This window comes from Bradyrhizobium vignae (genome assembly GCF_004114425.1).
Lineage (GTDB): Bacteria > Pseudomonadota > Alphaproteobacteria > Rhizobiales > Xanthobacteraceae > Bradyrhizobium > Bradyrhizobium vignae.
Genome location: NZ_RDQF01000015.1, coordinates 1 through 55,608, shown reverse-complemented (window position 1 = coordinate 55,608; position 55,608 = coordinate 1). Strand labels below are relative to the sequence as shown.

Sequence of the window (55,608 nt, the reverse complement as noted above, 5' to 3'; positions counted from 1 at the left end):
GAAGCGATCCGGGCAGCCCGACGCCAACTGGCCCGACTGGTACGCGGACTACATCGTTCACGAGCAGACCGGCAGAAGCTCAGCTTGTAGCGACGCATTCACGAACGACCAGATGGAGCAACTTAAACCCAACCTTCTTAGCGCCGGTCCCGCGGTTCTCCCCGGTCAGTTTCCTGAACGCGGCGGCGAACGCGGTTGGGAAGAATAGCCGAGCGCGACCGCGATCGAGATGTAACCATATTGACGCGACTAACCCAAAACGGACGGGCGATCGCATCCTTCGCGTGGATCGTGGCGAGACACTCGCCACGATCCAGAAGCGGAACGATAACTCGATGGGGGAGAGCTGAACACTCCTCCATGCCTAAGCTCTTACGAGCGAACCTGAATGATCGTCTTACCCTGACGTCGCTGGGCCGAGTTGAAGGTGGCGACCGCATCGTCGAGGGAGGAGACCTTTCCGATATTTGTCCGCAGTCTTCCGTCCCGCACCCTCTGGACGATCTCGCTCAATTGAACGCGATCAGCCTCCACAACGAAGTCGATGGCCAAACCGTCTCGCGGCCGAGCCACCGCCGGGCCGACCACACTCACCACCGTGCCTCCGGCTCTAACAAGTGTTGCAGACTTTTTCTGGATATCGCCGCCCATGACGTCGAAGACAAGATCGACCCCACCGACATCTTTGAGCGCATCGTTCTCCAGGTCGACGAATTCATTCGCGCCGAAGTCGAGCGCCTTCTGCCGGTCGGCGGCGCGTCCTGTTCCGATGACATAGGCGCCAGCCTCTCGCGCGAGTTGAACGACCATAGAACCGACCGCGCCGGCCGCACCATGCGCAAGCACGCTCTGGCCTGCCTGAAGACGGCCGTGCTGGAAAAGTCCTTGCCACGCGGTTAAGCCAGAGATCGGCAAACTCGCGCCCACCTTGAAATCGACGTCATCCGGCAATGGGGCGAGATTGCGCGCCTCAATGGCAATATATTCAGCGAGCGAGCCATCGCGGTACCAGTCCGCAAGGCCGAATACGCGCTGTCCCACCGACAGTCCCGTCGTGCCGTAGCCGAGCGCCGTGACGATGCCGGCGAATTCGTGCCCAGGTATCGACGGAGTTCTGTTCTGCTCGCGACGATCGGTCCAGGTCGAGGGCCACTCCAATTCCGTCGGAACGAATCCCGATGCGTGAACCTCCGCGATGACATCGTTGATCGCTGGTTGAGGGTCGGGCCGGTCCACCAGCTTCATTCCGCCAAATCCGGCAGCCTGGTCCGTCACAATAATCGCTTTCATCTTCGACTCCTGTATGTGTGATGTTTTTTCAGATTCCGAGCTTCCCGGTCCGCGAACCGTGAAGATCGTGCTCAGATCGCGCCGGCCGGTGCTACCGCTGGGAAGTCCTTGTCGGGATGGAACACGTTGTTGAAGAAGTTCGTCAGCGAGTACATGGCCACAAGCGCGACGATCTCCATGATGTTCGCATCCGTGTAGCCCGCATCGCGGACGGCTTGCAGATCGGCGTCGGTGACATGGCCGCGACTCTCGATGATCTTGCGTGCAAACCGGACGGCGGCATCCCGCTTCGGGTCCCTGGCATGACCCTTTCGGGCGAGGAGGATGTCCTCGGCCGGGAGCTTGGCCATGTGCTCCGCCGTGAAGCTGTGCACCGTCAGGCAATAGTCGCAGCCGTTCACTTCGGAGACCGCAAGGCCGATGCTGTCGCGCGTCTTGACGTCGAGCGCCTTGCTCAGCGAGCCGAGCAAAGCGGCCCATGCATTGAACGCGATCGGGCTTTGCGCGAAGGTCGCCATCATGTTTGGCGTGAACCCGATGTTCTTAGTGAACGCATCGAGCGTTGGTTTCGAATCGGCCGGAACGTGTTCCGGCTTCAGAGCAGCAGCTCTGGCCATGATATTTCTCCTTGGATGATTGAGTTCAGAGTTGGTTATGCGAAGTGCAGCACATCGGCCACGGGAAGGCGCGGCTTCTGCGGCCAGTTGCCAGGACGCTCCGGCCCGACAGTCAGCAGCATGACGGGGACTTCGTCTTCGCCCAGGCCGAACTCTCTGTGCACGGCCTCTGCATCGAAACCGATCATCGGTGTCGAACCGAGGCCCAGCGAGCGGGCTGCATAGATGATGGCTGCGGCGCCGAAGGTCGCGGTGCGTACGGCCTCATCGCGCTGGCGCTGCGGATGATTGTCGTACAGGCCGCGCGCAGGCCCCTCCCATTCCGGCACCATATGTGCCGGCATGATTCCGGCTTCCACGACGGGCGCCAGGCGCGCAGGAACGGTGCTGGCATCGGCCAATTGGCCGACAATGATGAAGGTCACGGCTGCTTCGGTGATTGCGGGCTGGTTCCAGGCGATCGGAAGCAGCCGCGCCTTTGCTTCGCTTGAGCGCACGGCGATGAAGCGCCAGTTCTGCAGATGGAAGGATGTCGGCGCTGATGTGCCGATCCGCACGAGGTCACGGATCTGATCGTCGCTGAGGACGGCCGTCGGGTCGTAATACTTTGCAGCACTGCGGCTCAGAATGGTTTCGATGACGGCATTTGTCGGAACCTTCCCCGCGGGCCAGCGGGAGGTTTCGCGATGGTCAGCGGTTGTAGCGGTGTTGTGCATTGGGGTGCTCCGTTATCAAGTGATGACGGAGCCCAATTTACCGCTGGACTTGATCGTTTCGAGCCTCTATTGGCTCAAATTGATGCTCAAAAGGATCGTTCTGGCGACGACTCAGTCTCATCGCCATTGTGCGCCAGTCGGCGCCATTCCCCCGGTGTCATCCCCATCCGCTCGGCAAACACGCGCCGGAATGCCGAAACGGATTGATACCCGACAGTCTCGGCTACAGCCTCCGTGCTGGTCCTTGGGTTCTTGAGCTCGTTGGCGGCCATGCTCATGCGAAAATCGGTCAACAGGTCGAGGGCGGAGCGACCTAGCTTGTCCTGAAACTGGCGCATGAATGTCGCGCGTGACATGCCGCATAGATCGGCCAGATCGGGAAGCTTCCAAGGTCGCGCTGGATCCGCGAACATCGCCGCAATGGCCGCTGCCAATCTCGGATTGCCGGCAAGCGCCAACAAGCCCTCGGTGGATTTGCCGGCTTCGCTCGCGGCGCGGAGAACCAGAGTGAACAAGACCGAAGAAAGCGCGTTGAGAATGGCGCGACCTCCCGCTCTGTCACCAGAGGACTCCATTCGCATCAGGCTGACCAGCCCGGAAAGCTGACTCGATGCCGATCCCATGTCCTCTTCTCCATGGTTTTTCATAGCCCGCACGACCAGATTTGCCGGCAGGTAGTTGCGGATAAGTCGATCATGGGGTGGCACGACGAAAAATCGTCCGCACAGCAGATCGAGTTGCTCACCCGGTGCATCGTTCTCGCTCAGCATCCATCCTGCGGAGCCCCTGCTTTGGTGCGTCCTGATCGGCGTTTCGCCGCTGCCGTCGTGCAGCGTATGCGCCGAACCGTGAGGGAGCAGTACGATATCCCCGCTCCCAAGCTCCTGCACAGCTCTCGAAATCGGGTCCTCGAAAATGGCACGGCCCTTGACGATGACATGGTAGGGGATCTCGTTCGCCGCCGCCTTGGGCCAGATGATACGCCATGGAGCGCCGTAGGCGCAGCGGACCTCGAGTTGGCCGGTCACGGTGATGATTTGGAGGAGATGACTCAACCAGTCGACTTGAGACATAAGACCTCGAGAACGTGAATAGCCGATACAGCATATCAATTAGCAACGCCTTCGGCGAAAGGCTGGGAGTTCCTCCTCATTGATCGCGGCGACGAAGGCCAATAGTCTCACCTGCTGATTGCATTCATCGGCGGTGATTTCAAGCGTGTCGGTACCCAGTTTGAATATGGGTGCTCAGGCTTCGCGCAAGAGGCCGGGCGGCACGCTGGACGACGATGAGGTCTATCCTCATTGACCGTCGAAGGATGAATCACAATGCCGCAAAAAGCCTGATGTGCCCAATCGATGCGCTCTCGTACCCTCAATGGCGGCGAACGCCGGGAACCCTTGCCGTAGGTTCAACTCCTGCCTTTCCCGCCACTGCAAAGTCGAATCGACAGCAAAAACGAGTAGCGCGACAAAGGCTGCTGCGGCTAGTTGCGCGATGTAACCCCTATTCTCCGCGCAAACCGTAGCTTTTGACCGTGGGTTTCGCAGGGCGGATTTCGCGAGTGGAATACATGGCCGTCTTCGCTCAAAACTGTACGCCCGACGACTTCAACGGAACGGCGATCAGCACGGCGATGCCGCTTCCGGTTCTTGCACAGGATTCTTCTGACCGAGCGGGAGCAGAGCCCACAGTGTACCAGGTGACCGAGGCAATTGTAGACCTGCGCGGTCGAATACAATTCGATATCAGCAGACTCGACGGCGCCTCTAACATCATGATCGCTGATGGCATTGCAGGAGCAGATGATCATTCTAATTGCGCCTTCTGGCATTCGGGATCGTGGGAGCATCCAGGTTGCGGGATGCGGCGTCCACGTCAGGCAGTTCGGCTCAAGGAATAACTCGATGACGACGCGAAGCGTTTTGCATGTTTCGTCGTCGTCATCACTTGACATCGCCAACGTTGACGAGAGGCGATCAGTGATACCCCGCTTCCGCCTTGACCTTTCCGCGGAATACCCAATACGACCAGCTCGAATAGGTCAGGATCACGGGCAGCAGGAAGAGCGTTCCGACCAGCAGGAATGCCTGGGTGCGCGGCGAGGAGGCTGCCTCCCACAGCGTCAGTTGGTAAGGCACGATCATCGGATAGAGGCTGACAGCCATTCCGATATAGGTCAGGACGAAGAGCACGATCGCACTTAAGAACGGCGCCGCCTCAGCCTTGCTGTTGAGAGATCGCCAACTCCAGAGCGCAACCACGCCAGATAGCACCGGCACCGGCAGGAACAGCACGAAATTGGGCAAGCTGAACCAGCGCGCCGCCACCGCCGGGCTCATGATCGGTGTCCAGACACTCACGATGGCGATCGCGGCAACGACGCCGACGAGGCAGACTCGGCCGTAACGGCGGGCCGCGGCCTGAATGTCACCTTCGGTCTTCAGGATGAGCCAGCCGGCGCCGAGAAGGCCATAGCCGAACATCAGGGCGACACCGGTCAGAACGGAGAACGGCGTGAGGAACGCAAAGGACGTTCCGGCGAATTGCCCGTTTTGGACCGGAAAACCTTGGACGAATGCACCGAGCACGACACCTTGCGCGAAAGTGCCGATCGCGGATCCATAGCAGAATGCGCGGTCCCAGAACGTCTTGTGTTCGGCATCGCGAACCCGGAATTCGAAGGCCACGCCGCGAAACACCAGGCCGAGCAGCATAACCAGAATGGGGAAATACACTGCTGGAACAATGACCGCGAAGGCGGTTGGGAAGGCGGCGAGAAGGCCAAGGCCGCCAAGAACCAGCCAAGTCTCGTTGCCATCCCAGATGGGGGCAATCGAGTTCATGATGGTGTTGCGGGAGTGCTTGTCGCCCGCCAGGCCATAGAGCATCCCGACGCCGAGATCGAAGCCGTCCAGCAGCACGTAGAAGAACACGGCCGCGGCCAGGATCACCGTCCAGATCGGGACCAGATCGAGGATTTGGGGCATTACACTTCTCCTTTGACGACGTTGATGGCGGGGCTGAGGACCGGCGCGGAGGCAATGCCAGCCTCGACGGCCGGGGCCGTTTCACTGAAGTCGACCGGCCCCTTGCGAATGAGCCGGGCAATCAGCATGACGCCGCAGGGATAGATCAGCAGGTAGACCGCCATGTAGGCCAGCAACGACAGCGTCACGTCGGAGCTCGTCAGGGACGGCGAAACCGAGGCTGCCGTGCGCAAGAGCCCATAGACCGTCCATGGCTGCCGGCCGACCTCGGTTACGAACCATCCGGCCACGACCGCGATGAAGCCGAGCGGAAGCGCGCACTGACAAGCCAGCAGGTACAGCCGCGTGTCGTAGAGCTGCCCGCGCCAGCGCAACCAGCCGCCCAGCAGCACGAGCCCCAACATCAGGCCCGCGCATCCAACCATCGCGCGGAAGGCGAAGAAGGGGATCGCCACCGGCGGCCGCTGATCGGCGGGGAAGTCCTTCAGGCCCTTTACCTCGCCATGGAGTTCGTGAGTCAGGATCAGGCTTCCGAGGAATGGAATTTCGATCGCGAACTTGTTCTGCTCGGCCTTGTCATCGGGGATCGCAAAGACGGTCAGCGGCACGCCCTTGCCGGTCTCCCAGCGAGATTCGATGGCCGCCAGCTTTGCAGGCTGATATTTGCGGGTGTTGAGGCCGTGCATATCGCCGATCAGCATCTGCATCGGCACCAGCAGGGTCAGCGCCCACAGCGCCATCGAGAACATGATGCGCGCTTCGCGAACCGAGCGGTTGCGCCTCAGCAGGTATGCGCCGACACCGAGGACGACGAAGCCGGTGGTGTTGAAGAATGCGAATGCGGTATGCGCCAGCCGATAAGGAAATGACGGATTGAAGATCACCTTGATCCAGTCTGTCGGAATGAACTGGCCATTGACGATCTCGTAGCCGGCTGGCGTCTGCATCCAGCTGTTGGCTGACAGGATCCAAAACGTGGAAAACAACGTCCCGATTGCCACCATGAGGGCTGCGAAGAAGTGCGCCCACGGCGGCACCAGCTTGCGGCCGAACAAGAGGACGCCGAGGAAGCCGGCTTCCAGGAAGAAAGCAGTCAAGCCCTCATATGCAAACAGCGGCGACAGGACGTCGCCGACGGCGGCCGCATAACGGCTCCAATTGGTGCCGAACTGGAACGGCATGACGAGCCCGCTCACAACGCCCATGCCGAATGCGATGGCGAAGATCTTGATCCAGAATGTCGAGATGCGGGCATATTCTTCGCGTCCGGTCGCGAAATTCAAGCCCTCGACGACCGCGATGAAGGACGCACATCCCACGGTGAACGCCGGCAGCAGGATGTGCCAGGCGACGACCCAGGCGAACTGGATGCGTGATAACAGGACTGGATCGAAGTGCATCGCTGAACCTCTTTTGTTTCGGTCAAGTGAAGAGAGCAGCCGAAGGGGCTCTCAAAGCGGTCTGCAAAGGCATGCAGGCTCGTTTGAAAATAGATCGCGCAGCTCGGATGCATGAGTAAACGCTGCCAAATTCCGGCAAAATCTTCAAAAGCAGCGGAGCAACTATGTTGAGCACATGCTCAACTGTGATCGAGCGTATGCAATTCGGCCCGGCGTTGCTCGCTGAAGTCCTCAGATTTGATTGCTCGTAAACCGGCCTATCTTCGCCTGAGCTGTTCGAGCCAGCTCGCAAAGCGTGGGTGCCTGGTAAATCTTCCCTCTAAAGCAGCTAACTCTTGTCGAAAAAACGGAAGAGAAAGAGTCCTTTCAATATCGGGCTCTCTTATCTTCCAGATCGCCGACGGAAGAAAGCCATGCACTTTAAGCTCATAAAGCTCGTAGATTGAGTAGATGATTTCGTGTGCTGCTCGACGCTCATCGGGCGTCATGTCCAGGTTGCAAGGTGCGCCTCTTTCAACGAAGGCAGCTATCGGGAGGGTGCGCCTCAGGTTGGAGATCCGATCGGAATATTTGAGGAAAATGTCGGCTCCAACACGCCTGTTGTTGGTGTGAAGCGCGGCGTAGATAGCAATACTGCTAACTATGATCGTGCCAAGCGTCATAAATCTCAAAATGTGATCGAGCACCTGCATTGTCCATCAACTCGGGGATCCTAATCATCGACGGCAAGCGTAGCGCCGCTTACGATGTTGGCTGGTGGCCCTCACGCGAGTTCCGCGCGGGAGCAACGTCCCTCGGCGGCTCCGGGATCAACCGCGAGCTGCGCTGGCCAGTGAAATACGACCAGAGCCACTGGTGCTGCACGCGCCAGCGGTTCTGCAACTGCGGTAGGGCGAGCATGTGAATGAACGCCCACACCAGCCACGTCAGGGCCCCGCTCGTGCGCAGCCAGCCGCGCTCCAGAACGGCGTAATTCTTGCCGACGACTGCCATATTGCCCTTGTCGAAATAGCTGAACGGACGCTTGACCTTCCCTCCCTTCAGCTCTTTGGCGATCAGCCGCCCGACATAATGTCCTTCCTGGATCGCCGCCTGCGCCACGCCTGGCACCGGGTGTTCGTTTTTTTGCATGACCGAAGCCGCATCGCCCACGACGAAGACGCCGGGCGCGTCCACGACCTTCAGGAAGGGATCAACGAGCGCGCGCCCTGCGCGGTCGGTCTCGGTGCCGAGCATCTTTGGGATCGGCGATGCCGCAACCCCCGCGGTCCAGAGCACCGTGGCGCTGGGGATTCTGCTTCCGCCGGCGACCACGCCCTGTGCGTCGACGGTCTCGACCTTCACTCCGGTCGAGACCTTCACGCCGAGCTTCGTGAGCCGTCGGGTCGCCCTGCGGGACAGTGACTCGGCAAAGGTCGGTAGAACCCGCTTACCTGCGTCAAGCAGAATGATGTTCGCCCGTGCCGGATCGATGTGGCGGAAGTTGCCGCGTAGCGTGACCTTCACCATTTGTGCGAGGGATGCCGCGAGTTCCACGCCTGTGGGGCCTGCGCCGACCAGCACGAACGTCATCTGACGCGCGCGTTCGGCCTCGTCCTCGGTCGCTGCGGCCAGTTCAAACGCGCCGAGGATTTTGGCTCGGATCGTCTCGGCGTCACTGAGGTTCTTGAGTCCCGGCGCATACTGAGCGAACTCGTCGTGCCCGAAGTAGCTCGGACGCATGCCGGTCGCGACCACCAGGTAGTCGTACGCGATGTTGAGCGCGCCCGCGCCAGGCGAAGACGCTTCGATCGTGCGGGAAGCCACGTCGATGCCGGTGACCTCCGCCAGGAGCACGCTGAGGTTCTTCTGCTTCACTTCGAGCTGCCGGATCGGCGCGGCGATCTCCGCCGGCGAGAGCACCGCCGTCGCCACTTGGTAGAGCAGCGGCTGAAATATGTGATGATTGCGGCGGTCGATCAGGATGACATCGACATCAGCATGCCGCAGCGCCCGTGTCGCGGCGATACCGGCAAAGCCGCCACCGATAACGACAACGCGTTTGCGCTCTCGGCGGGGGGCCTCGGCGCCGGCGATTCCCTCGTCAGACCGGGTCTCAGCCATCGCACTCATGCGCTCACCTCGTTCGTGCTCTTTGTCATTAGTTTCAGCAAGCTATCGGCCTATTCGTAATCTGCCTGCCACAGGTCCGGGCCGAACATTTCGTACTGGATATCCCGGGGTGGAATACCAAGCGCGATAAGGGCGCTGCGGATCCCATGCATGAACGGGATCGGTCCGCACATGTGATACACCGCATTGTCGGGCAGGCGGACGTGTGACAGGTCCATCCTGCCGGCGAAGACGCCCTGCACCGGCAATTGGCTGTCGGCTCCCTGCTCGTACCAAACATAGATAGAAGCAAGGCGCAGCGCGACGATGTCATCGCGGATCTGGTTGCGAAGAGCGAAGGCGTGCTCGTTGTGGTCGGCGTGCAGCAGCATGATCGGGAAAGGGGACCGAGCCGTGGCAAGGCGCGAGAGCATCCCGGCCATCGGAGTAATGCCGATACCCCCACTGATAAACACCATCGGGCGCCCAGAGTAGTCGTCCAGCACCAGGGGACCGAACGGAACAGACAGGTTCAGCACGTCGCCCACCCCGATACTGGTGTGCAACAGCGTCGACGCCTCTCCGTCGGGCTTTCCTGCTGCGCCGTGCACTCTCTTGACCGAGAACCGGCGGGATTCTCCCTTGTCGGCCCGGCTCAGACTGTACTGGCGTGATTGTCGCGTGCCGTCGGGCAGCGGCACCTGCACCGATATATATTGGCCGGCAAGCGACGGCTTCACCATGTGATCCTCGATACGCTTGACGACAAACGTCACCACATCATCGGTTTCCTGGATCTTCTTCTCGACCTCCCATTGCCGCCATACCGTCTGCGGACTCACGCCGCGCGCGCCGGAGAGGCCGCGCTCCACGTGGGTCAGGGTGTAGGCCATCAGCCAGTATACCTCATCCCACGCTGCCGCGACGCCCGGCGTGACCGCGTCACCCAACACTTCTGCAATGGCCGACATCAGGTGGTCATGGACGATCTGGTACGGCTCCGGCTGGATGCCCAGCGACGTGTGCTTGTGCGCAATGCGGGACAGAAGATTCTCGGGCAGCCGATCAGGCGAGTTCACCAGTGCGGTGGCGAATGCGGCCACCGATCCGGCCAAGGCTTGCTGCTGGGTGGCGTCGGCCTGGTGGCTGCGGCTGAAGGGCCCATCCATCAGCTCCGGATGTGCGGCAAACAGAAGCCCATAAGAGCACTTGGCGATTTCCTGGATGTGCGGGCCGACGGCTGGCAGTGTCGATTGGATGATGGGGCGAGACTTGTCTGAGAGCACGATGCTCCTCCGTGATGCGTTGTCTTGCGGCTTCTCGATAGCTACGCCGCGTGACCTAAACGCGCGAGTTAATGCGGCCAAAGCTACGCAAATCTCGATAAGACGCTGCAAACAAGAGCGGGCAAGTTGAACGTCCCGGTTCTCGTCGTCGCGACGAATAGAAATAGTCTCGGGCTCCGGAAGCCGGATCATGGCAGAGAATCCGAAGGTCACCGTCGCGCTAGTCCACGATGCTCTCAACGCTCCAGCCGTGGGGCTTCGCTATGGCATCCCAGCGCACCAGAAGCCGGCCATTTTGCAATGCGCGGGCTTGCTCGATGCCTCGACGGCGCTGAGAACGGTTGGCTTCATCGTGGTCAGGAACACTGCGAAGCAGAGCGCTACCATGGCAAACGTGGCGAAGCTCAATACGTGTTTCATTTCAGCTCCCGCCTTTGCTTGGCGCCGCTTCTTAATTCCCGGCTTGCGCCGCGCCATAATCGACGCGACGCTCACCGATTGCTGCGAGCGCGTACTATTCGGCCGTGACGGACGTCCTCGTCTTGTTTAAATTGGGCGGACGCTTCTCGAGGAAGGCCGAGAGCGCTTCCTTGGCCTCTGGCCCGCCCACCCGCTCCATGAACTCCTGGCTCTCAATCTTGATCGCCACATTGAGCGGGCCAATCGAAGGCTGCTTGAGGAGCCGCTTGCTCGCCAGCAACGCGCCGCTCGGTTTTGCCGCCAGCTTCTGCGCCGTTGCGGTGGCGGTCGTGAGCAGGTCGGCGTCGGGCACCACGCTGGTCACTAGGCCGAGCTCCGCTGCCCGCGCAGCCGTGAAGGGCTCTCCCAGCAAGTACAATTCCGCCGCCCGGAGATGGCCCACGCGCGCCGGTATCGAAAAGCTCGATCCGAATTCCGGCACCAGCGCCAGGTTGATGAACGGTAGCTGGAATTTCGCGCTCTCGACCGCGTAGATGAAATCGCAGTGCGTAAGCATCGTGGTTCCACCGCCGATCGCCCCGCCTTGCACGGCCGCGACGATCGGCTTTTCGAACTTGACGAATGCGTCCATCAGGAGCCCTTGCGGAAATGCGCCCGGCGTGGGCGGATTCTTGAGGAAATCCACGATGTCGTTTCCGGCGCAGAACACGTTTCCGGTGCTGTGCCAGAGCACGACACGGATCGCGTCGTCCTTGTCAGCTTCGTTGAGGATGTCGGCCAGGTTCGTATACATGGCGGACGTCATCGCGTTCTTCTGGACCGGACGATTAAGCTGGACCCGCAGGATGCCGTCAGCACGCTCGATGAGAATGTCGCTCATGGGGTTGTTCCTTTCTCTCCGTCCGTCCTGTGTCAGGCGTGTTCCTTGACTTTCGGTACGGCGTCGCTCGCGCGCAGGTCTTCGATGCCTTTGGCGTCGAATCCCAGGTCGCGCAGGATCTCTTCGGTGTGCTCGCCGAGGTCGGGTCCGCGCCGGGCAGGGACCTTGGCAACACCGTGCACCTGTATCGGACTGCTGATCGTCGTGCTGAGTTTGCCACCGGCGCCTTCGAGCGGAACGATGATATCGTTTGCCCGCAACTGCGGATCGTCGACGACCTCTAGCGGTCCGCGCACGGCGCCGAACGTGACGTGCACGCCGCTAAACACCTCATTCCAATGCGCCATGGGCTGCGCTGCGAAGACGTCGTCGAGGATGGCCGTGAGCTGTGGCATGCTCGCTATCAGCTTCGCCGGATCGGAGAACCGGTCATCCGTCAGAAGGTCCGGGCGGCCGATGGCGTTCGCGACGGCGCCCAACCTGTCGGCGGTGACGATGAGAACGAACCAGGTGCCGTCTGAGGAGCGATACACGTTGAACGCCGCATTGGCCGGATGCATGCGATCGTGCAGCCCGTAGAACTTCGCGCCGGACAAGGCGGCCTGGATCGAAACGCTCGCCGACCAGACGCCTTCGGCGAGCAGCGAGGTCGTGACATACGCCCCCTTGCCGGTGCGCTCGCGGCGGTAGAGCGCCGTGACGATCGCCGAATAGATTCCGACAGCCGTCGCATTGTCGCCGCTGCCGCCCACCGGTAAGGTCGGCGGCGCGCCAGCATCGCGCGTCATCGACAGCAGGCCGCTGCGCGCCCAGTATGACGTGATGTCGAAGCCTGGCAGATCGGCGTCTGGCCCCTTTTCGCCGAAGCCGGTGAGATCCGCATAGATCAGGCGTGGATTCCACGGCACCACATCGTCGTATTCGAGCTTCAATTTCTTGCGCGCGGGGTGCGGCGTGTTGACGATCAATACGTCGGCCCATTTGACAAGCTGCTTGAGAACCTGCTGGGCGCTGGGCGATTTCAGGTTAAGCGTGATGCTGCGCTTGTTGCGGTTGGCGAGATGCCACTGGTAGGGATCATCTGCCGCCGGCTGCGGCGGGATCCTGTGCCCCTGCCTCCAGGGGTCGCCGCTCGGCGGCTCGACCTTGATGACGTCGGCGCCGAAGTCGGACAGAATCACGGCGGCGCCGGGAGCCGCAACGTAGGTCGAGAAGTCGACGACCTTCAGTCCGGAAAAGATGTTGTCGCTTGGCATTGGGTCTCTCCTAAATCGTCGTTCTGGTTCAGCGGCCCAGGAACTGCGGGGCGCGCTTTTCGAGGAAGGCGGACGTGCCCTCCTTCTTGTCCTCCGTCCCGGCGCACAGGCCGAAGTAGGACGCTTCGAGGACGAAGCCCTCGCTCTGGCTCGTATCCATTCCCTTGTTCACCGCTTCGAGCGATTGCTTGACAGCGATCGGAGCGTTCGAAGCGATCATCTTCAGGATGGCTTCCGCACGCGCGATGAGATCGGCTGCCGGTACGACCTCGTTGACAAGCCCGATGCGATAAGCCTCCTGCGCGCTGATGGTCTCTCCGGACAGAATGAGTTGGAGCGCGCGGCCCTTTCCTATCAAGCGCGGCAGCCGCTGCGTGCCGCCGCCGCCGGGAAGCAATCCCAGCTTGACCTCGGGCTGGCCGAACTTCGCATGCTCGACGGCGATGCGGATGGTGCACGCCATTGCCGTCTCGCAACCGCCGCCCAGCGCAAAGCCGTTGATTGCCGCGATCACCGGCTTGCCGAGATTCTCGACGAGATCGAGCACCTCCTGCCCGTAGCGGCTGGACCGTTCGGCGTCGATCGCACTCGCATGCGCGAGCTCGCTGATGTCGGCGCCGGCGATGAATGCCTTCTCGCCCGCGCCGGTGAGGATGAGGCCGCGCACCGCAGCGTCGTCCCGTGCAGCCTCGAAGGCCGTGCGCAAATCCTTCCAGGTTGGCGTGTTCAGGGCGTTGAGCACCTTGGGCCGGTTGATGGTCACATAGGCGATCGCACCACGCTTTTCGTAGAGCACGTTTGCGAGTGTCGGTGTTGTCGATGACATGTTGATCTCTCTTTTTGGAGGTGGCGAGCCGGCGCAAAGCGCTCCGGCGCGCTTCAGGATATTAGACGAAGGCGCTGAACCCGGTGATCGCCTTGCCGACGATCAGGTTCTGCATCTGGTAGGTGCCCTCGTAGGAATAGAGCGCCTCGGCATCAGCAAAGAAGCGCGCGACGTTGTAGTCGACGATAATGCCGTTGCCGCCGAGCACCTCTCGCGCCCAGGAGACCGTCTCACGCGCCTTGGCCGTGCAGAACGCCTTCGAAAGCGCGGCTTGCTGGTCCGTCAGCTTGCCTTCGTCGGCGAGCTGGGCCGTGCGAACCACCATGCCCTGGCAGGCGGTGATGTTGGCGAGCATCTTCGCAAGGAGGTCCTGAATGAGCTGGAACGAGGCGACCGGCTTTCCGAACTGCAATCGCTCCTGCGTGTATTTGAGCGCGTGCTCGTAGGCGCCCATCGCGCATCCCGTCGATTCCCAGCCCACGTAGTACCGCGTCCCACGCAGCACGCGCGCGGTGTCGCGGAAGGACTGGGTGCCCGATGCCAGATGATTTGCGTCCGGCACCCGGCAGTCCTTCATCGTGATTTGACCGTTCTGGACCACCTTGAGCGCCATCTTGTTCTCCATCTTCTCGACGCTGAAGCCGGGCGTGTTCTTGTTCTCGACGATGAAGCCCTTGACCTGGTTGTCGTCGACGTCTTTCGCCCAGATGATCGAGATATCGCACCAGGGCGCATTGCCGATCCACCGCTTCTGGCCGTTGAGGACCCAGGTGTCGCCCTCGCGCTTAGCGGTCGTGGTCAGGCCGCCACCCGCTCCCGAGCCGACCAGCGGCTCGGTCAGGCCGAAGCAGCCGATCTTTTCCATGCGCGCCATCGGCGGCAGCCATTTTTGTTTCTGCTCCTCCGATCCAGCGACCTGGATGGAACCCATCGCCAGGAAGTTGTGGACGCCGAAGAAGGTCGCGAATGAGGCATCGACCCGCGCCATTTCTACTCCAATGAGGCCGACCAGCAATTGATTGCCACCGGCGCAGCCGTACCCCTGGATGCCGAGGCCGCCGAGGTTCAGCTCCTTAACCAAGGGCACCAGCTCGAACGGAAACGCGTCCTCGACCCAGTACTTGTTGATGATCGGCGCGACTTTGGACTCCATGAACGTGCGCACCCTCTGATGGATCGCGCGTTCCTCGGGATTCAGGAGGTCGGCGTAGTTGTAAAAATCGCTGTTCGGCGCCGGTAGCGGCTTCGAGGTTTTAGTCAGCATTTTGGGACTCCTGTTGTCGCGGCTTGAAAGCCGATAAAGTGAGGACTTCAGCTGGATGACCGGTCGCGCTTAGGCGACCGGCTCGATCGATTTCATTTGGGCCGACTTCGCGACCTTGTTGCGCAGCTCGATCAGACCGAGCAGGACTTCGTCGCGCTCCGCCTCCAGCTCCGCGACGGTGCGCGAACCAACTTCGGCATGGACGCTGTCGATGAGCTTCTGCTGCACGTCCGGCGTCAGCACGGGTGAGCCGAGGGTCTTCCACCAGGCCGTCATCGGCTCCGAGAACTGATGGAAGAAATGCTCGATGCCGCCCGGGCCGCCGCCGAGATGATTGAGCATCAGGTTGCCCATGATTCCCCAACGCAGGCCCGGGCCCCAGGAGAGGGCGGTGTCGACGTCGGCGGCGCTCACCACGCCCTCGGCGACAAGATAGTAGACCTCGCGCGCCACTGCGGACTGCAACCGGTTGGCGACGTGGCCGGGCAGCTCCTTCTTGACGCGCACCGTCTTTTGCCCGATCGACGTGTAGAATTCCTCCGCGCGCTGGATTGTCGCTTCCGAGGTCTTCGCTCCGCCGACGATCTCGGTCAGCGGGATTAGGTGCGGCGGATTGAACGGATGGCCGATGACGCAGCGCTCGGGGTGCGCCGCGGCGCCCTTCTGGATCTCGCTCATGGTGAGCCCCGAGGAGCTCGATGCGATGATCACCTCGGGTGGCAGCAGCTCGTCGAGCTGCCCGTAGAGCTTTTGTTTGAAATCGATTCGCTCGGGCCCGTTCTCCTGGACGACGTCGATGCCGGCGACCGCCTGCGCGAGATCTGCCGTGAACTTGAGGTTCGACTGCGACGCTCCCGCCGACAGGCCCAAGCGCTTGAGCGCCGGCCAGGCCGTGTCCACGAACTTGCGCAGCGAGGCCTCTGCGTTCGGCGCGGGGTCGGTTGCGACAACCTGCAGTCCCTTGGCGAGAAACAGCGAGGTCCAGCTCGCGCCGATCACGCCGGTGCCGATGATGGCGATGCGGCGAATGGGTTTGGTGTTGGTCATGTCATGTCTCCGAATAGTGCGTCAGATTTCGGCGTAGGCGATGCCGGTGAGATTGCCCTGGGCGTAGAGGAAGTTGCGCTGGTTCTTGCCATCGAGATCGGCGGAATAGACCGAGCCAGCGAAGTCGGTGACGAACATCCGGTCGCCAGGCACGTCGAGCGCGATGCCGATGGTTTCCATCAAGTGCGTGACGACGATCTCCGGTGTCGCCTTCGTGTCGATCGGCGCGCGATTTACCGTGTTGCCGCGCGGCGGATCGCCGCGATCGGTCCAGTAGAGGACACGGTTCGCCACATCGAGCTCGAGGTCGATCGGCTCCGGCAGACGATCGAACAGCACCTCGATGTCGGAACGGTTCGTCGGGGTCTCGCCCTTCGGCGCGGAAGATGCGGCCCTGCTCGCCGTTGTCGGGGCCCTTCTGCGTCCAGTAGATTTTCTTGAACTTCGGATCGATGGTGATCCCGACGCACCACAGGTTTTGATCGTGCGCGTCGTTGTCGCCGAGACCGGTTTGGACCAGCGTCTCGACCTGCGAGCCATCGAGATTGGCACGCATCACGCGCATGCCCTCGCGGTCGCACCAGTAGAGCTTGCCGTTCTCCTTATCGAGGTGGATCTGCTTCGGCGTGTGGGTGACGCCCTGCGGGACGATGACCTTGCGATTCCCGCCGTCGAGGTCGGCGCGCTCGATGGACCCGTCGTTGAGAGGGGGGACGCCCATGTTGGTCCAATAGATGTGACCCGCCTCTACATCCACGACGATGCCGTCGGGGAGGCGGCCGTCGGTAACGATGACCTTGCGGTCGGAACCATCGGGATTCATCGAGTGAATGCGGTCACCGCTCAGTTCGAGAACGAACAGTCGGCCGGAGCGAGTGGTGCCCGATGAGGTCTTCGATTTGGTTTCTTGAAGTACGGTCATGTCTTTCCTCAGTACTACGCTCAGGGCTCGGTGGCGCGCTGGCCAACGAGGCTGTTGCGATTGGTGTGGCCGGATTGTTCGTGCTCAGTTGTTAGTCTTCGAGATCAAGCGGCGCCCTGTGCGCTCGTGGTGAACTGAACTAGGTGAGTAGGCGTAGACATTGCGGTCGACGGTTGCGATGCCGTTGCCCGCAAGGGCTGGCTCGCTGAAGCACTCTCCGCCGCGACCTGAGCGCGATGCCTCGCACATCTCCATCGAGCTGAAGCTGCAGTCGGTCATGTAGTCGGTATCCCGGCTGCAATATTCGCCGGCGCGCGCTGCGGGCAGCAGCGCAGCGAAAGCGATCGCGGCGGCCAAAGCGGCAGTAGGAATAGTCATTGCTTTCAACACGGCGGTGGTCATCTGGATCTCCTTTCACCAAGCCTGCGTTGGATGCAATTTGATCCGGATGTGCTGTGAGCGCGAGTGAAGCGCAACAAATCGTGCCAAATCGTTGCGAAGGAGCGAGCGCGCGAGTCGGTTGGCTTGAAGCTGTCTTTCTTCTCTAAACAGCACAACGCGCGGCATCGGGTGATGCCGCGCGTTGCGGAGATTGCGTACTCCTACTTCTTGTCGGGCAGAGCGTAGGCGATCAGAGAGTCGCCCGGAGGCGTCATCATGAAGTGATGGCCGCCCGCCATGATGACCACGTACTCCTTGCCATCCTGCTCGTACACGATCGGTGCAGCCTGGCCGCCGGCGGGGAGCACGTCACTCCAGACGATCTCACCGGTCTTGATGTCGATCGCCTTGATCAGATCGTCGGTCGCTGCCGAGATGAAGATCAAGCCGCCTGCCGTCACCACGGAGCCGCCGTTGTTCGGCGTGCCGATCTCGAGCGGAATGAAGGTCGGCAGGCCGAACGGGCCGTTTCGCCGGGCCGAACCGAACGGGCGATCCCACAGCGTCTTACCGGTGGCGAGATCGATGGCACGGATGCCGCCGTAAGGAGGGCGCGTGCAGAGCACGCCGGTCGGCATCTGCCAGCCCGCGTTGACGAGGATGCCATAGGGCGTTCCCGTCTGTGCGCCGGCGCCTTCAGCGCTCGAGGCGCTTCCGGCTGCACGCGGATCACCGGCGGGGAACAGACCCATCGCGTCCGCGTCCTTGCGAGTGACAAGCTTGTCGTAGTTGGGCATGTCGTTGTAGTTCGCGATGATCACCCCGCGCTGAGGATCGACGGCGACGCTGCCCCAGTCCGACCCGCCGTTGTAGCCGGGATATTCGAGGTTGTGACGGTCGAGCTCCGGCGGAGTGAACGGGCCCTCATAGCGAGCACGCTTGAAGTTGATCCGGCAGATCATCTGGTCGATCGGCGAGATGCCCCACATGTCGTGCTCGACCAGGTCGGGCTTGCGCAGCGTGTGGTAACGCGAGAACGGCTGCGTTGGAGAGCGCTGGTCGGGCTCGGCGCCGCCCTGCGGGACGGCAACTTCGTCGACCTGGTGCAGCGGCTTGCCGGTGGCACGGTCGAGCACGAACATGTCGCCTTGCTTGGTCGGCAGCAAGACCGCGGGCACCTTGCCGCCGGTGGTGGGGAATTCGACCAGAGTCGGCTGAGAGCCGAGGTCGTAGTCCCACACGTCGTTATGCACGGTCTGGTACACCCAGCGCGGCTTGCCCGTCTCCACATCGAGCGCGACCAGTGCTGAGCTGTACTTCTTCTCCTCATCCGAGCGCAGCGAGGTGTAGTAGTCGCCCGCCGAATTGCCCATCGGCAAGTAGACGAGGCCGAGCTTCTCGTCACCGACAGCGGTCGTCCACATGTTCGGTGTGCCCAGCGAGTACGGCTTGCCGTCCGGCGGCAGCTTCGTCACCTCCGGCTGGTTGATGTCCCAGGCAAAGCGCAATTCACCCGTGACAGCATCGTAGCCGCGGATGACGCCCGATGCTGCCCAGCGGCGTTGACCATCGAGCACCTGATGCCCGGTCACGACGACCCCGTGCACGATGACAGGGACGCCAGTGATGGCCGCCGTGCCCGGAACGACGGGCGTGATGGCGCCATTGGCGCTATCCTTCTGCGCAAGTCCGACCTTGAGATCGGCGGCGCCGTTCTTGCCAAAATCCTGGCACGGCTGGCCCGTCTTGGCGTCCACAGCAATCAGGCGCATGTCGAGCGTTCCCTCGATGATGCGTGCCGCGCAGGCCTCGCCGGCTGCGGCCTTGGGGTTCTCATAGTATGCCACACCGCGGCAGGCCGCCGTGTAGGGCACCCAGGCCGCCGGAACCTCGGGATCGTACATCCACTCCTTCTGGCCGGTCGCCGCATTCAGCTTGAACAATTTGTTCATCGGCGTGCAGCCGTAGATCGCATTGCCGATCTTGAGCGGCGTCAATTCCGATCCGTATTTCTTCGGAATGTCGCCCGTGTGGAAGGTCCATACGCGCCTGAGGTCCTTGGCATTCGCGGGCGTGATCTGCGCAAGGTCCGAAAAGCGCTGTGCGCTCTGACCGCCGCCATAGGCGTTCCACTCACCCTTCTTGGGCGCATAGGCGGAATCCGCGAAGGGGGCGTTTGCGTGCGCCTCAGGGAGCTGGTTCGGCGCCGCCTGCTGATTGAAGATCGGGATGAGAACCGCGAGGGCCGCGACGAAGAAGCCGGAGCCCGCGAGGCCCAAATTGCGTGCGCGCCGTCCCATCGCTCGGTCGAGTACCGGAGCCACCAGGATTGCCAGCACGAGCAGGACGAAAGGTCCGACAAGCCGCGGGATCAGCTCCCAGCCAGACAGGCCGACCTCCCAAAAGCTCCACACCGCCGTGAAGACGACCGCGCCGACGTAGGTGTAGACGCCCGCGATCTTGCCCTTGATCATGAGCAGGCCCGCAGCGATCAGCATCGCGCCGGCCACAACGTAGTAGAGGCTGCCGCCGAGCGAGGCGAGGTAAGCACCGCCGCCCGCGAGAATGCAACCGAGCAGGGCGATCACGCCGCCCAGCAGCGCAGGTGTCCACGCGAGGTATTTCTGCAACTCTGATGCCCGGTCTCGAGTCGGTGCTTCCGGACCTACATGTACTGTCGAAGACATCTCGTTCTCCTTTTTGGATATCCAGTATTTCAAAAGCGACGACCCGAGCCGCTTCCGCCGCCCAGCGTTCTCACGGCGAGAGCTCGAGGCTCACCTCAGTGATCGCCGGCCTTAGTTCAGCTCGGCGCGCGCGTAAGAGTTGATTTCCAGGCCGACGGCGACCTCGACGATGCATGGAGTGGTCCACTTCATCGGCGTTACTTCCTGAGCCGGCGGGGGAAGTGGGCTCGCCGTCGAAGCTCTGAGTGCTGTAGCTGTGGGCATCTGGATCTCCTTTGTTTCACGCGTGAGTGCGTGGGTATCCATTTGACCCGCATGCGCAGAAGGCGCGAGTGAAGGGCGGCAAATCGCGCCAAATTGTTGCTAGTGAGCACGGCGTTTCGGAGGACGTTGAGCCAGGAAGATCAACGGGCGGACGGCATGTCTCGGCAGCGATCGGGTCCATCCAGTGTGAGACTGGACTACGATTTGCCCGGTCCGAATACACGACGACGAGAGATCGGCTGAACATGCAAATGAGTTCGAGTGCACTAGCGATTGAATGTGCGTGAGCGTCCCCGTCCCGGGTGTTCCAGCACGGTGCGTGTGCTCGGACCGAATCCCACTCTCCCTTTCCTGCAAGGCCCGCAGCACCGAAGGCGGCTGAAAGGCCAGCCTAGCCGCCGGTGTTGGTGCGCCTTCGTTCAGCGCGTCTCGATATGGATACATGGCTTGGAAAGCATCCGGATCGCCAAACGGCGGCTGAGCGAGAGCCGGGATCGCCGCCACGACCGAGAAGAGTGCGACTGTGGCGATGGCTTTAAATGAGGTCAGAATATTGTCGCGTACTGTTGCCATGTGGTTTCCCATTTTCTCACCCCGCCATCTTTGGCTTCCAGCTAGACCGCTTGCGCTACCGTCGCGAGTAAAGCCCGCCAAACCGCAGCAAATTGCTGCTAGGGAGCCGGCGGATTCGTGTGCGTCGGGGCCAGGCAAGGTGAACAGGCGGCTGGCATTTCTCGGGCGATGCGGTACGATTTCTGCTGAGAGGCAAAAGCAAAGCCCGGTCAGCGAAGCTCGACCCGGAAGCCCGAGCCCGGAGTTCGTCAGGTGGTGCCGCATTCGGTAAACAGTGCGTACTCAAACGGCGACCTCCAGTTCTTGTGGGAGGACAGCGAACGTATCTTCAGCCGCGACTGGCGACTGGACGATACTGGCAAACGCTGCGCGGTGCTGGTTGCTACTCCAGCCGCCGAGCATCCGTCTCGATCAAGCCTCGACCGCCTCGCGCATGAATTCGAACTTAGGGATCAGCTCGACGGGGCGTGGGCGGCGCGGCCGCTGGAGCTCATACGCGATGCTGGTCGACCCATGCTGGTGCTCGAGGACGCGGGCGGCGAGCCACTCGAGCGCTTGCTGGCTGGGCCGATGGAAGTGGGACGCTTCCTGCGCCTCGCCGTCGCTGTAACGATCGCTCTCGGCAGACTTCACCAGAGCGGGCTCGTTCACAAAGATATCAAGCCGGCCAACATCCTGCTTAAAGACGCGACCGGCGAAGTGCGGCTGACCGGGTTCGGCATCGCCTCGCGCTTCGCGCGCGAACGTCAATCGCCTCATCCTCCCGAGACGATCGCCGGCACGCTTGCCTACATGGCGCCCGAGCAGACCGGACGAATGAATCGTTCAATTGATTCCCGGAGCGACTTGTACGCTCTCGGAGTCACTTTCTACCGGATGCTCACCGGTGTTTTGCCGTTTGCCGCTGCGGAGCCGATGGAATGGGTGCACTGCCATCTCGCCAGGCGGCCGATGCCTCCGGCCGAGCGACTGAAAGAGATCCCGGTCGTGGTCTCGGCCATTGTCGTGAAACTGCTCGCGAAGAGGGCGGAAGATCGCTATCAAACGACGGCTGGTCTCGAAAGCGATCTTCGCTACTGTCAGACCGAGTGGGCAGCGCACCGCCAGATCGATGATTTTCCCCTCGGCGAACACGACACATCTGACCGCCTCCTGATCCCAGAGAAACTCTACGGGCGGCGACGCGAGGTCGACATTTTGCTCGCTGCCTTCGATCGTGTCGTTAAGGGCGGCGCGCCCGAATTGGTCCTGGTCTCGGGCTATTCCGGCATTGGCAAATCCTCGGTGGTCAACGAGCTGCAGCCGGTGCTGGTGCCGCCACGCGGCCTGTTCGCTTCCGGAAAATTCGATCAGCTCAAACGGGATGTTCCCTACGCGACGCTGGCACAGGCGCTTCAGAGCCTGGTCCGGCCGCTGCTCGGCAAGAGTGACGCCGACCTTGCGCCATGGCGTGACGCGCTGCAGGAGGCACTGGGGTCCAACACAGGACTGATGGTGGATCTCGTTCCTGAGCTGAGGGTCCTCGTCGGCGAGGCGCCGGCGGTCCCCGAACTTCCGCCTCAGGACGCGCAGCGGCGCTTCCAGATGGTGCTTCGGCAATTGATCGGTATCTTTGCGCGGCCGGAACATCCCCTGGCACTGTTCCTCGATGACTTGCAGTGGCTCGACGCAGCGACGCTCGACCTTTTGGAAGACCTGTTGAGCCGGTCCGAACTCCGTAATCTTTTCCTCGTTGGTGCTTTTCGCGATAACGAAGTCACGGCGGCACATCCGCTCATGCGCAAGCTGGAGGCGATCCGCGCAACCGGAAGAGTGCAGGACATCAAACTTGCTCCGCTCACAACCGAACATCTGGGCGAACTCGTCGCGGACACGCTCCGCTGCGACGCGGAGCAGGCCGGTTCGCTTGCAAGCCTCGTGCATGCGAAGACCGACGGCAATCCGTTCTTCGTCATCCAGTTTCTTCGCGTGCTCGCCGACGAGGAGCTGCTGGCCTTTGATCATGCGCGGGGGCGATGGTCTTGGGACATCGGCGGCATCCATGCCAAAGGGTACACGGATAATGTGGTGGAGCTTCTGGCCGGGAAGTTGACGCGGCTACCGCTCGACACGCAAGACGCGTTGCGACAGCTCGCGTGCCTCGGCAACGTTGCCGATATCGATATCCTTTCGGTCGTTCTCGGAACGGCCGAGGAACAGGTGCACGCGGCTCTCTCGGAAGCCATGCGTCAACAACTGATCGATCGCCTCGGGCGCTCGTACAAGTTCATTCACGACCGGGTCCAGGAAGCGGCCTATGCGCTGATTCCGGAAAAGTCTCGCGCGGAGTCGCATTTGACGATCGGCCGGATACTGCTGGCGAGAGCTTCACCGGAAAAGCGCGACGAGGCGATCTTCGAGATCGTCAACCAGCTCAACCGCGGCGCAACGCTGATCACGTCCCCTGAGGAACGCGAACAGCTTGCAGAGCTGAACCTGGCCGCCGGCAAGCGGGCCAAGGCGTCGTCGGCTTATGCCTCCGCGCTAACCTATCTCACCACCGGTGCGGCGCTGTTGCCGGGGGACATCTGGGAGCGCCGGCCCGACCTCGCCTTTGAACTGGAGCTGCATTCGGCCGACTGTGAAGTTTATGCAGGCGCGGCGCAGCCTGCCGACCAACGTCTGGCGGCGCTGGCACAGCGCGCGCTCAGCGCAGTCCAAGAATGCCTCGTGGCCTACCGCCGGGTGGATCTATGCGCAATGCTTGGGGCGGGCGAAAGGGCGGTGACAATTGCCCTGGAGTGTCTGCGGCATGTAGGCATCGATTGGTCAGCGCATCCCACCGAAGCGGACGCAGGTCGCGAGTACGAGCGCATTTGGTCATTGCTCGGAGATCGATCGATCGAGGATATGGTTGACCTGCCGCTGATCCAGGACCAGGAGGCGAGAGCGACGCTCGACCTGCTCAGCAGTCTCGCTCTACCGGCCATGTACACCGACAAGAACTTGCACGCACTCAGCGTCTGCGCGGCCACAAATCTAAGCCTGGAGCACGGCATCAGCGAAGCGGCGCCGTTTAACTACGTGGCAGTGGCGATGCTTGCCGGTCCCCGCTTCGGCCAATACGTTGAAGGCTATCGATTTGGAAAGTCGGCCTGCGATCTGCTGGAACGCCGCGGATTGACAGACTTTGGGGCGAAGACCTATGTCGCTTTCGCGATTGTGGTCCCGTGGACACGACCACTAAGAGAGGGCATTGAACCGTCACGTCGTGCCTTCCAGTTGGCGAAGGATCACGGCGATCCGACATATGCCTCACTTGCCTCTCGTGGTCTCAGCAGCATTCTTCTGGCGTCGGGGCATCCACTCGACCAATTCGAGCGTGAAGCTCAGGACGCATTGGCATTCGTGCAGAGGTATGGTTTCTTCCTCGACAGACTTTCCGCGCCCATTGCGCTTGCCCGGACCCTGCGCGGGAAACTCGCGAAGTTCGGTTCCCTCGATGATGGTGAATTCACGGAGCGTTCCTTCGAGGACCGCATCACAGGTCAACCTGCTCGCGCCTTTTTGGAATGTTACTACTGGATTCGGAAGCTCCAGGCGCGTTTCTTCGCCGGCGATTATGTGTCGGCCTTCGACGCAGCGGAGAAGGCAGGGACATGGTACGCAACCTCCCCAGCGTTGTCGCTCTTTCCGGCGGAGAAAGCCGAATGGCATTTCTATGCCGGCCTGTGCCGGGCCGCTTGGTGTGAGCCCTTTGGCCCCGAGCCGTACGCCAATCATCGAGACGCGCTTGGCGACCACGAGCGGGAGCTACGGGCCTGGGCGGCGAATTGTCCTGAGAATTTCGAGAATCGTGCAACGCTAGTCGCTGCCGAGATTGCCCGGATTGAGGGGCGTCCGCTCGAGGCCATGGACCTTTACGAGCGCGCCATCGTGTTGGCGCGGACAAACGGTTTTGTCCACGATGAAGCGATTGCTTACGAGCTCGCGGCCCACTTTTACGAGGCGCGAGGCCTCGAGGAAATTGCGCATCTCTACCTGGGAAACGCCCGGCGCGGTTATCAGCAATGGGGCGCCGACGGAAAGGTACGACAACTTGAGCAGCTTCATCCGCGGCTAAGGCAGGACGACCGCGCGCGGGGTCAAACGGGTACGATCGAGGCACCGGTGGAACATCTCGATCTCGCGACGATGATCGAAGTCTCGCAGGCTCTTTCTGGCGAAATAGTTCTGGAAAAGCTGATCGACAAAATTATGCGTGCAGCTCTCAAACACGCCGGCGCCGAACGAGGCCTTCTGATTGTCCCGCGAGGTGATGATCTACAGATAGAGGCGGATGCGATCGCCAGTGGCGACAATGTATCCGTGCATCGGCGTGACGGTTTCTACAGTACAGCCGTCTTGCCGGAGTCGCTGGTTCGTTATGGAATGCGCACCCATGAGACGGTGATTCTCGACGATGCTTTATCTCAGCGGACATTTTCCGATCCCTATCTGCTTCAGAGTCGTGTCCGCTCCATTCTCAGCTTGCCGTTGATCAATCAGGGAAAGCTCACGGCGATTCTCTATCTTGAGAACAATCTGGCGCCGAACGTTTTCACGCCCGACCGCGTCGCTCTGTTGAAGGTCCTTGCGTCGCAGGCGGCAATCTCGATCGAAAATGCGAAGCTCTATCATGACATCGCAGATCGCGAACGGAAGATTCGGCATTTGGTTGAGGCCAACATCATCGGGATAATCATTGCTGACCGCGAACGGCGGATTGTCGAAGCGAATGACGCATTCCTACGTATGCTGGGATATGATCGTCTGGACTTTGCCTTGGGGCGCGTCAGCTTGACCGAGTTGACGCCGCCGGAATGGCGCGAAGCCGACAAACGTATCTGGGCAGAAATGATCTCGACCGGAATCGCTGAGCCCTTCGAGAAAGAATACTTCAGGAAAGACGGCAGCCGCGTCCCCGTGCTTGTTGGTGCCGCCACGATGTTTAAGGACGGAGGCAACGAAGGGCTGGCGTTCGTGCTCGATCTAACCGAGCGCAAGCGGGCGGAGGAGGCGCTGCGACGCAGCGAAGCCTATTTGGCTGAAGCCCAACGCTTGAGTCATACCAGCAGCTGGGCCTTGGATGTGCGCCGTCGAGAGTTCGTGTATTTATCGTCCGAAGCATACCGCCTTTTTGGGTTCGATCCGGAGAAGGACATAAAATCACCCCAGCCTTTCTATGATCGTATTCTTCCCGAGGACAGAGAGCGGGTCATCGAAGTGGCGCAACAGACGCTTCAAGAGAAAGCAGGTCGCGAAATCGATTTTCGCATTGCACTTCCAGATGGATCGATCAAGTACGTACATTCCGTGGGGCATCCCTTGCTCGGAACGGATGGCGAAGTAGTCGAAGTGGTTAGTACGCATATCGATGTTACTGAGCAGCACCTCGCAAACGAGAGGCTGCAAAAGGCCTTCGACGATATCAAGAAGTCAGAAGATCGCCTTCGACTGGTCGTCGACACAATTCCAGCGTTGGTCTGGCGCGCCAAGCCGGATGGGATTCCCGACTTCCTCAATCAGCCGGCCCTCGACTACACTGGCCTCAAATTGGACCAGGCCGAAACTGGCTGGCCTCGCGCCTTTCATCCGGAAGACAAGAAGGGCATGTTGCAAAAATGGACTGCAATACGGGAGTCGGGCATGCCCGGCGAGCTCGAAGCCCGACTTCGCCGATTCGATGGTGAATATCGCCGGTTTTTATTCCGCGGCGTGCCGCTGCGCGATGAGTTGGGCAATATTGTCAAATGGTACGGGTCGTCTACTGACATCGAGGATCGGACACAGGCGCTGGCGCGGTTGCAGCAGATGCAGTCGGATCTCGCGCACATGAACCGCGTGAGCGTGATGGGAGAACTGGCGGCTTCGCTCTCTCACGAGATCGCACAACCGATCGCCAGCGCGCGCAACAACGCTCGGGCGGCCCAGAATTTCATGAAGATGCAGCCGCCGGATCTGGGCGAGGTTCGGGAAGCGCTCTCCTGTGTGGTTGCGGACGCGGATCGATCCGCGGAGATCATCGATCGCATCCGAGAGCAAATCAAAAAAGCCCCGCCGCGAAAGGAGCGGTTTGATCTCAACGCTGCGATTAGGGAGGTGATCACATTGGGGCAAAGCGTGACTGTCAGGAATGGCGTTTCGGTTCAGGCTCGGCTTGCGGAGGGATTGGCTCCGGTTCTGGGGGATCGTATTCAGCTGCAACAAGTTATGTTGAATCTGATTCTGAATGCGGCTGAAGCAATGAGCTCAGTTGAAGAGGGAGCAAGGGAGCTGTTGATCAGCACCGAGCAGGACCGAGCAGGCGCCCTTGTGGGCGTACGCGATTCCGGGCCTGGCATTGATCCGGCGTATCTCGATCGGGTCTTCGATGCATTCTATACCACCAAATCCAGTGGAACGGGCATGGGATTGTCGATCTGCCGGTCAATCATCCACGCGCACGGAGGCAAGTTGTGGGTCGAAGCTAACGAGCCTCGCGGCGCCGCATTTCAGTTCACCTTGCCCGATGCCGAAACAGAGCTCACGGCTCCTCTTCAGGCGAGCCCGTGAGTGTGAGAGCTTCGCGAACGCATCGTGTGAGATGCTCTTCGTCCAGGGGCTTGCGCAGGTAACACAAGACGCCATCTTCGAGCGCGCGAGCCCGGTCAACGTCGTTGGGAAACGCCGTCACGAGTATCGTCGGAATCGCGAGGCCGGTATCGATAATGGATCGACGGAGTTCGAGTCCCGTCATGCCAGGCATATGAATGTCGGCGATCAGGCAAGCGGTTTCCGGGAGGCGTGGGGACGCGAGAAACTCGGCTGCAGACGAGAAAACATCGACCGTGTGGCCAAGCGATCTCATCAGCCTGCACATGGAGTCCCGAAAGAAACGGTCATCATCGACAACCGAAACCAATACCTTCTTCATCATGCCTCTATGGCCACTCGCAGGACCCGTCGCGCGGGTGACGTAGCAGTGCCGCAACTCCGCGTGGGATTGCTTGACTTGCATCAAGAATGACACCAATGCGACGCCGAAGCCCCGTAAACTTTGGCTTACCTCGACGACCAATTGCCAAGCCCGGCAGGCGTAGCTTTCTAATGGAAAATTGTCGCTGAACGGACTTGGTCGCGGATTATGCGTGCCGATCTCAGGTCGTGACGTAGCCATATAAGCCTTCGTATCGCCGTCCTGCCTCCCTTGGAGGGCCTGCATCGACTCGCGGTCAATTGAGGTGCTGGTGACGATCCTCCTAATGTCCATGCGTCCGGAATGCGCAGGGGCCAACAGGAGAGAACAATGCCTTACTGCATGGAAAGTCACGGCTCTCGCAGGGTCACACGATGCGCCATCTGTGATGGCAAATTCGGTCTCGTCCGACATTATTCGTGGCGAACCCAGCTTTGCTCCCAGAACTGTGTCGATCGCCTCAAGAGCCGTCGCCAAAGTGACGCCAACTGGATGGGCTGGCTCCAAATCACCTCCGATCAGCCGCTCGAAAGCCGCGTGAGGGCCTCATGACGCTTCAGATCTCACCACGAGGCAGGCAGTATTTGAAAACGGCGGAGACTTTGCTTCGCACCGCCAAAACCATGACGGATCGAGCGGTTGCGGGTCAGCTTAAGGCGCTTGCCGACGACTATGAGCGGCGAGCCACGAAGGCTTCGCGCGATGATGCAGACAAAGCGTCGGCTCGATTGGCCAATGATGTTGCACGCGCGTGGAGCGCATGAGTTGATGGGCAGTGTCGCTCATGAGCTATCGGACGAACCGTAGATGGTCGGGCAAGGTCGACCAGCGTTGGGCGGGGCCAACTGCGTCGGTCTTGCGTAAACTTTGGTGTACGCCCCGCGCGCATCCTCCGGAAAAATGGGACTGTTCAGGCTCCGGGATTAGGACTAGAAATGCGCAATCTGGTCGCGGTCCAAGATGAAGGCGAAATTTTCGCGGCCTCCCGAGCAGCAGCGATGCCTGGCGCAGATTCCACCGTGTTGGTCATCGACGACGATCCGGACCTCCGCGCGTCGGTCGGGCGGCTGTTGCGATCGCTTAGCATCAATGTTCAGCTATTTGCCTCCATTCCCGACTTCCTGAAGTCCGACCTACCGGATGGGCCCATCTGTCTGGTGCTCGACATCAGAATGCCGGGCCAAAGCGGCCTCGATCTTCAGCGCGAGCTTGCTGCATCAAACAGGGATATCCCGATCATCTTCGTCACGGGGCACGGCGACATACCGATGTCCGTGCAGGCCATGAAACGGGGGGCCATCGAGTTCCTGACCAAGCCGTACCGCGACCAGGATCTCCTCGATGCCATTCAGCTCGGGCTTTCTCGCGATCGTGAACGGCGGGAAAATGACAAGGATCTGGTTGCCTTGAGAGAGCGTTTCGCTTCCCTCAGCCCCAGGGAGCGCGAGATCGTGATTCAAGTCGCACGCGGCCGCCTGAGCAAACAGATCGCCCACGATATCGGGATCGCCGAAGCCACCGTGAAGGTGCACCGCAGCAGGGCGATGCAGAAGATGCAGGCCGGTTCTCTTCCGGAGCTTGGCCGGATGGCCGACAAGCTCAAGCTGGTGCCCGGCACGACGCGGCGCGCTTGAGTGGTCACGTTGCTGCGTGCCATTCGCACGCTCAGATCCGCAGTCGCTTATCTCCAGGCAAACCAACAGAAAAGGCCGACGGGCGTTACGCCGCCGACCTCTTCTTGCAACTGCCGGCTCGTGGGTCCGGTTCCGCTGCGATGCCGGCGTGGGTGCCGGAGCAATAAAGAGCGGCCCACTATGCATTGGTGATCCGCATCGGGTGGATCGTTACAGCAGAGCGATGCCCGGCACCATTGCACGCGGGTATGGCGCGACTGTACCGAGGGCAGTTCGCGCTAGTGATCTAGACACAGGCAGCTATACGTTGGTTTATCGATCATGAAGTGCCATGCAGGGCGCGCGCTATGCCTCGGAGTTTTCGGGCGTCTTGATCGTGCCACAGCACTCATGATCGGACGGCCCGCTCACTCGCGCAGCCTGTAAATCTAGGCTTAGGTCATGCAACCCAATCTGTCATTGCGCGCGACCAGCGTGGAATAGCTCGCGGCTCTCCAAATCGTCAAATTGCGGGCCATTGCCACCTTTGCGGGGACTAGCTCTGCAAAAGCACGCGAGGTCACGATGCGATCGATTTCAGCTTTCGGCCGCTTGGAGCAATTTTATCCTGAACCGAGGCTCGACACCGGGCACCCGGTTCAGGGACCGTCTTCGACACGACCTTTCGTCCCGCAGCGAGTCGGATCGGCCGGCGTTGCCCCGGTCGACGTTTCTTTCGGACCGTTCCGGCTACTTCCGACGCAGCTGCTTCTCCTGGAAGGCGATAAGCCTGTCTGCCTCGGAAGTCGCGCTCTGGAAATCCTGATCGCCTTGCTCGAACGCCGCGGTGAACTGGTCAGTAAGCAGGACTTGATGGCGCGGGTCTGGCCCAACGTCTTTGTCGAGCCAGCGAACCTTACGGTCCATATGTCCGCGCTGCGTCGTGCGCTGCGTGATGGCCGCGACGGGCACCGGTTCATCGTCAACATTCCCGGACGTGGCTACTGCTTCGTCGGCAAGGTCGACGTGCTGGAACACGAGAACTGAGCGCGACCGGTGAAGCATTGTAGAGATCAAACCGTGGTCGCGACGAGAACAGAACAGCCGCTCACCATAGCGAAGATATCCGTCGGCGCCTGGAGCTTCGCGATCCGTGTTTGGCTGGCCACGATCCTGGCGCTTTTCGTGAGTTTTTGGCTGCAGCTTGAATCGCCGACAACGGCCGCCCTTACGGTTGCTGTTCTCGCCGAGCCAACCCGCGGTCAGGCGTTGGACAAGGCGGGTTGGCGTCTGCTCGCCACTGTCGTGGGCGTGACAGCGTCAATCGCAATCACCGGTCTCTTCTCGCAGGCGAGGGATCTGATCCTCGCAGCGTTTGCGGTCTGGCTTGGTGTCTGCGTTTTCGCGGCAAAGCTCCTGGATGGCTATCGGGCTTATGCGGCGGTGCTGTCCGGCTATACGGTCGCATTCATTGCGACACAGCAACTCGACAACCCGCAGCACGTCTTCGAATCCGGTATGGCGCGTGGCGCCGCAATCGTGATCGGCGTTCTTTCGATCGCAGTGGTGAATACGTTGATGTTTGCTCCCGATCGCCGATCGCACTTGGTCACGCAGCTCGCGGCGATTCATCGCCGCGTTCGCCTTTATGCCAGCGCCGCGCGCCGTGGCGAACCAGGCGACTCGACGACGTTCCTGACGTTGCTGCGGGAGATTGTGGCGCTGCGGCCGGAGATCGCGAGCGTAGCTCCGGAGTCGAGCGGCGGGTCGATAGAGAGCGCGGCTGGCCGCAGCTCCGTGGTCTCCCTCATCGCCGAATTGCAGGCTGCTCGGAGCCTGAACAGCGGTTGTGCCCGCGACGGTGACGCTGAAACCGAAATCCTGGGACGGAGTGAGGTCCTTATACGGGACGAACAGGTCTCACAAGATCTGCTCGCCCTCAGTTCGGGGAAGTGGCCGCGGCGATGGTGGCGTGCGCCCCTGTATCGCTCCTATCGAATTGCAGCCGAGAGCGCCATCCGCGCCGCTCTATGGCTCGCGATCACCTCGGCGTTCTACGTGTGGGCCGGGTGGCCTGCTGCGAGCGTTTCGCTGTCTTTCGTGACACTGATGGTCGGATTGGGAGCCACAACTCCGAAACCACGCGGGTTCACGGCGATCGTGCTTGTTGCTACGCCCATCGCAATTGCGCTGACAGGCATGCTCGAGTTCTTCATCCTCGATGGCGCCGATGACTTTCCTCTGCTGGCTATCGGTCTTGCCCCCTTTGTGATCGGCGCGGCGCTGCCCATTGCCTCCGGCAATCTTCTATGGTCCTCACTCGGTCGCACCATTCTAGCCTTCACTATGCTCCTCCTGGCGCCAAGCAATCCGCAGACCTACAATCCGCAAGCCTTCCTCTTTACGTCCATGTTTATTATCGCGGCGGCAGCGTTGCTGCTTGCAGCGCAAACACTGATTCCCCCCTTATCCGATGACGAACGAAGGATGCAGCTTCTGGCGGAGGCCCGCAGGGAGCTGCGTGAGCCGTCTTCTAAAAATGGAGAAACGCCGGAGGAGGCAATGTTCCGGGGTGCCTCACGGCTTGGGCAGTTTCTTTCCGCCGGCGGCGCAGAGGACAGCGAGGCCCTCGCCGAGATGGTCTCTTGTTTCGACCAGTCAGCAATCATCCGGTGCGGTGGTTCGAAGCCGACCCCACCCGGGGACGGGCGTTACGACAAAGATCTCGATTTACCGGAGGTAACCTGATGGCACACACCTTTGCAGAGCTGGTGATCGGTGGCGTCCTGTTCGCTCCGTTTCTAACTTACCTCGCGGTAGCTCTCATCATGATCCTCGCGCTTCGGCCCCTTCTGCATGCCGTCGGCTTTGCGAAGATGTTCAGCCACGCCGCGATCGCCGAGATGAGCCTGTTTGTGACGGTTCTAGGCCTGTTGATTCTGTTGATCTAGAGGAGGGCGCAATGGATGCGGTCGTTCATGATGTGACTGTTCGTGAGATACAGGCAAATGCCGCTTTGTCGAGTGCAACCGAGGAATCGGTTCGTCGAGTAAGCCTAGTCGACCAACCGGCGCTGAGGGTATCGGAAGGTCACACCGATGATGTGCCGACCGCACCGGCTCCAGTGAAATCGACGCCGCCACTCCGAAACGATGGCTCGCGAGCCGGGCGGCTTCTGGTGCGCAAGCTGGCGACCGTCGGAATCGCCGCGACGGCGGTGCTGGCTGCGCTCGTGTCCTGGGACCAGTATAACGCCGGACCGTGGACGCGCGATGGGCGGCTGCGCGTGCAGGTGGCGAGTGTTGCGCCGGAGATCTCCGGGAGAATCAAGGAGCTGCGAGTCGTCGACAACCAATTTGTCCATAAGGGCGACGTTCTGTACGTCGTCGACCCCTTTGATTTCGAGGTGGCGCTGCGCACGAACAAGGCGGCCCTCCAGCAGAAGATGGCGGATCTGAGCGTGAAGGCATTGCAGTCCGAGCGGCGGAGCCGCCTGTCTGATTTGGCTGCGTCCACCGAGCAGAAGCAGGTCTATGAGGGAAACGCGCTTCAAGCAAAGGCGGTTGTCGAGTCGGCCGAGCAGCAGGTTGCGCAGGCGGAGATCAACCTGCAGCGCACCGAAGTGCGCAGTCCGGTGAATGGAATCGTCACCAATCTCCTGCTCCGGGAGGGTGACTACGCACATCTTGGTGCCGCAAACGTCTCCATCATCGACACGGATAGCTATTGGGTCGACGGCTATTTCGAGGAGACCAAGCTGGCGAGGCTGTGCGTAGGTGATCGTGCTGAGGCCAAGCTGATGGGGTATTCGGCGCCGATTACAGGCCATATCGCAACAGTGACGCGTGGCGTCAGCGTATCCAATGCGGCCGCTGCCACGCAGGGCCTGCCCAACGTCGATCCAGTCTACACCTGGGTCCGTCTGGCGCAGCGCGTGCCAGTCCGGATCGCGATTGATCACGTTCCGGCCGGCGTGCCGCTGGTGTCGGGTCTGACAGCAACTGTGACGATTCGGAACGGCACGGATGGCGAGAGTGCAGCGCTCTTGCAAAGAGCCCGCGCCGAACTCGAAACGAGCTTCTTCGGATTGATCGGCAGAGCCTCGGCGCGGCCGGGCTGCATTCCAAACCCGGCGTGAGTCTGAACGACAGCTTCAACGCGGTCAGTCTGTTCGCTAGTGCGCAGGCTGCTCGGTAAGCCAAGGTTCAGCTGATGCAACCACAGCCGTACCCGGAACGACTCGCGTGCAATAGAAGATCGCCTAAAGAACTGTAACTCTCCTCGTAACAATTCCCCTTGCGGAGTTCGATCATGAGGAGACTAGCCGTTCTCGTCGCTTCCGCCGCGATTATCGCATCTGCGGCCCAGTCGCTTGCGGCTGATTGTACCTCAAGCAAGGACGTCGATGCCTTTTGCAAGCGCTGGCCGACCGTGCAGAGCCAGTCGGCCAATCCCGAAGAGAAAGACAAGAGCTGTCGGGCCTACGCCGCTTCATTCTACGAGTCGGTGATGTTGCGGCAAATGGCAGCCAACCGCGTCGATGGAGCGCGGGTCCTGGCCGCGCTCGATTCCGTGATCAACGCCTTCAACGACCTGCTGGCGACAAAGTGCGGCAGCTGAGCCTCACCATTCGTGGCCAATCGCAACTCAAGAGGTGCGCAGATGATCCTGTTTCCGCTGATGACCACCTGGATGTGGTTCCAAATATTCGTTGCTTCGCCGCTGTCTGCCTCGCGCCGCCTCCTCGAGGACACGAGCGACGCGTGCCTTTCGCTGCTCCCCATTCGAGCCAAAGGAGACTGAACGTGACCCAGGTCTACTTCCACTGCTCCAACACGAAGAAGGTGTTTGTCGACCGTCGCGGCGCCTTGGTGGATGATCTCGTTGAGGCGTGCGATCACGCGACCCGCATCGTGCGATCCTTGATCGACGAGCGCAGCCTCGAGGATTGGCGTGACTGGGCCTTGCATGTCAGCGACGAGCAGGGCGGTGAACTGTTTGTTGTTCCCTTCACTTTCGTGCTCGGCAAGTCTCATTGAGGTCGCTATGGCAGTTCATTCACTTACACAAAATGCGCTGTACTGCTCCTTCTGCGGCAAGAGCCAGCACGAGGTCCGCAAGGTCATCGCAGGTCCGACGGCGTTCATCTGCGACGAATGCGTCCAACTCTGCGTGGACATGATCCGCGACGAGAACAGGTCCTCGCCGGTAGAGTCGCCTGACGGCGTTCCGACCCCGAAGGATATCTGCGAGGTCCTCGACGACTATGTGATCGGTCAGAGCCACGCCAAGAAGGTCCTCTCGGTCGCTGTCCACAATCACTACAAGCGGCTCAACCATCAGACCAAGCACAACGACGTCGAACTCGCGAAATCGAACATCCTGCTGATCGGGCCGACAGGTGCGGGCAAGACGCTGCTCGCGCAGACGCTCGCCCGCATCCTCGACGTGCCTTTCACGATGGCGGATGCCACCACGCTGACCGAAGCGGGCTATGTCGGCGAGGACGTCGAGAGCATCGTCCTGAAGCTGTTGCAGGCCGCCGACTACGACGTTGAGCGTGCCCAGCGCGGCATCGTCTATATCGACGAAATCGACAAGATCAGCCGCAAGTCCGAGAATCCGTCGATTACTCGCGACGTATCAGGCGAGGGCGTGCAGCAGGCGCTGCTCAAGATCATCGAAGGCACGGTCGCTTCAGTTCCGCCGAAGGGCGGCCGCAAGCATCCGGAGCAGGAGCTTCTGCAGGTCGACACCACCAACATCTTGTTCATCTGCGGTGGTGCGTTCTCGGGTCTGGAGAAAATCATCTCCGCGCGCGGCCGTTCGACCTCCATCGGCTTCGGAGCCCAGGTACTCGCACCGGAAGACCGCCGCAGCGGTGAGATATTCCGCCATGTCGAACCAGAGGACCTCTCGAAGTATGGGCTGATCGCCGAATTCGTCGGCCGCCTGCCGGTGGTCGCCACGCTCGAGGACCTGGACGAGACCTCGCTGAAGAAGATCCTCACCGATCCGAAGAACGCGCTGGTGAAACAATACCAGCGCCTGTTCGAGATGGAGAACATCGAACTGACCTTCGCAGACGAGGCACTTGGCGCGGTTGCGCGCAAGGCGATCGAACGCAAGACCGGCGCGCGCGGACTGCGCTCGATCCTCGAAAGCATCCTGCTCGAGACCATGTTCGATCTGCCGGGTCTCGAAGGCGTCGAGCAAGTCGTGATCTCGCGCGAAGTGGCGGAGGGGACCGCGCGTCCGCTCTACATCTACGCCGATCGGCCCGATCGTGCGGTGGCAGGCGGCGCGCAATTCAGAAGAGGCTGAAGATGGAAGAATTCTTTCGATTTATCCAAGCGTCTGGGCGCGAACGAAGCCGCCCGATTCATGAAGCCTGCGCGATTAGCGACAGCGTCATTCCGTCGGCTCCCGTCAGCAAGCAGGACAAGAAACCGCCGATGGGTCAAGCAATCAGCAACATCAATGCCGGAGTTGTCTCGTGATCAAGATCATTGCGGTGCTTTGCAGCCTGTCTTCTCCGGCGAATTGCCACGAGCAGATCGTCACCACGTCGGATTTCGCCAACGTCTCGGTGCAGTCGTGCCTGATGGGCGCGCCGCAGCTTGCCGACTGGATGACGCAGCATCCGGCCGAGCGTCTCGCGGCATGGCGCTGCGTGATCGGCAAACAGGACGGCAGGGGAGCCTAAGGTAGAAATTGGGTCGCCAGCAGGTTCGGTGGTTCAGATCGAGCCGGATATTGGTTCGGATGTTCACAAGTTCCTTGTTGGTGGCTGACCCGAAGCGGCCGGCTGGAACTCCCCGAAAACTGTCTTGAGCCTCGGCGCAGCAAAATCGAGGAAAGCGCGGACCTTGATCGGCAGAAACCGGTTGGCCGCGTACACGAGATTGATCGGCAGCGGTTCGGGCTGGAACTCATCGAGCAGAGTCGTGAGATCACCGCGCTTGAGCGCTGCCTGGAAATGATAGGCGAAGGCAGAGGTAATGCCGATGCCGGCGCATGCTGCGTCACAGGCTGCTTCCGCGCTGCCGACCACAAGCCGTGCGCGTACGGGCACCGCGACAGCTGTCTTATTCTTGAAGAATGTCCAGACATCGGGCGACATGAAACCCGCATAGGTGATGCAATCATGCCCGGCGAGTTCGTCCGGCGTGCGCGGTGCTCCGTGGGCTGCGAGGTAGGCTGGACTGGCGCAAACGACGCGACGCGTCGTGCCGACGCGTACCGCAATCAGGCTGCTGTCGGGCAGGGGCCCGATGCGTAAGCCAAGGTCGATCTGCTCCTGAAACAGGCTCTGCACGCGGTCGGCGAGCTGCAAGCTTGCCTTGATATCCGGGTAGGCCTTGAGGAAATCCGCGAGGATCGGAATGAGGTAAGCGCGGCCAAGTCCCACCGGAGCGGTTACGATCAGCTCTCCGGTCGGCTCAGAATATTCGCCGGATGCGGCGCGCTCGGCCTCGGTTACATCAGCCAAGATCCGCTTGCAGGCGGCGAAGTAGGAGCTGCCTGCATCGGTCAGGACCAGCTTGCGGCTTGAACGGTTGAACAGCTTCGTGCGGAGATGGGACTCGAGCTCGGAGACCTTGCGGCTGACCGTTGCAAGTGGCGTCTTCAGTCGCCGCGCGGCGGCCGACAAGCTGCCAGTCTCGACCACGGCCAGAAAAGTCGACATCGACTCCAGGCGATCCATCGGTCCGTCCCTCCCATTTTGTGGAAAGATAGCTCTCAAAATTAACGTATAGCGTCAAATTTCGGAAGGTCATAGGTGTGGACGGCAAAGGAGAACGTCCATGAGCACGACGACCCAAGGCACTGCCCTCATCACGGGCGCATCCGCTGGCATCGGAGCCCTCTATGCCGATCGTCTGGCCAAGCGTGGTTATGACCTGATCCTGGTCGCCCGCGACAAGACCCGTCTCGCCAGCCTGGCGCAGCGCTTGCGCAGTTCAAGCGGCCGCTCCGTTGATACGGTCGCAGCCGACCTCAACGACCAGACGGATCTCGCCAAGATCGAGGCGATCCTGCGCGCCAACGCGGACATCACGCTCCTGGTCAACAATGCCGGCGTCGGGGCCACAGCGCCGCTGCTCAACGCCGACGTCGCGAAAATGGATGAGATGATCCGCCTCAATGTCGGCGCGCTCACGCGCCTGAGCTATGCCGCGGCCCCGGGCTTCGTCGCCCGTGGCGTCGGCACCATCATCAACATTTCGTCGATCGTCGCGATTTCTCCCGAGACGCTCAATGGCGTTTACGGTGGCAGCAAGGCCTACGTGTTGGCTTTCTCGCTCTCGCTGCATCACGAACTCGCCGAGAAGGGTGTGCGCATCCAGGCCGTCCTGCCCGGCGCAACCGCGACAGATTTCTGGGACGTCGCCGGCGTGCCGTTGCACCACCTCCCGGCCGCGATCGTAATGTCCGTCGACGACATGGTCGACGCCGCTCTGGCCGGTCTCGACCAGGGTGAGGTCGTCACCATTCCCGCGCTCGCCGACAAGACCGACTGGGATAGATACGAGGCCGCGCGCCGCGCGATGTCCGGCAAGCTCTCAAGCGCCGTTCCCGCTCCCCGATACGGGGTCAGAGCGAACGGCCCCACGCCGAACGCTGCCGTAGCGTCTGCAAAGTAACCCAATCCCCACCGTAACCAGGAAAGTCGAACCAAAGGAGATGTAGTCATGAAACGTCTAGTACTGTTTGCCGCCGTTGCCCTCGCCATCGCGAACGGAATCGGTGCGGCCGCCGCTGCCGAACTCCCCATTTATGAATCAACAGGCTTCCCGATCACCGCGCACCAGGTTTCCGTGATGGGCGCGGGGCATGTTGAGGAGGCTTCCTCCGTCCCCGCGCTGACGCTGGGTGGCATGCCTGCCTCGCCCAGTCAGATCCAGGTCTTGACGGTGCACAAGCAGCTTCTCGGCGGCAAGCCGCAAAGCTGACGGCCTATGCGTAACTAAGGAGCCAACGCGCGACGGTGATTCAATCTGACCCCATCGCGCTTTAGCTCCTACTGGATCGGCCACGCAAGCTGAGGATTGGAGAAGCTGTGGAGTTCGATTTCGAAAAGATGGGCGCGCCCGAGCGCTACAAATTGCTGCTGGCGACAGTTTTGCCGCGGCCGATCGCATGGGTGACGACGCGGGATGCTGCCGGGGCCATCAACGCCGCGCCGTTCTCGTTCTTCAATGTCTTCGGCAGCGACCCCGCGACCGTTGGTATTGGCATTGGCAGCAAGGGACCGGCTGAGCCAAAGGACACGCGCGCCAATATTCGCAGCAACGAGCAGTTCGTCGTCAATCTGGTGCCGTTCGCACTGGCCGAGCAGATGCGCGTCACGTCGATTGCCTTTCCCAGAGGCGTCGAGGAGCCGAAAGAGGCGGAACTGTCGCTGGCGCCCTCGATGCGGGTCGGAGTTCCCCGTATCGCGGATGCACCGGTCTCGATGGAGTGCATCTTCATGCAGGAAATCGCGCTGGGCAGCTTCAGCCTGGTGCTCGGCAAGATCCTGATGGTGCATGTCAGGGACGAGGCCGTGACCAACGCGGCGCGGCAGCACGTCGATGCCGAAAAGCTTGACCTGATCGGCCGCATGGAAGGCGGTTGGTACACGCGCACGCGCGAGCGCTTTGAAATGCCGGCGATCGCACTAGAGGATTGGAAGGGAAAGCCATGAACGAGTTGCTCACGAAAGTTCTCGACGCCCATGGCGGCCTGGAGCGCTGGCGTAGCTACAACAAGGTTGAGGCCACGATTGTCAGTGGCGGCGGCTTCTTTGCCTTGAAAGGCGTGCTGCAGGACGCGAATCCGCGCCGCATGACTGTATGGCTGCACGAGGAGCGATCGTCCGTCACGCCTTATGGCGCGGCCGATCAGCGCACGATGTTCACGCCCGACCGGATCGCCATCGAGAAGCTGGACGGCACCGTCGTTGCCGAGCGGCGCATGCCAAGGGATTCATTTGCGGGACACCAGATGCACACGCCCTGGGATCCCCTGCATCGCGCCTATTTCAACGGCGAAGCCCTATGGACCTATCTCGCGACGCCCTTCGCCTTTGCAATGGACGGCTTCCGCGTCGAGGAGATAGCGCCCTGGCAGGAGGGGAAAGAGACCTGGCGAGTGCTGCGGGTTTATTTCCCCGGCTCGGTCGAGACGCATTGCCAGATTCAGGATTTCTTCTTCGACGAGCACTTTGAGCTGCGCCGCCACGACTACAGTGTCAACATCGCCGGTGGCTTCCCCGCCGCGCAACTGATGCTGGAATATACCGAGGCCAACGGCATGCGGTTGCCGAGCAAGCGGCGCGCCTATACGCGCGGCCCCGACCGGCGCCCGATCCTGGATATGCTGATGGTGTCGATCGACATCAGCGACGTAACCTTTTCGTAAGGCGCTCTCAGGCGCGCGGGTGAGGCCGGTCGTCATCGATTTGCAGGAATTTGGATCGCTTCACTCGCTCCTTGCTGCCTGGTCGCGTATCGATTTGCCTCGCGAGGCAGATCGCTTCGCAAGTGTTCGGTGCCCGGCGCGTGCCCGACCTTCGTTCTCGCCGGGCCTACTCGCGGCCGGTCCTTTCCCTCCCGGGGACCGGCCGCGCCCTCCGTTCGACTGACGTGTTGGATCGGAAGGATGCGGAGGTCCTTTGGATCGATGAAATCAACGAGCGAAATTTTGGAGGAGACAATGAAAAAGCTTCTCACTTGTGCTGCAGCGGCGAGTTGCTTGCTCGCATCCTTCTCCGTCGCGCAGGCTCGCTCCGCGTATGATGGGTCTTGGGATCTTCGCTTCGTGACGCAAAGGGGCGCTTGCGATTCGACCTACAACTTCTCGGTCAACGTCAACAATGGCGTCGTCACGCATCCGAATCTGGTGAGGTTCAGAGGTTATGTGGCGCGCTCAGGTGCCGTTCGCGCTTCCGTGACGGTTCAGGACAAATACGCGTCCGGCTCAGGCCGGGTCTCGGGCAGTTCAGGTCGTGGGACATGGAGCGGCTATTCGGGAGGTTCGCGTTGCTCTGGCTATTGGACCGCCGAGCGAAACTAACGACTAGATTGATGCTTTCGCATTCGCGACTATTTGCCCGGATTCGCATTGCTTCACTCGCACCGACGTTCCGTGTCGGATACGAATTGGCCTCGCGGAGGCAGACAGCTTCGCAAGTGCTTCGCCCCGGCGCCTTGTCCCTTCGCCGTGGCTTCCCGCGGCCGGTTCCCCCTCCCGAGGGCCGGCCGCCCCGTCCCCAAGGCCGACGAGCGACGGCGCTGGATCGAAGGGGCCTGGAAGCACCTTGGATCGGTAAAGTCCCGATCGTTGAGCACAAACCGGACGGAGGATTTGCTTCATGACCTATGATCATTTCTTTTCCGCCGCGCTTGCCCGCCTGCATCAGGAACGGCGCTACCGGGTGTTCGCCGATCTCGAGCGCATCGCCGGGCGTTTCCCGCACGCAACATGGCATTCCCCGGACGGCCCGCGCCCCGTCGTGGTCTGGTGCTCGAACGACTACCTGGGCATGGGCCAGCATCCCAAGGTGATCGGCGGGATGGTTGAAACGGCGACGCGGATGGGCGCGGGGGCCGGTGGCACGCGCAATATTTCCGGCACCAACCATCCGCTGGTCGAGTTGGAGCGCGAACTCGCTGACCTCCACGGCAAGGAAGCGGCGCTGGTCTTCACCTCGGGCTACGTATCCAACGAAACCGGCATCCCTACCATCGCCGGGCTGCTTCCTGATTGCGTGATCCTGTCGGACGCCTGGAACCACAATTCGATGATCGAAGGCGTGCGGCGTGCGGGCGTGGACAAGAAGATCTGGCGCCACAATGACGTCGGTCATCTCCAGGAATTACTGGCGGCGGAGGCCCCGGAGCGGCCGAAGCTGATCGTGTTCGAGTCGCTCTATTCGATGGACGGCGACATCGCGCCCGTGAATCAAATCTGCGATCTCGCGGAGCGCTATGGCGCCATGACCTATATCGACGAGGTCCATTCGGTCGGGATGTATGGACCGCGCGGTGCCGGCATCGCCGCGCGTGAAGGGACCTTGCACCGCATTGACGTGGTCGAGGGAACGCTTGCGAAGGCCTTCGGCGGTCTCGGCGGCTATATCGCGGCAAATGCCGATATCATCGATGCGGTGCGCTCCTACGCGCCGGGCTTCATTTTCACCACCGCACTGCCGCCGGCGGTTTGCGCCGCCGCGACCGCGGCGATCCGGCACCTCAAGACTTCGCAATGGGAGCGAGATCGCCACCAGGAACGCGCGGCACGGGTCAAGGCTGTGCTCAATGCGGTGGGCCTGCCGGTCATGCCGAGCGAGACGCACATTGTGCCGGTCATCATGGGTGAAGCGGAGACGTGCAAGAAGGCGAGCGATCTCCTGCTCGCCGAGCATGGCATTTATGTGCAGCCGATCAATTATCCGACTGTCCCGCGCGGCACCGAGCGGCTGCGCATCACGCCGACGCCCTACCATGATGACAAACTAGTTCACGCACTGGCTGAAGCGCTGGTCGATGTATGGGTGCGCCTTGGATTGCCGTTGCGACGGCATCCGCTCGCGGCGGAGTGATCCCGTAACGCCGCGCTTGCCCGGGAGCCGCCCGCCTTGAGAAAGATTCACACAGGAAGCCGAGACGATAGCTGCTCTGGATGGCGCTCGCGGGATTCGGGCCTCCAACCGTCTGATCACGTTGGGCGCAGCCTTGAAGTGACTTTGCCCAGCACGGCTGCCTTTGCCTTATGAACTGGCGTCTCTGCCGGAGAGCCGAGCCAATCGAGCGACGACCAAGGATCGCGAAGGCCACCCTGTGTGAGTTTAGATTCGCGCACGCAACATATTTGCAACACGCTATACCTAACGTATTGACATCATTGCCATGGAGACGGTTTTCTAAGCCGTAGGTCTGAGGGATCTTGTTGGGCCGTCTGCTGGCTTGACCTATGCATCGTGACTCCGACGAGACATGAAATCTCAATGGCAAGAGGAGTTCATCTCGCTTGCCTGTTCGGGACCGAAGACCAGTATCAATAGCCTGCGGCTCGGCGATCCGGCTTGTCGCGAGATCAAGTGGGCTTGACCTCTGGAATTCGGAAACTGTTTACCATTTGACAATAATTCGCTTCTTGTGAACCAGCGGGTCCGGTACATACTCGCGGTACACGCAACCCGCCGCGGTTGTCCGGAAACGCTGTTTTTCCTGCAGTTTTCGAGCCCTTAAGGGCCTTGGCAGAGAATCCCTCCCTCTCCGCCAGAATAAGACGGCTTCGAGAAAGCCCCGTAAAATTAGGCCTTACTGCACGCCAGAGATCTCTGGTGTAGCCCCAGGGTAGCTCTAGCTCTGGTCTGTCAGGAGGTTGTCCATCTGGTCTGAACCAAGGAACCTGAGGCTGCGAAGCTTCAGTATTCCAGGGAGAGACCAGATGAACAGCCACAAGAATGCGCCTTTGACCCCCAAAGGTCGAGAGGCGATGGTGCGAAGCGTAGTCGAGGGCGGGCTGAGCAAAGCCGACGCGGCTTTCCAATTCAATACAACGCCTAAGACGGTCGCCAAGTGAGGGCGGCCGAACATGAGCAAGGAAGCGAAGAAGGGCGATACTTCCGACGAGGACGACGCCAAGATCAGGAAGGTGGAGCGCAAGGCGACCACCATGTACTTTCAGCCTTCGATCTTCGATGACTTCAAGAGGCGCGTCGTCGGCGAACCCGGCCACGGTTATCAGCTAGTGGAAGAGATGGTCAGAGGCTACCTGGCCATCCGCCCGGACGTCGTGGTCGCCCTTTGGAAGGTCCCCGAAACAAAGAAGAAGGGCCTGTACAGAGCAGTCGAGCAAGCGTTGGCCGATGAACTGGAGAAGCTCAAGCTCTTGTGACGGAAAGACGGCCGCCGGTGACGTGCCGAGACGCCGAAGCCAGCACGCTTGTCTATTTGCGCGCCGAGCGCCTCGACTTTGTGCGGATAGCGTCAGCCTTCTCATTGTGCTGTTGCCGGGCAGCGTCGAGCGCGCGTCGCGCTCTGTCGATCTTCAGTTGCTGTCGTTCGCGCGCTTTCTGCCGTGACCAACATCATGCAATGCCATCCCGGCTTCACACTTGCCGAGCGCCGAAATTCCTATCGGACGTCGCTGGCCATTTTCCGGCGCTGCGTCGCTGATCTCTCGCTGCGATCCGCGCTTTCACCGAAGAAGCCTTGAGGAAGACACGACGCTCTTTGGCGTTCACGGCGAGCGGCTGCAAGAATTCGAGATAAAAGTGCAGAAGGAGTTGTTCGCGACGACGGACACCGCGCACTCGCTCATCGATCACGCCTTGCGTGTCAACGAGCTGGCCGAGATTGCTGGCTACAATGCACGCGTGAGCAACATCTTTGGGGCTGATGGACTGCAAATGTTCATCAAGGCGCTCCGCAATCTTCTCCGTCATGTTCATTCGGTCGAAGCCGGATGAAATCTCAGGCGCGACACCATCCAAGGTCAATCGAGCGCGAGTTTCATCATTGATCGCGACCAGCTGCTCGAGATCTGCTCGCGCCATACGAAGTTCCGGTCGAAATCCCTGATCGAATATATTGAGGCACTCCCTCCCAGGGTTCAGACTAGGGTACCTCGTCGCCCCCGTGCCGCTTGTATCCCGGCTTCAGCACGCAGCCGCGCTGCAGCCGGTCAACCAGTCGCTGCTCGATCAGGCGGTGCTCTGCGAGTTCATTGCGGAAGGTCACTTCGCCCGCCACCTCGCGCGCATGAAAAGGGTCTATGCGGCGCGCCGGCTGGCCTTGCAACGGGCGCTCGACCGGGTCTTCGCGTCTGTGGCAAGTGCCGAGAACTTCGGCATGCATCTGCTCCTTCGGCTGCGCGTCCCGTGCGATGACGTTTCTCTCGCTTCGACGGCTCGCACCCATGGGATGGCCGTGAACGCGCGCTCGCCGATGGGACTTGGCGTGAAGACCGGTCCGGGCTGTTGCTTGGCTACACCAACGTTCTTCCGGAAGACGCACCAGCTGCCGCGCTGCGACTGCGGCAAGTGCTTCGCCTGTAGCCGCCGCGGTGCTGCGAGCGCCGATCTTGGTCTGGTTGAACATGCTAATCTTGGTCATGGGTCGTCTCGCCGCGGGCTCCTAAGCTGGCGAGGCTCTGGTCCCGGCAAGCCCCCGTCCCATCAGACCAGGAAAGACACTTGAATGGCATGGCGGCTACACAAAGGGAGGCTACAGACATGACGAGATCGATGACCCATCTGCTGGTCCTGGCAGTTCTGGCAAGCGCCAGCGCTACGAACGCCGCTGACGTCGCCGTCACGCGCGCCGCGATCGATCGCGGGCTCGACTCTCAGTACGCGCACATCGAGGCCCTCTACAAGGACATCCACAGCCATCCCGAGCTGGGCTTCCAGGAAACGCACACGGCCGCCTTGTTGGCGGGCGAGATGCGCAAGCTGGGCTTCGACGTCACGGAGCATGTGGGCAAGACCGGCATCGTGGCGATACTGAAGAACGGTCCGGGCCCCTTGGTCATGCTGCGCACCGAGCTCGACGCGCTGCCGATGCTCGAGAAGACCGGTTTGCCGTACGCCAGCACGGCCACGCAAATGTACAAGGGCGCCGAATCGCCGGTGGCGCATTCATGCGGTCACGACATCCACATGGCGGTGTGGGCCGCGGTCGCCAAGACCATGGTCGATATGAAGGACCAGTGGAGCGGTACGCTGATGTTCGTGGGCCAACCAGCGGCAGAAGGCGATGGCGGCGCCAAGGCCATGCTGGCCGACGGTCTGTTCACGCGCTTCGGCAAGCCGGACATGGGCTTCGCCTTGCATGTAAACTCCGGTCCGTTCGGCACGGTCTCCTACAAGCCCGGCGTCATCAATTCGACGTCAGATGGGCTGACGATCGTCTTCAAGGGCACGGGTGGTCACGGCTCGCGCCCGCACGTGACGATCGATCCGGTGATGATGGCCGCGCATTTCATCGTCGATGTGCAGAGCGTGATCAGCCGCGAGAAGGATGCTTCGAAGTTCGGAGTCGTCACGATCGGCGCGGTGCAGGCAGGCAATGCCGGCAACGTGATCCCCGACACCGCGCTGCTGCGCGGCACGATCCGCTCGTGGGACAACGACACCCGCGCCAAGATGCTCACGGGCGTCGAGCGCACGGCCAAGGGGGTCGCCATGATGGCCGGCGCCCCCGAGCCCGACATCAAGATCTCGGCAGGCGGCAAGGCCGTGGTCAACGATGCCACTCTCAGCGCGCGCGAAGGCGCGGTCCTGAAGACTGCGTTCGGCGACAAGGCGCGACTCTTGCCCGAGCCCCACTCGGCGAGCGAGGATTATTCCGAGTTCGTGGTGGCGGGCGTGCCCTCGTTCTATATCTCGCTCGGCGGCCTCGATCCGCAGTTTCTCGCCAAGGCGGCCGAGACGCACACGCCCGTGCCAATCAACCTCTCGCCGGAATTCGCGCCGGTGCCGGAGCCCTCGATCCGCACTGGGACGACGGCCATGAGTCTCATGCTGCTGGATGTCCTGCAGAAGAAGTAGTTAGACCAGGAGATCGATCATCGCCGCGTAGAGGCGGTCGAGGTTGGCCTCGTCGGAGAGAGCGAGCCCCTCACCGCGCAGGCATTCGGCCCGAGGCAACGAGCCCGGGTATGGTGAAATCGCCGTCCTTGATCCATTGCGATAGCCAGACCGCATGGTCTCCCGAAACCGCCTCCGGTTTGTGAGTGCCCATCTGGCCTGGCTCAACGCTGCCGGTCTCCTCGACCGGTGCATCCAACCGATTGCCGTGCTGATCGCGATGCCAAACTGTTTGGCGGCCTGATTGCGGGACATCCCGCCCTCAATCGCGGCCACGACACCCTTGCGAAGATCCATAAGGTTTGCCCATCCATGCTGGCCTCCGCCCAGCCACGATGGTGAACCAGAAAACAGGCTGATTTGCGAATCCCAAATCGATTCAACCTAACCCGCTGCGGAAACCTTGGTTGATCTGACCGCACAAGTTCGGCAGCGCGTTATTGTCTTCGGTGGCCCGCGCGACCGGTCAGTCGCCCGGCAGGCGCTTTGCCAAGCACGGTTGAGCTGCTGCCCAACCTGGCGCAGCCACCGCCGTTGGGTGTGAGTCTGTTGCATGATGGATTCGACCGAGAGTTTTTCAATGAGATACTCATAGGAACCAGATCAGAATTGTGGCCGATCTATATATGTGTGCGTGTCGGTTACGGCGCCGGTTGATTGGCGTGCAGATCGTCGAAGCGCCCGAAGTGATACAGCAGCGCAGAACAGATCCAGCTCAGGACGAAGATCGCGACAACGAGATAACCGAGATTATCCATACGAGCGTTCAAGCTGCGGATAATGCTCCAAGCGCCGCTGTCCAGCCCGAGCTTTTCGCTTATCAGTCCAAGGACTTCGAGACCGCCGATGAAGATCGCGACGATAACAGATACCATCGTTAAGGTCAGATTGTACCAAAGCTTGCGGATCGGCTTCACAAACGCCCAGCCGTAGGCGCTTGTCATTAGGACACTATCGGCCGTATCCATCAGCGTCATTCCCGCGGTGAAAAGCAGAGGGAACAGAAGTATCGTCCAGAACGACGTGCCCTGCGCGGCTTGGGTCGCAGATATTCCGAATAGACCGATCTCGGTCGCGGTGTCGAAGCCAAGGCCGAACATGAATCCTACGGGAAACATGTGCCAAGCGCGCGTCACTATATTGAACAGGGGGCGAAACAGCCGGTTGAGTGGGCCTTGCGCCGCTGTCAGCGGCTCGAACTGCTCGCTGGCGACGCTCTCACCGCGATTCACGCGCATAAAGGTCGCCCATATCGATTTTAGTATGCAGTAGTTGGCCAGGCCAATCGCCAGCAGGAAGAAGGCAGACACCAGTGTCCGGATCAGGTTGAAGTCTCCGATGGCGCTGACATCCAGCGATACGGCGGTTCCGGAAATCGCGATCGAAGCCAATAATACGATGCTTGAGTGGCCGAGCGCAAAGTAAAGGCCTACCAACGTGGATGGCCGTTGATCCTGCATCAATTTGCGCACGACGTTGTCGATCGCCGCGATGTGGTCGGGGTCGAATGCGTGGCGCAGGCCGAAGACATAGGCGAGCAGCGCTGTGCCAAGCAGTTCGGGACGGCCTGCAAGAGCCTGCAAAGTCCATATCCAAATCGCAACGTTAGCAGCGATCAAGAGAGAAAATGTCGTCAGTATTCTTGCTCCGGGTTGAGCATATTGCGAATTTACCATCGCGTCTGAACCACTCCCGTGACGTTGATATGGCTTGCCGTTCCTCCATCGCTCAGGCCTTCATCAAAGTTGGTCGAGCGGTGTGTTCCTCGGGGCGTTCAATGCTGTGCCGATATTCTGCGGGCAGAGCCTGAAAGGCGCGAATAAACGCGCGCCGCATGTTTGCTGGGTTACCGAACCCGACCTGATGGGCGATTTGCTGAATCGACAGCGGTGTTGTTTCCAGCAGGATGCGGGCGGCCTCGACACGGATGTTTTCGACAAAACGGGCGGGCGTGGTCATCATTTCGTCCGTGAACGCGCGACTGAAGTTTCTTGAGCTCATGGCTGCGCGTTTGGCGAGTGCCTCGACCGACAAATCGGCGGTAAGATTATCCAGCGCCCAGTCCATCACCTGGCTGATCTGCGTGTTTTGGATTGACTGCGCTTTCAGGAATTCACTGACTTGGGGCAGAGTGCCGGGACGCCTCAGGAAAACGAACAGCATGCGGGCGACATCAAGAAAGGTTGCGCGGCCACAGTCGTTCTCGATGAGGTAGAGGCACAGGTCGATTCCCGCCATTCCACCGACCGCAGTGTAGTAAGCGCCGTCGCGGACGAAGAGCCTGTCCGCCTCCACCAGAGCGTGCGGGTACATCTTCGCAAACTGCTTGGCGTGGTCATGACGCGTTGCGACGCGCCGCCCGTTGAGGAGGCCAGCTGATGCCAAGGTGAACGTTCCGGTGCAGGTTGCGCAAATGCGCCGGATTGACGATGCGTTTCGGCTCAACCAGTTCAATAGGAGGTGGTCGCCCTCAAATGGTTGAAATTCTCGGGTGCCAGCGATTAGGATCGTGTCGTAGACCGCTTCGAGGTTCGGTCTGATAATCTTGTCCGGAAGCGTGCGTATGCCGGACGAGCCAATGATCGGGCCGGGCTGCAGGCCGATGAGGTCGACTTGGTAGCGGATCGACGACGCGGTGGATTTGTTGGCTTCATGGAACGCATCGTTTGGTCCCATGAAATCGATCGCGTTCGATCCATTGATAACGATAATGCCGACCCGGTGAGTTGGCTTGGGTTGGTCAGTGTGTTCGTGTGGCGAGTCATAAGGTGATGTGTCGACGTTCGCCATCAGTAGATGCCTCGGCTTTCGACGTTCGCGGCCTGCTGCGGCCATGACGATCCGTTGCCCGCAGTCGGCTTCGGTGCCGACCGACAGGCTCGCCTGTCATTGATCCAACAAAGCGTCCAGCGTTGTAATTATAGAAGGCGACTGAGGAAGGCAGCGGCCAAAGTTACGTCGGCATCGGCCATTTCGAGAGCCGGCCTGTACTTAATCTGTAATCGTTGAAGATTTCGATCGCAAAAAGAAGGGCGTCACCACGCGTCTGCAGCAATGCTGCGGCAGGTCGCGATGACGCATGCTGACGGTCGACATCCGTCGGCAGACGCTCCATCAGTTACGAACGGCTGGGGTGTGTATGGCGTTGCGGGGCGTGATTCGTACCTGCCCAGGCACTTCGAAAACGAAGCCGGTATTCCCCCGGACCTACGCCGAGGTTCCGGACGAATGCTCTCCGCATGCCGTCGGCATTGCCAAAGCCACAGCGTGCGGCGATCTGCTGGAGCGATTTTCCGCCATCTTCGAGAAGCAGGCGCGCGGCATCCAGTCTTGCTGCGTCCACGAACTCCGTAGGCGTCATGTTCATTTCCTGGCGAAACACGCGTGCGAAATTCCTCACGCTCATACCCGCCTGTTCGGCCAAGCTATCGACCGAGAGCGGCATTGCGAGATTATCAAGGACGTATTGCTGCACTTGTTGAATCTTGGTCTTGCCAGACATCTGTGCGGCAAGGTGAGCGCTAAACTGCGATTGGCCGCCCGGGCGTTTCAGGAACATCACCATGTAGCGCGCGACGATGAGTGCCAAGTCTCGACCATAATCTTCTTCGACGAGCGCGAGTGCCAAGTCCATGCCCGCGGTGACGCCGGCGGTCGTGCAGAGGTTGCCGTCCCTGATGAAGATCTGGTCCGAATCGATATTGAGATCGGGATACTCGTTCCGCAGGCGGGTTGCACATTCCCAATGCGTCGTTACACGTTTTCCGTCGAGCAAGCCAGCTGCTGCGAGCAGGAAGACTCCGGTACAAACGGATCCGAGTCGGCGGACCGTACTAGCGCGCCGACGCAGCCATTGCACAATGGCAGGGTCAATCGTCTCGAACGACGGATCGCCGCCGACCAGAAGCGTGTCGATCGGTTCATCCGCTTGAAAGATATGTCGGTCAGCCAGGAAGCGCAGGCCGCCCGTGCCAAGAACGGGATCGGCCGAGCCCGCTATGACTTGCACGGTGTAAGCGCCGGGGTCTCCCAGCCGCCGCGCCGCTTCCCAGAACACTTCGGCTGGGCCGACAATGTCGAGCGACTGAACACCTGGCGGGGCGAGTAGGGCGATGCGCATCAATGATCCTCAATGGGCCCAAAATTCATGCAATTGTCGTTCCGACCAGTCACCTCGGGTGCGTCAATTTCGGCCAAACTTGCGCGGTATTCGGACTCTTGCACGGTCGCGGCCCAACTCCGCGGATCTGACGCGTCGCGTTGTTCCGATCGGTGACGCATTATTCAATGGAGCTTGGGGATATCAATCCTGCGCCGAGGGAAGGCGCGGGTCGACCTGTGAGTTCCACAATTCGCTGCTTCTCTTCCGATGGCGTCGACCTACACCGGCCAGGTCTAAGGACGCTGGCGGGAATCCTGTCGACGAATGGAATCGAACAAGTCTAGAAAGAGGCGTCGTTTGGGTGGCCGATGATGCCAGACCGCTGCACCATCCGTTCTAGTACGGTGAGCCAGATCTCATAGTAGTCCCAGCTCGGGTCGCTGGTTTCGTGGACGGCTTCCCACGCGACGATGCTTGCTATCATCTCCGACCGGAAGTCATCCCATTCGAATACGCCTTGTTTTGAGAGACCTAGCGCCATGCCGAATGCCTGGCGCTGCCATGGGGCGCCGAAGCGGAGGCTACCATTGTCCTTTGGCGGCATGTCGGGTTTCCCCAACATGCTTCCCAAAGCGAAATGCTCGAAATTCGTCTGCATCTTGAACTCTCAACGGGCCGGCGGTTTGACCATGCTGACACCCATCATCGACTCCGGGGTGACGAGAGCCGCCAACTGCTCCTCGGTGAAGCCGTCGGTGCCGGCAGGCCGCTCGGGAACGACGAACCAGCGGATTTGTGCGCTGCTGTCCCAGGTCTTGATCTCCTTGCCGGGATCAATATCCAGGCCGAATTCGCTCAGCACCTTCCGCGGTTCGCGCGCAGCACGTGCGCGAAATGAGGGGTCCTTGTACCAATAAGGCGGCAAGCCCAAAACCGGCCAAGGATAGCATGAGCAGAGAGTGCAAATGATCAGATTGTGCACCTCCGGCGTGTTGATTGCCGCGCGCATATGCTCGCCTTCCGCGCCGGCGCCCTTGGTGACGAAGTTCATCTTCTCGACAGCAGCCATCGTGTTCTCGGCCAAGAGCATCTTGAACGCCGGATCGACCCAGGCCCTTGCGACGAGCTTGGCTCCATTAAAGGGGCCCATTTCGGTTGCAAAGATCGACATGATTTTGTCGACGGTTTCGCTTGTGATCACACCCTTCTCGATCAGAAGGGATTCGAGTGCGCGCGCACGCGCGGCATTCGCCGTCTCACGGTCCGTGGGATATTCAAAGCGTTGCATTGTGGCCCTCCTCAGGATGCGGTCGCAGGCTCGAGGTAAGCCTCGAAGATATCTGCGTAGAAAGTGAAGTGCTTCTCGGTGTTACCGGGCCACAGGGCCTCCGGATCGAACCTGACGCAGTACACCGGCATCGCCTCGCCAATGCCGTCGGGGCCGGTGTCGCAAAGATATGTGTAGGCGTCGGGATAAATGCTATCGATGACGCCGTGCTTGTTGCGGAGATGGCCCGGCACGCGGGTATGATCGACAGAGTTTGGATTGGCGACCCGAACGACGTCGCCCGACGCGAATCGCGGCGGAGTAGACCGATCCCGCTTCGGATCATCGCCGACCAGCAGATATGTCCGCACGCGAGCGTCCACCGCAGCATCGCCGCCCTTTGGCATTGCCGGCGGCGAGGTCAGGAAATCCTTGGTGCGCGCGTCCAGCTCCTCCTGGGTGATGTAGCCATTGGCCACGAAGTACGCGGAGATGCCGCCTAGCCATTTTTCGTAGTATCGAAATTTGAAATAATCGAACGGGTTCATCGATTCGGCGCCCTTGCGGAGATCCGCCCAGGTCCAGACCGTGCCGAAAGTGCTCGGCGTTGCGGCGAGATTGAGCTGGGGGCTCAACGCCATCATGGCGGTGTGGATACCAAAAATCCTCTCCTCCCAGGCCTCCACGAACACGCGCGTTTCGAGTGATATCGGATCGAGCCCTTCAAGGCCGCCGAGATAGTGCTGCAATTTCATAAGCGGTTTCCCCTCGCTTGATTAGGCCGTAGCCCGGCGCGTGGCCAGAACGTCGGCGAACTTCTCGGAAACGAAGCCGAACGCGGCTCCGACCAGTATGGAAAATGCTGCAGTCAACGCCGGGTTAGTGATACTCGCATCCGTGATCGGACTTCCCGTAGCGGCGACCGTTCCGACGGTCGAGGCAAAGCCGAAGACGATGGCGGGCGGAAATCCCAATGCCCGATGGGAGGAGGCGAGAATCATCGCGCCACTGCCCAGACCGACGCTCACTGCGGCAAACGCGGCCGACCCCGGAGCCGCCGCAATGGCGAGCAGGCAAAAGCTGGATATGATGACCCCAATCCAGTTCGACGCGACCGATTTGACAAAGCCCGCCGACGTGCCGCCGCAAGCGAAGAACGAAGCCCAGGCGATGAATGTCACCCAGACCGGAATGGGCAGGACGGTTGCAGTCAAGTAGGTGTCCACGCCACCGAGCACGGCGATGCTTATCGTTAGGGCGAGCAGGGGCGTCATCGCCATTTTCTCCCGTTGAAATTGGATTGGCGGGTCGCTAAGCGACCAGACTTGTGCCGGGTCGAGCCAAATCGGCGATGCCGCTGCGAATTTGAACAGCATCGAGCCCTCTTCCGATGAAGACGATCGCGCTGAATCGAGGCTCGTTCGCCGCCCAAGGCCGGCCCGGTCTACCCTCAAGCGTCATATGGACACCGTGAAACACCCAGCGCCGCGCTTCCCCTTTCAGCCAAAGAATGCCCTTCGAGCGCAGTAGCGTTTCGCCGTTCTGTTGAACAAAGGCGTTTAGCCACCGGAAGAAGCGCGGGCCGTCCAGCGGGCGATCCTCACGAACCTCAACGCTGACGACGGAGAGATCGTGCTCGTGCTCGAATTCGGAGAGCAGCAACGGTTCGATGGCCAGGCAGTTCTTCAAGTCGAAGGCCTTGACATCGATGATTGAGCCGATGTCGACGCGGCCGTTGATGGCCGAAACGATGCGCGCCATCGGATTGATGCCTCGAACAGTTGCTTCGCGTGCGGCAAAAGCGGAAGCGTCAACCAGATCACGCTTGCTGATCACCACGACGTCGGCGAACGCGATTTGCTCCGCGGCAACGTTTTCGCCCGAGCTCTGGTCGGCGAGCCAATGGTCGATATGGACAGCATCGATTACGGTGACGACCGCATCGAGCGTAGTGGCGTCCGACAGGGTTTCGTCGACGATGAAGCTTTGAATGACGGCTGCGGGATCGGCAAGCCCGGTCGTCTCGATGAGGATCCGACGGATCGTTTTCTCGCCGGAGAGCAAATTGGTGATCGTTGAAACGAGGTCCTTCCGGACGGTGCAGCAGATGCAACCGTTGTTGATCTGCAGGATCTCTTCGTCGACGCCGACGACCAATTCAGCATCGATACTGATCGATCCAAACTCGTTCACGATGACGGCGGAATCCGCCAATAGATCGCTTTCGAGCAGTTGGTTGAGCAGAGTTGTTTTCCCCGATCCCAGAAAGCCGGTTAGAACCGTGACTGGAATTTTCCGCGATGATGTTGTTGGCATAGCTCGCTCTCCCTACGTTGGCAGGACGCTAGGTTTGGCGTTGGCGAGTCACAACAGTCCCTGACGCGAGAATTCGGCCAAACAGGTTCAAAGCAATGCAGCATGCCGGGAGTTGCTCAATTCCGCTTCAGATGATGCCTAAAGAAGTGGCGCGATATCACCCCTAGTCATCGCGCGAACCGTAGCTCGGAACGTGGGTCGAAGGACGGATTTCGCGTTAAGAAGACGGTGCCGAAAGCTCGAGCCGCTCGGCGTCGGATTCAAAAGGGAAAATCGTCGGTTAGAATCGCAAGCTGGGTGACCAGGCTTCTGCCATCGTAGCAACAATTGCGTCTGCTTGACGTCGGACATGCACACCCGGACCACCATCATGCTCAGCGGTCTCCCTCTCCTGGAGGTAGAGCGAACTGAAACAAGGCGCCCCGGGGGTCATTCGCGCTCGCCCAAAAACGTCCGCCGTGTGCTTCGACCATCGAACGACAGATCGACAGCCCAGCCAGATGCTTTGGTTGTGTAGAAGGCCTCAAAAATGCGTTCGAGTGTTGCCGGCGTAAATCCAGGACCCGAATCTCGGACGGCCACAAGCACGTCATCCGACTCTGTTTTGGCCGTGGTGATCTGCAATTCTCGGGCACCATCGCTGACGCCACTCATGGCTTCGATGGCGTTTATGATGAGATTCAGCACGACTTGCTGAGTTGAACACGATCGCCACGAATGAGAGGCAGGCCTTCGGGCAGATGCGCGCTCACGGACACGCCATTCTTGGTCGCCTCGCTGCGGGTGAGTTCGATCACTTCGCGGATCGGGCCGTTGATCTCCAGCAAGTCCTGCCGGGGGGCACTTTCTTAATGATATCCCGGATCCGTCCAACGACCTCGCCGGCTCGCGCGGCATTCCTGACGACCTGGGTGAGCAACTCCCGCACCTCTCCAAGATCTGGCGGCTCGCGTCCGAGCCAGCGCAAGGCTGCCTGCGCACGGATGACCGCAGCCGTGATCGGCTCGTTTACCTCGTGGGCGATTGACCCTGTGATCTGGCCCATCGTCACCACGCGATTTGCATGCGCCAGTTCCGCCTGCACTTGCCGGTACCTGCGTTCACTTTCGCTCGCTGCAAAGGGGTCGCCCACCTCTTTCCGTCAGTTCGCGAGTCGGCGATGGTCCGCTCGAGTGATCCGACGACGGTGATCCGAAACTTTCTCCGGGGCGCCCGCAGTGCAAGCACGCAAGCCGAGCCGACAGCGCCGGGTATGCCGCCGTATGGCCGGCAACTCGATGATCGCCAGATCGCAGCGGTGCTCAACTACGTGAGAAATAGCTGGGGAGCTGCTTCTCCTGCCGTTGAGGTGAAGGATGTCACCCGAGTTCGGTCAGAGACGGCATCTCGCGCCGACTGAGATTCGGCCGGACCGGCACGATGCAAGCGCCTTCCTCGGCAGCGACGAGGCCGACCGCAATCTGAAGCTCGCGCGCTTCATGTGCGATCCGGGGTTCGAGTCCGCGATCGTGGAAGAGTGCGATGATGTCCGGCCCGGAGACATGGGTAACGAAACGTACCTAAGAGATGGGTGACAACCTCGTGCCGATCGGGTTGTCGCGGGGTTTCAAAGTCATCTGCTCCAAGTTCGCTTCAAATTGAGATGGCCTGCAATCTGCTGCATTTCAGCGTGACGCATTCATGGCACGGCTATTTTTGCTCGGCTCGCGCTATCGCCGTCAACCCCGCGCGTGCCGCGCCCCTTCGGGCTTCGGGGGTTGACCGCGACAGCGGAGCCAAGCAAGTGGCCTTCCATGCCAAGAATGCACAAGAGCGCGTCTCCGTCAGGGCGCCGTGGTC

At 60.8% G+C, this 55,608-nt stretch carries 58 protein-coding genes and 2 pseudogenes (1 of these 60 only partly in view); 26 read left to right on the top strand and 34 right to left on the bottom strand.

Annotated elements, in window-relative coordinates; all coding sequences use genetic code 11:
• Nucleotides 1-76: pseudogene (locus EAV90_RS15195) on the top strand (VOC family protein) (its annotated part extends 467 nt beyond the left edge of the window); the annotation flags it as partial.
• A 296-nt stretch (nt 77-372) separates the two neighbouring features.
• Here the strand turns inward: EAV90_RS15195 and EAV90_RS15190 are convergent.
• The 4 genes from EAV90_RS15190 to EAV90_RS15175 all read right to left on the bottom strand — a co-directional run bounded on the left by EAV90_RS15190 (nt 373) and on the right by EAV90_RS15175 (nt 3,696).
• Nucleotides 373-1,290 carry an NADP-dependent oxidoreductase gene (locus tag EAV90_RS15190; protein ID WP_129143850.1) on the bottom strand — a complete coding sequence of 306 codons (918 nt, stop codon included), beginning with the start codon at nt 1,288-1,290 and terminating at the stop codon, nt 373-375.
• Between the two features lie 71 nt (nt 1,291-1,361).
• Nucleotides 1,362-1,907 (bottom strand): carboxymuconolactone decarboxylase family protein, encoded by a 546-nt coding sequence (locus EAV90_RS15185; RefSeq protein WP_129143849.1) that lies wholly within the window; start codon nt 1,905-1,907, stop codon nt 1,362-1,364.
• Nucleotides 1,908-1,942: 35 nt separating this feature from the next.
• Nucleotides 1,943-2,623 (bottom strand): nitroreductase family protein, encoded by a 681-nt coding sequence (locus tag EAV90_RS15180; protein ID WP_208738500.1) that lies wholly within the window; start codon nt 2,621-2,623, stop codon nt 1,943-1,945.
• 86 nt (nt 2,624-2,709) lie between these two features.
• Complete coding sequence (locus EAV90_RS15175; protein ID WP_129143848.1) at nt 2,710-3,696, bottom strand: AraC family transcriptional regulator; 987 nt, start codon at nt 3,694-3,696, stop codon at nt 2,710-2,712.
• 500 nt (nt 3,697-4,196) lie between these two features.
• On the opposite strand from EAV90_RS15175, the gene EAV90_RS41460 reads away from it, so the two are divergent.
• Nucleotides 4,197-4,526, top strand: coding sequence for a hypothetical protein (locus EAV90_RS41460; RefSeq protein ID WP_347338805.1), 330 nt, complete (start codon nt 4,197-4,199; stop codon nt 4,524-4,526).
• Between the two features lie 76 nt (nt 4,527-4,602).
• On the opposite strand, the gene cydB is transcribed toward EAV90_RS41460, so the two are convergent.
• The 5 genes from cydB to EAV90_RS15145 all read right to left on the bottom strand — a co-directional run bounded on the left by cydB (nt 4,603) and on the right by EAV90_RS15145 (nt 10,582).
• A complete protein-coding gene (gene cydB / locus EAV90_RS15165; RefSeq protein WP_208738499.1) occupies nt 4,603-5,613 on the bottom strand; it encodes a cytochrome d ubiquinol oxidase subunit II in 1,011 nt (336 codons plus the stop codon).
• Nucleotides 5,613-7,013 (bottom strand): cytochrome ubiquinol oxidase subunit I, encoded by a 1,401-nt coding sequence (locus EAV90_RS15160; protein WP_129143847.1) that lies wholly within the window; start codon nt 7,011-7,013, stop codon nt 5,613-5,615. The genes cydB and EAV90_RS15160 overlap by 1 nt, the downstream gene beginning before the upstream one ends.
• 257 nt (nt 7,014-7,270) lie before the next feature.
• The gene (locus EAV90_RS15155) at nt 7,271-7,705 is read right to left on the bottom strand and encodes a hypothetical protein (protein WP_129143846.1); all 435 of its coding nucleotides are present in this window, start codon (nt 7,703-7,705) and stop codon (nt 7,271-7,273) included.
• Nucleotides 7,706-7,754: 49 nt separating this feature from the next.
• The gene (locus EAV90_RS15150; protein WP_245509525.1) at nt 7,755-9,116 is read right to left on the bottom strand and encodes an NAD(P)/FAD-dependent oxidoreductase; all 1,362 of its coding nucleotides are present in this window, start codon (nt 9,114-9,116) and stop codon (nt 7,755-7,757) included.
• A gap of 59 nt (nt 9,117-9,175) precedes the next feature.
• Nucleotides 9,176-10,582: a globin domain-containing protein gene (locus EAV90_RS15145; RefSeq protein WP_208738498.1), complete on the bottom strand. Its 1,407-nt coding sequence runs from the start codon at nt 10,580-10,582 to the stop codon at nt 9,176-9,178.
• Here EAV90_RS15145 and EAV90_RS15140 point away from each other — a divergent pair.
• Entirely contained in the window at nt 10,581-10,940 is a 360-nt protein-coding gene (locus tag EAV90_RS15140; protein WP_129143844.1) for a hypothetical protein, read from the top strand. The two genes, EAV90_RS15145 and EAV90_RS15140, sit on opposite strands and share 2 nt — an antisense overlap.
• Here EAV90_RS15140 and EAV90_RS15135 read toward each other — a convergent pair.
• The 6 genes from EAV90_RS15135 to EAV90_RS41455 form a co-directional block, all read right to left on the bottom strand.
• On the bottom strand, nt 10,905-11,690 hold the full coding sequence (locus EAV90_RS15135) for an enoyl-CoA hydratase (RefSeq protein WP_129143843.1): 786 nt from the start codon (nt 11,688-11,690) through the stop codon (nt 10,905-10,907). The genes EAV90_RS15140 and EAV90_RS15135 overlap by 36 nt on opposite strands.
• Nucleotides 11,691-11,722: 32 nt before the next feature.
• Nucleotides 11,723-12,946 (bottom strand): CaiB/BaiF CoA transferase family protein, encoded by a 1,224-nt coding sequence (locus tag EAV90_RS15130; RefSeq protein ID WP_129143842.1) that lies wholly within the window; start codon nt 12,944-12,946, stop codon nt 11,723-11,725.
• A gap of 28 nt (nt 12,947-12,974) precedes the next feature.
• Nucleotides 12,975-13,772, bottom strand: a complete 798-nt coding sequence (locus tag EAV90_RS15125; RefSeq protein WP_129143841.1) for an enoyl-CoA hydratase-related protein — start codon at nt 13,770-13,772, stop codon at nt 12,975-12,977.
• Nucleotides 13,773-13,833: 61 nt separating this feature from the next.
• A complete protein-coding gene (locus EAV90_RS15120) occupies nt 13,834-15,036 on the bottom strand; it encodes an acyl-CoA dehydrogenase family protein (RefSeq protein ID WP_129143840.1) in 1,203 nt (400 codons plus the stop codon).
• A 69-nt stretch (nt 15,037-15,105) separates the two neighbouring features.
• Nucleotides 15,106-16,083, bottom strand: coding sequence for a 3-hydroxyacyl-CoA dehydrogenase NAD-binding domain-containing protein (locus EAV90_RS15115; protein ID WP_129143839.1), 978 nt, complete (start codon nt 16,081-16,083; stop codon nt 15,106-15,108).
• A 21-nt stretch (nt 16,084-16,104) separates the two neighbouring features.
• Nucleotides 16,105-16,422, bottom strand: coding sequence for a hypothetical protein (locus EAV90_RS41455; RefSeq protein ID WP_347338804.1), 318 nt, complete (start codon nt 16,420-16,422; stop codon nt 16,105-16,107).
• Between the two features lie 4 nt (nt 16,423-16,426).
• Between EAV90_RS41455 and EAV90_RS41450 the strand changes: the two genes are divergently transcribed.
• Nucleotides 16,427-16,972 carry a hypothetical protein gene (locus tag EAV90_RS41450; RefSeq protein WP_347338803.1) on the top strand — a complete coding sequence of 182 codons (546 nt, stop codon included), beginning with the start codon at nt 16,427-16,429 and terminating at the stop codon, nt 16,970-16,972.
• A 117-nt stretch (nt 16,973-17,089) separates the two neighbouring features.
• Here the strand turns inward: EAV90_RS41450 and EAV90_RS15105 are convergent, their stop codons facing one another.
• The 3 genes from EAV90_RS15105 to pqqA form a co-directional block, all read right to left on the bottom strand.
• Nucleotides 17,090-17,407 carry a DUF3551 domain-containing protein gene (locus EAV90_RS15105; protein WP_129143838.1) on the bottom strand — a complete coding sequence of 106 codons (318 nt, stop codon included), beginning with the start codon at nt 17,405-17,407 and terminating at the stop codon, nt 17,090-17,092.
• A 200-nt stretch (nt 17,408-17,607) separates the two neighbouring features.
• Nucleotides 17,608-20,016, bottom strand: a complete 2,409-nt coding sequence (locus EAV90_RS15100) for a membrane-bound PQQ-dependent dehydrogenase, glucose/quinate/shikimate family (protein ID WP_245509524.1) — start codon at nt 20,014-20,016, stop codon at nt 17,608-17,610.
• 168 nt (nt 20,017-20,184) lie between these two features.
• Nucleotides 20,185-20,337, bottom strand: coding sequence for a pyrroloquinoline quinone precursor peptide PqqA (gene pqqA / locus EAV90_RS40575; protein ID WP_245509523.1), 153 nt, complete (start codon nt 20,335-20,337; stop codon nt 20,185-20,187).
• 825 nt (nt 20,338-21,162) lie between these two features.
• Here pqqA and EAV90_RS15090 point away from each other — a divergent pair.
• Nucleotides 21,163-27,483, top strand: coding sequence for an AAA family ATPase (locus EAV90_RS15090; protein WP_129143836.1), 6,321 nt, complete (start codon nt 21,163-21,165; stop codon nt 27,481-27,483).
• On the opposite strand, the gene EAV90_RS15085 is transcribed toward EAV90_RS15090, so the two are convergent.
• Nucleotides 27,455-27,847, bottom strand: a complete 393-nt coding sequence (locus tag EAV90_RS15085) for a response regulator transcription factor (RefSeq protein WP_129143835.1) — start codon at nt 27,845-27,847, stop codon at nt 27,455-27,457. The two genes, EAV90_RS15090 and EAV90_RS15085, sit on opposite strands and share 29 nt — an antisense overlap.
• A gap of 587 nt (nt 27,848-28,434) precedes the next feature.
• Between EAV90_RS15085 and EAV90_RS15075 the strand changes: the two genes are divergently transcribed.
• From EAV90_RS15075 to EAV90_RS15030, 11 genes are all read left to right on the top strand, one after another.
• Entirely contained in the window at nt 28,435-28,650 is a 216-nt protein-coding gene (locus tag EAV90_RS15075; RefSeq protein WP_129143833.1) for a hypothetical protein, read from the top strand.
• 234 nt (nt 28,651-28,884) lie between these two features.
• Nucleotides 28,885-29,520 carry a response regulator transcription factor gene (locus EAV90_RS15070; RefSeq protein ID WP_129143922.1) on the top strand — a complete coding sequence of 212 codons (636 nt, stop codon included), beginning with the start codon at nt 28,885-28,887 and terminating at the stop codon, nt 29,518-29,520.
• 564 nt (nt 29,521-30,084) lie between these two features.
• Nucleotides 30,085-30,546, top strand: a complete 462-nt coding sequence (locus tag EAV90_RS15065) for a winged helix-turn-helix domain-containing protein (protein WP_129143832.1) — start codon at nt 30,085-30,087, stop codon at nt 30,544-30,546.
• A gap of 9 nt (nt 30,547-30,555) precedes the next feature.
• The gene (locus tag EAV90_RS15060; protein WP_129143831.1) at nt 30,556-32,247 is read left to right on the top strand and encodes an FUSC family protein; all 1,692 of its coding nucleotides are present in this window, start codon (nt 30,556-30,558) and stop codon (nt 32,245-32,247) included.
• Complete coding sequence (locus EAV90_RS15055) at nt 32,247-32,450, top strand: DUF1656 domain-containing protein (RefSeq protein ID WP_129143830.1); 204 nt, start codon at nt 32,247-32,249, stop codon at nt 32,448-32,450. Before EAV90_RS15060 ends, EAV90_RS15055 begins: the two co-directional genes overlap by 1 nt.
• An 11-nt stretch (nt 32,451-32,461) precedes the next feature.
• Nucleotides 32,462-33,637 (top strand): HlyD family secretion protein, encoded by a 1,176-nt coding sequence (locus EAV90_RS15050; RefSeq protein WP_129143829.1) that lies wholly within the window; start codon nt 32,462-32,464, stop codon nt 33,635-33,637.
• Between the two features lie 173 nt (nt 33,638-33,810).
• Complete coding sequence (locus EAV90_RS15045) at nt 33,811-34,119, top strand: hypothetical protein (protein ID WP_129143828.1); 309 nt, start codon at nt 33,811-33,813, stop codon at nt 34,117-34,119.
• Nucleotides 34,120-34,304: 185 nt separating this feature from the next.
• Entirely contained in the window at nt 34,305-34,538 is a 234-nt protein-coding gene (locus EAV90_RS15040; RefSeq protein WP_129143827.1) for a DUF6894 family protein, read from the top strand.
• Between the two features lie 7 nt (nt 34,539-34,545).
• Nucleotides 34,546-35,823: an ATP-dependent Clp protease ATP-binding subunit ClpX gene (gene clpX, locus EAV90_RS15035; RefSeq protein ID WP_129143826.1), complete on the top strand. Its 1,278-nt coding sequence runs from the start codon at nt 34,546-34,548 to the stop codon at nt 35,821-35,823.
• A gap of 2 nt (nt 35,824-35,825) precedes the next feature.
• Complete coding sequence (locus tag EAV90_RS39505; protein WP_164936949.1) at nt 35,826-35,999, top strand: hypothetical protein; 174 nt, start codon at nt 35,826-35,828, stop codon at nt 35,997-35,999.
• Nucleotides 35,996-36,205: a hypothetical protein gene (locus EAV90_RS15030; RefSeq protein WP_057020993.1), complete on the top strand. Its 210-nt coding sequence runs from the start codon at nt 35,996-35,998 to the stop codon at nt 36,203-36,205. The genes EAV90_RS39505 and EAV90_RS15030 overlap by 4 nt, the downstream gene beginning before the upstream one ends.
• 63 nt (nt 36,206-36,268) lie before the next feature.
• On the opposite strand, the gene EAV90_RS15025 is transcribed toward EAV90_RS15030, so the two are convergent.
• Nucleotides 36,269-37,207 carry a LysR family transcriptional regulator gene (locus EAV90_RS15025; protein WP_129143825.1) on the bottom strand — a complete coding sequence of 313 codons (939 nt, stop codon included), beginning with the start codon at nt 37,205-37,207 and terminating at the stop codon, nt 36,269-36,271.
• 100 nt (nt 37,208-37,307) lie between these two features.
• Here EAV90_RS15025 and EAV90_RS15020 point away from each other — a divergent pair, with 100 nt between their 5' ends.
• From EAV90_RS15020 to EAV90_RS14985, 7 genes are all read left to right on the top strand, one after another.
• Nucleotides 37,308-38,147: an SDR family NAD(P)-dependent oxidoreductase gene (locus tag EAV90_RS15020; RefSeq protein ID WP_129143824.1), complete on the top strand. Its 840-nt coding sequence runs from the start codon at nt 37,308-37,310 to the stop codon at nt 38,145-38,147.
• A 48-nt stretch (nt 38,148-38,195) separates the two neighbouring features.
• Nucleotides 38,196-38,456, top strand: a complete 261-nt coding sequence (locus tag EAV90_RS15015; protein WP_129143823.1) for a hypothetical protein — start codon at nt 38,196-38,198, stop codon at nt 38,454-38,456.
• A gap of 107 nt (nt 38,457-38,563) precedes the next feature.
• Complete coding sequence (locus EAV90_RS15010) at nt 38,564-39,190, top strand: flavin reductase family protein (protein WP_129143822.1); 627 nt, start codon at nt 38,564-38,566, stop codon at nt 39,188-39,190.
• The gene (locus tag EAV90_RS15005) at nt 39,187-39,906 is read left to right on the top strand and encodes a hypothetical protein (RefSeq protein WP_129143821.1); all 720 of its coding nucleotides are present in this window, start codon (nt 39,187-39,189) and stop codon (nt 39,904-39,906) included. Before EAV90_RS15010 ends, EAV90_RS15005 begins: the two co-directional genes overlap by 4 nt.
• 294 nt (nt 39,907-40,200) lie before the next feature.
• On the top strand, nt 40,201-40,560 hold the full coding sequence (locus EAV90_RS15000) for a hypothetical protein (RefSeq protein ID WP_245509522.1): 360 nt from the start codon (nt 40,201-40,203) through the stop codon (nt 40,558-40,560).
• Nucleotides 40,561-40,858: 298 nt separating this feature from the next.
• Nucleotides 40,859-42,088, top strand: a complete 1,230-nt coding sequence (gene hemA, locus EAV90_RS14995; protein WP_129143820.1) for a 5-aminolevulinate synthase — start codon at nt 40,859-40,861, stop codon at nt 42,086-42,088.
• Nucleotides 42,089-43,086: 998 nt separating this feature from the next.
• Complete coding sequence (locus EAV90_RS14985) at nt 43,087-43,389, top strand: hypothetical protein (RefSeq protein WP_129143819.1); 303 nt, start codon at nt 43,087-43,089, stop codon at nt 43,387-43,389.
• Between the two features lie 214 nt (nt 43,390-43,603).
• Here the strand turns inward: EAV90_RS14985 and EAV90_RS14980 are convergent, their stop codons facing one another.
• Both EAV90_RS14980 and EAV90_RS14975 read right to left on the bottom strand, forming a co-directional pair.
• Entirely contained in the window at nt 43,604-44,050 is a 447-nt protein-coding gene (locus EAV90_RS14980) for a hypothetical protein (RefSeq protein WP_129143818.1), read from the bottom strand.
• A gap of 61 nt (nt 44,051-44,111) precedes the next feature.
• Nucleotides 44,112-44,594 carry a hypothetical protein gene (locus EAV90_RS14975; RefSeq protein WP_129143817.1) on the bottom strand — a complete coding sequence of 161 codons (483 nt, stop codon included), beginning with the start codon at nt 44,592-44,594 and terminating at the stop codon, nt 44,112-44,114.
• A 134-nt stretch (nt 44,595-44,728) separates the two neighbouring features.
• On the opposite strand from EAV90_RS14975, the gene EAV90_RS14970 reads away from it, so the two are divergent.
• The gene (locus EAV90_RS14970) at nt 44,729-46,045 is read left to right on the top strand and encodes an amidohydrolase (RefSeq protein WP_129143816.1); all 1,317 of its coding nucleotides are present in this window, start codon (nt 44,729-44,731) and stop codon (nt 46,043-46,045) included.
• Here EAV90_RS14970 and EAV90_RS40570 read toward each other — a convergent pair whose 3' ends face one another.
• From EAV90_RS40570 to EAV90_RS40560, 12 genes and pseudogenes are all read right to left on the bottom strand, one after another.
• The gene (locus tag EAV90_RS40570) at nt 46,046-46,201 is read right to left on the bottom strand and encodes a hypothetical protein (protein WP_245509521.1); all 156 of its coding nucleotides are present in this window, start codon (nt 46,199-46,201) and stop codon (nt 46,046-46,048) included.
• 24 nt (nt 46,202-46,225) lie between these two features.
• Nucleotides 46,226-46,381: pseudogene (locus EAV90_RS41700) on the bottom strand (IS630 transposase-related protein); the annotation flags it as partial.
• Nucleotides 46,382-46,725: 344 nt separating this feature from the next.
• Complete coding sequence (locus tag EAV90_RS14960) at nt 46,726-47,760, bottom strand: HoxN/HupN/NixA family nickel/cobalt transporter (RefSeq protein WP_129143814.1); 1,035 nt, start codon at nt 47,758-47,760, stop codon at nt 46,726-46,728.
• A 52-nt stretch (nt 47,761-47,812) separates the two neighbouring features.
• Nucleotides 47,813-48,874: a GlxA family transcriptional regulator gene (locus tag EAV90_RS14955; protein ID WP_164936948.1), complete on the bottom strand. Its 1,062-nt coding sequence runs from the start codon at nt 48,872-48,874 to the stop codon at nt 47,813-47,815.
• Nucleotides 48,875-49,202: 328 nt separating this feature from the next.
• On the bottom strand, nt 49,203-50,204 hold the full coding sequence (locus tag EAV90_RS14950) for a GlxA family transcriptional regulator (protein WP_129143812.1): 1,002 nt from the start codon (nt 50,202-50,204) through the stop codon (nt 49,203-49,205).
• A gap of 322 nt (nt 50,205-50,526) precedes the next feature.
• Nucleotides 50,527-50,844, bottom strand: coding sequence for a nitrile hydratase accessory protein (locus EAV90_RS14945; protein WP_129143811.1), 318 nt, complete (start codon nt 50,842-50,844; stop codon nt 50,527-50,529).
• 9 nt (nt 50,845-50,853) lie between these two features.
• A complete protein-coding gene (gene nthA, locus EAV90_RS14940; protein WP_129143810.1) occupies nt 50,854-51,474 on the bottom strand; it encodes a nitrile hydratase subunit alpha in 621 nt (206 codons plus the stop codon).
• 11 nt (nt 51,475-51,485) lie between these two features.
• Nucleotides 51,486-52,208 (bottom strand): nitrile hydratase subunit beta, encoded by a 723-nt coding sequence (gene nthB / locus EAV90_RS14935; RefSeq protein WP_129143809.1) that lies wholly within the window; start codon nt 52,206-52,208, stop codon nt 51,486-51,488.
• 21 nt (nt 52,209-52,229) lie between these two features.
• Nucleotides 52,230-52,829 carry a DUF1097 domain-containing protein gene (locus tag EAV90_RS14930; protein WP_347338802.1) on the bottom strand — a complete coding sequence of 200 codons (600 nt, stop codon included), beginning with the start codon at nt 52,827-52,829 and terminating at the stop codon, nt 52,230-52,232.
• Nucleotides 52,765-53,769 carry a CobW family GTP-binding protein gene (locus EAV90_RS14925; protein WP_129143808.1) on the bottom strand — a complete coding sequence of 335 codons (1,005 nt, stop codon included), beginning with the start codon at nt 53,767-53,769 and terminating at the stop codon, nt 52,765-52,767. Before EAV90_RS14925 ends, EAV90_RS14930 begins: the two co-directional genes overlap by 65 nt.
• Nucleotides 53,770-54,198: 429 nt before the next feature.
• Entirely contained in the window at nt 54,199-54,456 is a 258-nt protein-coding gene (locus EAV90_RS40565; protein WP_245509520.1) for an ATP-binding protein, read from the bottom strand.
• Nucleotides 54,450-54,596 carry a hypothetical protein gene (locus tag EAV90_RS40560; protein WP_244608067.1) on the bottom strand — a complete coding sequence of 49 codons (147 nt, stop codon included), beginning with the start codon at nt 54,594-54,596 and terminating at the stop codon, nt 54,450-54,452. Before EAV90_RS40560 ends, EAV90_RS40565 begins: the two co-directional genes overlap by 7 nt.
• Before the next feature lie 528 nt (nt 54,597-55,124).
• On the opposite strand from EAV90_RS40560, the gene EAV90_RS40140 reads away from it, so the two are divergent.
• Nucleotides 55,125-55,343, top strand: a complete 219-nt coding sequence (locus EAV90_RS40140) for a hypothetical protein (RefSeq protein WP_208738497.1) — start codon at nt 55,125-55,127, stop codon at nt 55,341-55,343.
• A gap of 68 nt (nt 55,344-55,411) precedes the next feature.
• On the top strand, nt 55,412-55,608 hold a 197-nt coding region (locus EAV90_RS40135; protein ID WP_208738496.1), incomplete at its 3' end, for a hypothetical protein.

Excerpts from the sequence above, each read along its gene's own strand:
- EAV90_RS15025 (WP_129143825.1), bottom strand. The coding sequence starts at position 37,207 with ATGGATCGCCTGGAGTCGATGTCGACTTTTCTGGCCGTGGTCGAGACT.
- EAV90_RS41460 (WP_347338805.1), top strand. The coding sequence starts at position 4,197 with ATGGCCGTCTTCGCTCAAAACTGTACGCCCGACGACTTCAACGGAACG.
- EAV90_RS15020 (WP_129143824.1), top strand. The coding sequence starts at position 37,308 with ATGAGCACGACGACCCAAGGCACTGCCCTCATCACGGGCGCATCCGCT.
- EAV90_RS15190 (WP_129143850.1), bottom strand. The coding sequence starts at position 1,290 with ATGAAAGCGATTATTGTGACGGACCAGGCTGCCGGATTTGGCGGAATG.
- EAV90_RS15075 (WP_129143833.1), top strand. The coding sequence starts at position 28,435 with ATGACGCTTCAGATCTCACCACGAGGCAGGCAGTATTTGAAAACGGCG.
- EAV90_RS15150 (WP_245509525.1), bottom strand. The coding sequence starts at position 9,116 with ATGGCTGAGACCCGGTCTGACGAGGGAATCGCCGGCGCCGAGGCCCCC.
- EAV90_RS15050 (WP_129143829.1), top strand. The coding sequence starts at position 32,462 with ATGGATGCGGTCGTTCATGATGTGACTGTTCGTGAGATACAGGCAAAT.
- EAV90_RS40140 (WP_208738497.1), top strand. The coding sequence starts at position 55,125 with ATGTCACCCGAGTTCGGTCAGAGACGGCATCTCGCGCCGACTGAGATT.
- EAV90_RS14950 (WP_129143812.1), bottom strand. The coding sequence starts at position 50,204 with ATGCGCATCGCCCTACTCGCCCCGCCAGGTGTTCAGTCGCTCGACATT.
- EAV90_RS15085 (WP_129143835.1), bottom strand. The coding sequence starts at position 27,847 with ATGATGAAGAAGGTATTGGTTTCGGTTGTCGATGATGACCGTTTCTTT.
- EAV90_RS39505 (WP_164936949.1), top strand. The coding sequence starts at position 35,826 with ATGGAAGAATTCTTTCGATTTATCCAAGCGTCTGGGCGCGAACGAAGC.
- EAV90_RS15070 (WP_129143922.1), top strand. The coding sequence starts at position 28,885 with ATGCCTGGCGCAGATTCCACCGTGTTGGTCATCGACGACGATCCGGAC.
- EAV90_RS15155 (WP_129143846.1), bottom strand. The coding sequence starts at position 7,705 with ATGCAGGTGCTCGATCACATTTTGAGATTTATGACGCTTGGCACGATC.
- cydB (WP_208738499.1), bottom strand. The coding sequence starts at position 5,613 with ATGCCCCAAATCCTCGATCTGGTCCCGATCTGGACGGTGATCCTGGCC.
- EAV90_RS15145 (WP_208738498.1), bottom strand. The coding sequence starts at position 10,582 with ATGATCCGGCTTCCGGAGCCCGAGACTATTTCTATTCGTCGCGACGAC.
- EAV90_RS14980 (WP_129143818.1), bottom strand. The coding sequence starts at position 44,050 with ATGGCGCGAGCAGATCTCGAGCAGCTGGTCGCGATCAATGATGAAACT.
- EAV90_RS15065 (WP_129143832.1), top strand. The coding sequence starts at position 30,085 with ATGCGATCGATTTCAGCTTTCGGCCGCTTGGAGCAATTTTATCCTGAA.
- EAV90_RS15160 (WP_129143847.1), bottom strand. The coding sequence starts at position 7,013 with ATGCACTTCGATCCAGTCCTGTTATCACGCATCCAGTTCGCCTGGGTC.
- EAV90_RS14955 (WP_164936948.1), bottom strand. The coding sequence starts at position 48,874 with ATGGCGAACGTCGACACATCACCTTATGACTCGCCACACGAACACACT.
- EAV90_RS15130 (WP_129143842.1), bottom strand. The coding sequence starts at position 12,946 with ATGCCAAGCGACAACATCTTTTCCGGACTGAAGGTCGTCGACTTCTCG.
- EAV90_RS15115 (WP_129143839.1), bottom strand. The coding sequence starts at position 16,083 with ATGACCAACACCAAACCCATTCGCCGCATCGCCATCATCGGCACCGGC.
- pqqA (WP_245509523.1), bottom strand. The coding sequence starts at position 20,337 with ATGCCCACAGCTACAGCACTCAGAGCTTCGACGGCGAGCCCACTTCCC.
- EAV90_RS15175 (WP_129143848.1), bottom strand. The coding sequence starts at position 3,696 with ATGTCTCAAGTCGACTGGTTGAGTCATCTCCTCCAAATCATCACCGTG.
- EAV90_RS15000 (WP_245509522.1), top strand. The coding sequence starts at position 40,201 with ATGAAAAAGCTTCTCACTTGTGCTGCAGCGGCGAGTTGCTTGCTCGCA.
- EAV90_RS15140 (WP_129143844.1), top strand. The coding sequence starts at position 10,581 with ATGGCAGAGAATCCGAAGGTCACCGTCGCGCTAGTCCACGATGCTCTC.
- EAV90_RS15105 (WP_129143838.1), bottom strand. The coding sequence starts at position 17,407 with ATGACCACCGCCGTGTTGAAAGCAATGACTATTCCTACTGCCGCTTTG.
- EAV90_RS40570 (WP_245509521.1), bottom strand. The coding sequence starts at position 46,201 with ATGCGGTCTGGCTATCGCAATGGATCAAGGACGGCGATTTCACCATAC.
- EAV90_RS14985 (WP_129143819.1), top strand. The coding sequence starts at position 43,087 with ATGAGCAAGGAAGCGAAGAAGGGCGATACTTCCGACGAGGACGACGCC.
- EAV90_RS15135 (WP_129143843.1), bottom strand. The coding sequence starts at position 11,690 with ATGAGCGACATTCTCATCGAGCGTGCTGACGGCATCCTGCGGGTCCAG.
- hemA (WP_129143820.1), top strand. The coding sequence starts at position 40,859 with ATGACCTATGATCATTTCTTTTCCGCCGCGCTTGCCCGCCTGCATCAG.
- EAV90_RS15180 (WP_208738500.1), bottom strand. The coding sequence starts at position 2,623 with ATGCACAACACCGCTACAACCGCTGACCATCGCGAAACCTCCCGCTGG.
- EAV90_RS15055 (WP_129143830.1), top strand. The coding sequence starts at position 32,247 with ATGGCACACACCTTTGCAGAGCTGGTGATCGGTGGCGTCCTGTTCGCT.
- EAV90_RS14975 (WP_129143817.1), bottom strand. The coding sequence starts at position 44,594 with ATGTTCAACCAGACCAAGATCGGCGCTCGCAGCACCGCGGCGGCTACA.
- clpX (WP_129143826.1), top strand. The coding sequence starts at position 34,546 with ATGGCAGTTCATTCACTTACACAAAATGCGCTGTACTGCTCCTTCTGC.
- EAV90_RS14930 (WP_347338802.1), bottom strand. The coding sequence starts at position 52,829 with ATGCTGTTCAAATTCGCAGCGGCATCGCCGATTTGGCTCGACCCGGCA.
- EAV90_RS41450 (WP_347338803.1), top strand. The coding sequence starts at position 16,427 with ATGTCGGAACGGTTCGTCGGGGTCTCGCCCTTCGGCGCGGAAGATGCG.
- EAV90_RS15125 (WP_129143841.1), bottom strand. The coding sequence starts at position 13,772 with ATGTCATCGACAACACCGACACTCGCAAACGTGCTCTACGAAAAGCGT.
- EAV90_RS15120 (WP_129143840.1), bottom strand. The coding sequence starts at position 15,036 with ATGCTGACTAAAACCTCGAAGCCGCTACCGGCGCCGAACAGCGATTTT.
- EAV90_RS14960 (WP_129143814.1), bottom strand. The coding sequence starts at position 47,760 with ATGGTAAATTCGCAATATGCTCAACCCGGAGCAAGAATACTGACGACA.
- EAV90_RS15185 (WP_129143849.1), bottom strand. The coding sequence starts at position 1,907 with ATGGCCAGAGCTGCTGCTCTGAAGCCGGAACACGTTCCGGCCGATTCG.
- EAV90_RS14970 (WP_129143816.1), top strand. The coding sequence starts at position 44,729 with ATGACGAGATCGATGACCCATCTGCTGGTCCTGGCAGTTCTGGCAAGC.
- EAV90_RS14925 (WP_129143808.1), bottom strand. The coding sequence starts at position 53,769 with ATGCCAACAACATCATCGCGGAAAATTCCAGTCACGGTTCTAACCGGC.
- EAV90_RS15045 (WP_129143828.1), top strand. The coding sequence starts at position 33,811 with ATGAGGAGACTAGCCGTTCTCGTCGCTTCCGCCGCGATTATCGCATCT.
- nthA (WP_129143810.1), bottom strand. The coding sequence starts at position 51,474 with ATGCAACGCTTTGAATATCCCACGGACCGTGAGACGGCGAATGCCGCG.
- nthB (WP_129143809.1), bottom strand. The coding sequence starts at position 52,208 with ATGAAATTGCAGCACTATCTCGGCGGCCTTGAAGGGCTCGATCCGATA.
- EAV90_RS15015 (WP_129143823.1), top strand. The coding sequence starts at position 38,196 with ATGAAACGTCTAGTACTGTTTGCCGCCGTTGCCCTCGCCATCGCGAAC.
- EAV90_RS14945 (WP_129143811.1), bottom strand. The coding sequence starts at position 50,844 with ATGCAGACGAATTTCGAGCATTTCGCTTTGGGAAGCATGTTGGGGAAA.
- EAV90_RS15005 (WP_129143821.1), top strand. The coding sequence starts at position 39,187 with ATGAACGAGTTGCTCACGAAAGTTCTCGACGCCCATGGCGGCCTGGAG.